General features: G+C 61.5%; 52 protein-coding genes and 1 riboswitch (1 of these 53 only partly in view). Of the genes, 25 read left to right on the top strand and 27 right to left on the bottom strand.

The genetic code is table 11. The features are described from left to right. The 3 genes in view from AB5Z05_RS20775 to AB5Z05_RS20765 are tightly spaced (at most 43 nt apart) and all read left to right on the top strand, a layout consistent with a single transcriptional unit that may run on beyond the window. A protein-coding gene (locus tag AB5Z05_RS20775; RefSeq protein WP_005340343.1) for a YggT family protein crosses the window boundary here: on the top strand, positions 1-70 show its 3' portion. It extends 482 nt beyond the left edge of the window; 70 of the gene's 552 nt are visible here — the last part of the coding sequence; its start codon lies beyond the left edge, outside the window; it ends in the stop codon at positions 68-70. Further along, complete coding sequence (gene yggU, locus AB5Z05_RS20770; RefSeq protein WP_005340341.1) at positions 70-372, top strand: DUF167 family protein YggU; 303 nt, start codon at positions 70-72, stop codon at positions 370-372. Before AB5Z05_RS20775 ends, yggU begins: the two co-directional genes overlap by 1 nt. A 43-nt stretch (positions 373-415) precedes the next feature. Next, entirely contained in the window at positions 416-835 is a 420-nt protein-coding gene (locus AB5Z05_RS20765; RefSeq protein ID WP_005340339.1) for a DUF4426 domain-containing protein, read from the top strand. A gap of 101 nt (positions 836-936) precedes the next feature. Here AB5Z05_RS20765 and AB5Z05_RS20760 read toward each other — a convergent pair whose 3' ends face one another. The 7 genes from AB5Z05_RS20760 to AB5Z05_RS20730 all read right to left on the bottom strand — a co-directional run bounded on the left by AB5Z05_RS20760 (position 937) and on the right by AB5Z05_RS20730 (position 8364). Then, positions 937-2133, bottom strand: coding sequence for a NupC/NupG family nucleoside CNT transporter (locus AB5Z05_RS20760; RefSeq protein WP_005348874.1), 1197 nt, complete (start codon positions 2131-2133; stop codon positions 937-939). 182 nt (positions 2134-2315) lie between these two features. Beyond that, positions 2316-3251: a LysR family transcriptional regulator gene (locus AB5Z05_RS20755; protein ID WP_005340335.1), complete on the bottom strand. Its 936-nt coding sequence runs from the start codon at positions 3249-3251 to the stop codon at positions 2316-2318. Positions 3252-3333: 82 nt separating this feature from the next. Next, on the bottom strand, positions 3334-3870 hold the full coding sequence (locus tag AB5Z05_RS20750; protein ID WP_005348870.1) for a glutathione peroxidase: 537 nt from the start codon (positions 3868-3870) through the stop codon (positions 3334-3336). A gap of 58 nt (positions 3871-3928) precedes the next feature. Beyond that, complete coding sequence (locus AB5Z05_RS20745) at positions 3929-4492, bottom strand: NnrU family protein (protein WP_042053314.1); 564 nt, start codon at positions 4490-4492, stop codon at positions 3929-3931. Between the two features lie 232 nt (positions 4493-4724). Next, on the bottom strand, positions 4725-5858 hold the full coding sequence (locus tag AB5Z05_RS20740; RefSeq protein WP_368152914.1) for a glycerate kinase: 1134 nt from the start codon (positions 5856-5858) through the stop codon (positions 4725-4727). Between the two features lie 9 nt (positions 5859-5867). Beyond that, on the bottom strand, positions 5868-7130 hold the full coding sequence (locus AB5Z05_RS20735; RefSeq protein ID WP_005340326.1) for a GntP family permease: 1263 nt from the start codon (positions 7128-7130) through the stop codon (positions 5868-5870). A gap of 118 nt (positions 7131-7248) precedes the next feature. Next, entirely contained in the window at positions 7249-8364 is a 1116-nt protein-coding gene (locus tag AB5Z05_RS20730; protein ID WP_005340325.1) for a sugar diacid recognition domain-containing protein, read from the bottom strand. Between the two features lie 209 nt (positions 8365-8573). Here AB5Z05_RS20730 and AB5Z05_RS20725 point away from each other — a divergent pair, with 209 nt between their 5' ends. Continuing rightward, on the top strand, positions 8574-8948 hold the full coding sequence (locus tag AB5Z05_RS20725) for a YacL family protein (protein ID WP_026034971.1): 375 nt from the start codon (positions 8574-8576) through the stop codon (positions 8946-8948). Between the two features lie 53 nt (positions 8949-9001). Beyond that, positions 9002-9298 carry a hypothetical protein gene (locus AB5Z05_RS20720; RefSeq protein WP_005348860.1) on the top strand — a complete coding sequence of 99 codons (297 nt, stop codon included), beginning with the start codon at positions 9002-9004 and terminating at the stop codon, positions 9296-9298. 67 nt (positions 9299-9365) lie between these two features. Here the strand turns inward: AB5Z05_RS20720 and AB5Z05_RS20715 are convergent, their stop codons facing one another. Continuing rightward, positions 9366-10103 carry a substrate-binding periplasmic protein gene (locus AB5Z05_RS20715; protein WP_368152913.1) on the bottom strand — a complete coding sequence of 246 codons (738 nt, stop codon included), beginning with the start codon at positions 10101-10103 and terminating at the stop codon, positions 9366-9368. A gap of 120 nt (positions 10104-10223) precedes the next feature. Between AB5Z05_RS20715 and AB5Z05_RS20710 the strand changes: the two genes are divergently transcribed. The 3 genes from AB5Z05_RS20710 (at position 10224) to AB5Z05_RS20700 (ending at position 13351) form a co-directional block, all read left to right on the top strand. Further along, complete coding sequence (locus AB5Z05_RS20710; protein WP_368152912.1) at positions 10224-11054, top strand: lysostaphin resistance A-like protein; 831 nt, start codon at positions 10224-10226, stop codon at positions 11052-11054. Positions 11055-11252: 198 nt separating this feature from the next. After that, complete coding sequence (locus tag AB5Z05_RS20705; RefSeq protein ID WP_181269251.1) at positions 11253-12569, top strand: sphingomyelin phosphodiesterase; 1317 nt, start codon at positions 11253-11255, stop codon at positions 12567-12569. Next, entirely contained in the window at positions 12566-13351 is a 786-nt protein-coding gene (locus AB5Z05_RS20700; RefSeq protein ID WP_368152911.1) for a hypothetical protein, read from the top strand. The genes AB5Z05_RS20705 and AB5Z05_RS20700 overlap by 4 nt, the downstream gene beginning before the upstream one ends. Positions 13352-13353: 2 nt before the next feature. Here the strand turns inward: AB5Z05_RS20700 and AB5Z05_RS20695 are convergent, their stop codons facing one another. After that, positions 13354-14574, bottom strand: coding sequence for a DEAD/DEAH box helicase (locus tag AB5Z05_RS20695; RefSeq protein WP_368152910.1), 1221 nt, complete (start codon positions 14572-14574; stop codon positions 13354-13356). A gap of 144 nt (positions 14575-14718) precedes the next feature. On the opposite strand from AB5Z05_RS20695, the gene AB5Z05_RS20690 reads away from it, so the two are divergent. Further along, positions 14719-15546, top strand: a complete 828-nt coding sequence (locus AB5Z05_RS20690; RefSeq protein WP_368152909.1) for a transporter substrate-binding domain-containing protein — start codon at positions 14719-14721, stop codon at positions 15544-15546. Between the two features lie 58 nt (positions 15547-15604). On the opposite strand, the gene tpx is transcribed toward AB5Z05_RS20690, so the two are convergent. Next, positions 15605-16105 carry a thiol peroxidase gene (gene tpx, locus AB5Z05_RS20685; RefSeq protein WP_368152908.1) on the bottom strand — a complete coding sequence of 167 codons (501 nt, stop codon included), beginning with the start codon at positions 16103-16105 and terminating at the stop codon, positions 15605-15607. A 184-nt stretch (positions 16106-16289) separates the two neighbouring features. Between tpx and AB5Z05_RS20680 the strand changes: the two genes are divergently transcribed. Continuing rightward, the gene (locus AB5Z05_RS20680; protein WP_368152907.1) at positions 16290-18737 is read left to right on the top strand and encodes a zinc/cadmium/mercury/lead-transporting ATPase; all 2448 of its coding nucleotides are present in this window, start codon (positions 16290-16292) and stop codon (positions 18735-18737) included. A gap of 201 nt (positions 18738-18938) precedes the next feature. On the opposite strand, the gene pulA is transcribed toward AB5Z05_RS20680, so the two are convergent. Beyond that, a complete protein-coding gene (pulA, locus tag AB5Z05_RS20675; RefSeq protein ID WP_368152906.1) occupies positions 18939-23003 on the bottom strand; it encodes a pullulanase-type alpha-1,6-glucosidase in 4065 nt (1354 codons plus the stop codon). Between the two features lie 262 nt (positions 23004-23265). Between pulA and AB5Z05_RS20670 the strand changes: the two genes are divergently transcribed. Next, positions 23266-23679 (top strand): hypothetical protein, encoded by a 414-nt coding sequence (locus AB5Z05_RS20670; RefSeq protein ID WP_139436672.1) that lies wholly within the window; start codon positions 23266-23268, stop codon positions 23677-23679. A gap of 47 nt (positions 23680-23726) precedes the next feature. Here the strand turns inward: AB5Z05_RS20670 and dmeF are convergent, their stop codons facing one another. Continuing rightward, on the bottom strand, positions 23727-24692 hold the full coding sequence (gene dmeF / locus AB5Z05_RS20665) for a CDF family Co(II)/Ni(II) efflux transporter DmeF (RefSeq protein ID WP_005348833.1): 966 nt from the start codon (positions 24690-24692) through the stop codon (positions 23727-23729). 71 nt (positions 24693-24763) lie between these two features. Between dmeF and AB5Z05_RS20660 the strand changes: the two genes are divergently transcribed. From AB5Z05_RS20660 to AB5Z05_RS20650, 3 genes are all read left to right on the top strand, one after another. Continuing rightward, positions 24764-25039, top strand: a complete 276-nt coding sequence (locus AB5Z05_RS20660; protein ID WP_005340299.1) for a metal/formaldehyde-sensitive transcriptional repressor — start codon at positions 24764-24766, stop codon at positions 25037-25039. 127 nt (positions 25040-25166) lie between these two features. Continuing rightward, positions 25167-26363: an aromatic amino acid transaminase gene (locus AB5Z05_RS20655; protein ID WP_368152905.1), complete on the top strand. Its 1197-nt coding sequence runs from the start codon at positions 25167-25169 to the stop codon at positions 26361-26363. A 162-nt stretch (positions 26364-26525) separates the two neighbouring features. Further along, the gene (locus AB5Z05_RS20650) at positions 26526-27458 is read left to right on the top strand and encodes a LysR family transcriptional regulator (protein WP_100646832.1); all 933 of its coding nucleotides are present in this window, start codon (positions 26526-26528) and stop codon (positions 27456-27458) included. Positions 27459-27521: 63 nt separating this feature from the next. Here the strand turns inward: AB5Z05_RS20650 and AB5Z05_RS20645 are convergent, their stop codons facing one another. The 6 genes from AB5Z05_RS20645 to AB5Z05_RS20620 form a co-directional block, all read right to left on the bottom strand. After that, entirely contained in the window at positions 27522-27845 is a 324-nt protein-coding gene (locus AB5Z05_RS20645; protein WP_005340296.1) for a DUF1820 family protein, read from the bottom strand. Positions 27846-27983: 138 nt separating this feature from the next. Further along, positions 27984-28871, bottom strand: coding sequence for a YjjW family glycine radical enzyme activase (locus AB5Z05_RS20640; RefSeq protein ID WP_270819838.1), 888 nt, complete (start codon positions 28869-28871; stop codon positions 27984-27986). A 10-nt stretch (positions 28872-28881) separates the two neighbouring features. Next, positions 28882-30408 carry a YjjI family glycine radical enzyme gene (locus AB5Z05_RS20635; protein WP_368152904.1) on the bottom strand — a complete coding sequence of 509 codons (1527 nt, stop codon included), beginning with the start codon at positions 30406-30408 and terminating at the stop codon, positions 28882-28884. Positions 30409-30530: 122 nt separating this feature from the next. After that, a complete protein-coding gene (locus tag AB5Z05_RS20630; RefSeq protein ID WP_005340292.1) occupies positions 30531-30866 on the bottom strand; it encodes an AzlD domain-containing protein in 336 nt (111 codons plus the stop codon). Position 30867: 1 nt separating this feature from the next. Continuing rightward, entirely contained in the window at positions 30868-31575 is a 708-nt protein-coding gene (locus AB5Z05_RS20625) for an AzlC family ABC transporter permease (protein WP_005348822.1), read from the bottom strand. 120 nt (positions 31576-31695) lie between these two features. Next, positions 31696-32175 (bottom strand): murein L,D-transpeptidase family protein, encoded by a 480-nt coding sequence (locus AB5Z05_RS20620; RefSeq protein WP_042084254.1) that lies wholly within the window; start codon positions 32173-32175, stop codon positions 31696-31698. Between the two features lie 279 nt (positions 32176-32454). Between AB5Z05_RS20620 and AB5Z05_RS20615 the strand changes: the two genes are divergently transcribed. Then, entirely contained in the window at positions 32455-35622 is a 3168-nt protein-coding gene (locus AB5Z05_RS20615; protein ID WP_368152903.1) for a S41 family peptidase, read from the top strand. A 15-nt stretch (positions 35623-35637) separates the two neighbouring features. Here the strand turns inward: AB5Z05_RS20615 and AB5Z05_RS20610 are convergent, their stop codons facing one another. Further along, positions 35638-36930: a ferric reductase-like transmembrane domain-containing protein gene (locus AB5Z05_RS20610; RefSeq protein WP_368152902.1), complete on the bottom strand. Its 1293-nt coding sequence runs from the start codon at positions 36928-36930 to the stop codon at positions 35638-35640. A gap of 309 nt (positions 36931-37239) precedes the next feature. On the opposite strand from AB5Z05_RS20610, the gene AB5Z05_RS20605 reads away from it, so the two are divergent. After that, entirely contained in the window at positions 37240-37476 is a 237-nt protein-coding gene (locus AB5Z05_RS20605; RefSeq protein ID WP_368152901.1) for a hypothetical protein, read from the top strand. A gap of 80 nt (positions 37477-37556) precedes the next feature. On the opposite strand, the gene AB5Z05_RS20600 is transcribed toward AB5Z05_RS20605, so the two are convergent. Continuing rightward, the gene (locus tag AB5Z05_RS20600; RefSeq protein WP_368152900.1) at positions 37557-39422 is read right to left on the bottom strand and encodes a M3 family metallopeptidase; all 1866 of its coding nucleotides are present in this window, start codon (positions 39420-39422) and stop codon (positions 37557-37559) included. 276 nt (positions 39423-39698) lie between these two features. On the opposite strand from AB5Z05_RS20600, the gene AB5Z05_RS20595 reads away from it, so the two are divergent. Both AB5Z05_RS20595 and gbpA read left to right on the top strand, forming a co-directional pair. Further along, positions 39699-41381 carry a methyl-accepting chemotaxis protein gene (locus AB5Z05_RS20595; protein ID WP_368152899.1) on the top strand — a complete coding sequence of 561 codons (1683 nt, stop codon included), beginning with the start codon at positions 39699-39701 and terminating at the stop codon, positions 41379-41381. Between the two features lie 265 nt (positions 41382-41646). Further along, a riboswitch (cyclic di-GMP riboswitch) is annotated at positions 41647-41732 on the top strand. Positions 41733-41797: 65 nt separating this feature from the next. Further along, positions 41798-43219: an N-acetylglucosamine-binding protein GbpA gene (gbpA, locus tag AB5Z05_RS20590; RefSeq protein ID WP_368152898.1), complete on the top strand. Its 1422-nt coding sequence runs from the start codon at positions 41798-41800 to the stop codon at positions 43217-43219. A 59-nt stretch (positions 43220-43278) separates the two neighbouring features. Here gbpA and cbl read toward each other — a convergent pair whose 3' ends face one another. From cbl to AB5Z05_RS20560, 6 genes are all read right to left on the bottom strand, one after another. Beyond that, entirely contained in the window at positions 43279-44226 is a 948-nt protein-coding gene (gene cbl, locus AB5Z05_RS20585) for an HTH-type transcriptional regulator Cbl (RefSeq protein ID WP_042030338.1), read from the bottom strand. 122 nt (positions 44227-44348) lie between these two features. Beyond that, the gene (locus AB5Z05_RS20580) at positions 44349-45416 is read right to left on the bottom strand and encodes a sulfate ABC transporter ATP-binding protein (RefSeq protein WP_346214886.1); all 1068 of its coding nucleotides are present in this window, start codon (positions 45414-45416) and stop codon (positions 44349-44351) included. A gap of 23 nt (positions 45417-45439) precedes the next feature. After that, positions 45440-46330, bottom strand: a complete 891-nt coding sequence (gene cysW, locus AB5Z05_RS20575; protein WP_368152897.1) for a sulfate ABC transporter permease subunit CysW — start codon at positions 46328-46330, stop codon at positions 45440-45442. After that, positions 46327-47166: a sulfate ABC transporter permease subunit CysT gene (gene cysT, locus AB5Z05_RS20570; protein WP_368152896.1), complete on the bottom strand. Its 840-nt coding sequence runs from the start codon at positions 47164-47166 to the stop codon at positions 46327-46329. Before cysT ends, cysW begins: the two co-directional genes overlap by 4 nt. Positions 47167-47437: 271 nt before the next feature. Beyond that, the gene (locus tag AB5Z05_RS20565) at positions 47438-48013 is read right to left on the bottom strand and encodes an RBBP9/YdeN family alpha/beta hydrolase (protein WP_368152895.1); all 576 of its coding nucleotides are present in this window, start codon (positions 48011-48013) and stop codon (positions 47438-47440) included. 62 nt (positions 48014-48075) lie between these two features. Next, entirely contained in the window at positions 48076-49077 is a 1002-nt protein-coding gene (locus AB5Z05_RS20560) for a sulfate ABC transporter substrate-binding protein (RefSeq protein ID WP_368152894.1), read from the bottom strand. Between the two features lie 217 nt (positions 49078-49294). Between AB5Z05_RS20560 and AB5Z05_RS20555 the strand changes: the two genes are divergently transcribed. The 4 genes from AB5Z05_RS20555 (at position 49295) to AB5Z05_RS20540 (ending at position 51896) form a co-directional block, all read left to right on the top strand. After that, a complete protein-coding gene (locus AB5Z05_RS20555) occupies positions 49295-50557 on the top strand; it encodes an MgtC/SapB family protein (protein WP_368152893.1) in 1263 nt (420 codons plus the stop codon). Positions 50558-50643: 86 nt separating this feature from the next. Next, positions 50644-51234 carry a sugar O-acetyltransferase gene (locus AB5Z05_RS20550; protein ID WP_368152892.1) on the top strand — a complete coding sequence of 197 codons (591 nt, stop codon included), beginning with the start codon at positions 50644-50646 and terminating at the stop codon, positions 51232-51234. Further along, complete coding sequence (locus AB5Z05_RS20545) at positions 51231-51569, top strand: DUF1294 domain-containing protein (RefSeq protein WP_201946980.1); 339 nt, start codon at positions 51231-51233, stop codon at positions 51567-51569. Before AB5Z05_RS20550 ends, AB5Z05_RS20545 begins: the two co-directional genes overlap by 4 nt. 114 nt (positions 51570-51683) lie before the next feature. Next, positions 51684-51896, top strand: coding sequence for a hypothetical protein (locus AB5Z05_RS20540; protein ID WP_042084223.1), 213 nt, complete (start codon positions 51684-51686; stop codon positions 51894-51896). An 85-nt stretch (positions 51897-51981) separates the two neighbouring features. On the opposite strand, the gene yrfG is transcribed toward AB5Z05_RS20540, so the two are convergent. Beyond that, positions 51982-52662, bottom strand: a complete 681-nt coding sequence (gene yrfG, locus AB5Z05_RS20535) for a GMP/IMP nucleotidase (RefSeq protein WP_368152891.1) — start codon at positions 52660-52662, stop codon at positions 51982-51984. Between the two features lie 144 nt (positions 52663-52806). On the opposite strand from yrfG, the gene nudE reads away from it, so the two are divergent. From nudE to AB5Z05_RS20520, 3 genes are all read left to right on the top strand, one after another. Beyond that, positions 52807-53415 (top strand): ADP compounds hydrolase NudE, encoded by a 609-nt coding sequence (nudE, locus tag AB5Z05_RS20530; RefSeq protein ID WP_179214485.1) that lies wholly within the window; start codon positions 52807-52809, stop codon positions 53413-53415. 37 nt (positions 53416-53452) lie between these two features. Further along, complete coding sequence (gene cysQ, locus AB5Z05_RS20525; protein WP_005357849.1) at positions 53453-54265, top strand: 3'(2'),5'-bisphosphate nucleotidase CysQ; 813 nt, start codon at positions 53453-53455, stop codon at positions 54263-54265. A 437-nt stretch (positions 54266-54702) separates the two neighbouring features. After that, entirely contained in the window at positions 54703-55974 is a 1272-nt protein-coding gene (locus AB5Z05_RS20520; protein ID WP_368152890.1) for an aromatic amino acid transport family protein, read from the top strand. The last annotated feature ends 36 nt before the right edge of the window (positions 55975-56010 follow it).

Genomic DNA, 56010 nt, shown 5'->3' with positions numbered 1-56010 from the left:
CTTTATCGGCCTGCAAGCCATCAACTACCTGCTGGGTGACCTGTTTGGCCAGCTGTGGTGGATGATTTGATGCCAGCCGTCCTGCAACAAGGGGATGAACTGGTACTGCATCTGGTGATCCAGCCCAAGGCGAGTCGGGATCAGATCATCGGATTGCATGGCGAAGAGCTGAAAGTGGCCATCACGGCGCCGCCGGTTGATGGCCAGGCCAACAGCCATCTGATCAAGTTTCTGGCCAAGCAGTTCAAGGTGGCCAAGGGACAGATCACCATAGTGCGGGGCGAGCTGGGGCGACACAAAACCGTCGCCATCGACAGCCCCAAACAGTTGCCGCAAGAAGTGAGTGCTCTGCTGAATGACACGCAAGGCTGAATGAATCGGCCTGCGCCAACCGTAGATATGAGAGGGATGACAGATGAAAACAGCCTGGATGAGTGGCCTGCTGGCACTGCTGATGACCCTGCCGCTCAAGGCAGAACAGATGAAGGAGCTGGGGCCCTGGCTGGTGCACTACAACGCCTTCAACTCCAGCTTCCTCACACCGGAGGTCGCCAAGGCGTATGGACTGGAGCGCAGCCGCTACAACGCCATCATCAATATCGCGGTACAGGACAAGCAGAAAGTGGCGCAAGCCGTGGGGATCACCGGCGAGGCCAAGAACCTGACCGGTACCATCCGCACCCTGAACTTTCAGGAGGTAAAAGAGGGCGATGCCATCTACTATCTGGCGACCCTCCCCTACCGCAACGAAGATACCTATCAGTTCACCCTGAAGATCATGGGCGGTGGGCAGCAACAGAACCTCAGCTTCCAGCAGACCTTCTACGTAGACTGAGCAGCAACAAGAAGCCCCGACCAAGGCCGGGGCTTCATTTTATCCATATGACAAGGGCGCCATCAGGGCGCCCTCGTTGCATCTATCCCGTACCGCGACTGTTACAGGGCGAGGAACAGACCGGCCAGACAGGCGCTCATCAGGTTCGCCAGCACGCCGGAGAGAATGGCGCGCATGCCGTAACGGGCGATGAAGGATTTGCGCTCCGGCACCATGGAGCCCAGACCGCCGATCAGGATCGCCATGGAGGAGATGTTGGCAAAGCCACACAGGGCGAAAGTCACGATGGCCTTGCTCGACTCGCTCAGGGTCTGATCCTGCACCAGACCGATGAAGGCGACGAACTCGTTGACCACGATCTTGGTACCGATCAGGGCGCCAGCGGCTTGCGCCTGATCCCAGGGCACACCGATCAGCCAGGAGACGGGGGCAAACAGCCAGCCCAGAATGATTTGGAAGCTCAGATCCAGCCCTACCAGACCGCCAGCCCAGCCGAGCAGGCCATTGAGCATGGCGATCACGCCAACGAAGGCCAGCAGGGTGGCACCGACCGCCACCGCGATATTGAGGCCAGACATGGCGCCATCGGCCGCCGCTTCGATCACGTTGGTGGCGCGGGGGATCTCCACATCCTGATGGTGATCGACCTCTTCAGCTCCCGGCGGCACCAGGATTTTGGCCATCGCCAGACCGGCAGGGGCAGACATGAAGGCAGCAGCGATCAGGTATTTCAGCTCAACCCCGAGGCTGGCATAGCCCACCAGGGTGCCACCGGCGACGGAGGCGAGACCGCAGCTCATCACTGCGAAGAATTGGGAGTCGGACATCTTGGAGAGGTAGGGTTTGACCACCAGCGGCGCTTCCACCATGCCAACGAAGATGTTGGCGGTGGCGGAGAGGCTCTCGGCACGGCCGGTGCCCAGCAATTTCTGCAAGCCACCACCCAGCAGGGCGATCACCCGCGGCATGATGCCGATGTGGTAGAGGATGGCGATCACCGCGGAGAAGAAGATGATGACCGGCAACACGTTGAAGGCAAAGATGAAGCCCAGCTTGAACTTGGCCAGATCGCCGAACAGGAAGGCGATCCCCTCCTGACCATAACCGATCACGCTGCTTACGCTCTCGCTGACCCCGTTCAGCACGTGCTGACCGGCAGGCAGCCAGAGCACCAGACCGGCAAACATGATTTGCAGGCAGAGGGCAAGGCCAACTGTTCGCAACGGGATACGACGACGATTATCAGAGCAGATGACGGCAAGCGCCAGGATACTCAGGATGCCGAGCAGGGCAATCATAGGGACTCCATCAGGTGGGGCAAAAGATGGGCGCGGATTCTGCGCCTCTCACCCCGTCACTGCAAGTCCGCTTGGTTACAACCCTGTTAGAAAAAACGTTTGCACGATATCGGTTGCGCCAACTGGCTGATTTGGTTCGATTTTAGTATCATGAGAAATCGAGAGTTCTTAAATGGAAACAATCATTCCTCACCACCGGACAATTTCCCCCCAAGCCAAGGGGCCAGTCGCTGCTCCCAATAGGGTTCGGGGCCAAAGCGGGCCTTGAGGAAATCGATGAAGAGGCGGATCTTGGGATCCAGATGTTCGCGCCGGGCGTAAACGGCGTGTACCGCCATCTGCTGGTTTGGTCGCCACCCTGGCAACACAGGGATCAGCTTGCCGCTTTGTAACTCCTTGTCCAGCAAGTAGTTGGCAATATAGGCGATACCGAGCCCGGCCAGTGCCGCATCCCGCACCGCCTCCGCCATATCCACCCGATAGTTGCCCGCCACCTGCACCGTCTGGCGCTCCTTGCCCTGGCGAAACGACCACTGGTGATAGCGCCGCTCCCGACTCTGGTAAGTGATGCAGTTGTGCTGGGCCAGATCCTTGGGATGAAGCGGCGTGCCGTGGCTCAGCAGGTAATCCGGCGACGCCGCCACCACGAAGCCGATGTCGGCCAGCCGTTGTCCCACCAGCCCTTCCGGCTTGTCCTCATAGGTGGTGAGCCAGAGATCCAGCCCCTCATCCACCAGATTGGTTCTGTGGTCGAACAGCGAGACCTCCAGCTCCAGCTCGGGATAGCGATCCTGAAACGCCTTGAGATGGGGAATGACGTGCAAGCGGCCAAAAGATTGGCCCACCCCGAGATGGAGCACACCGCTCACCTTGCCACGCCGCTCGGCGATCATGGAGTCCGCCTCCTGCGCCACCGCCACCAGCGCATGGCAGTGACGGGCATACTCCTGACCCAGCTCGGTCAGGACGAAGCGGCGGGTGGTGCGCTGTACCAGCTGGGCGCCAAGGGTGGTCTCCAGCAGCGCCAGCTGCTTGCTGATATGGGATTTGGAGACCCCGAGACGACGGGCGGCGGCAGAGATCCCCTGCTCGCGCACCAGCGCATCGAAGATCACCATTTGAGGAAGACGTTGCAGCACAAGATAACCGGATTGAGTGGCGGGAGCCCATTATTCCAGAGCCGCCCGCCAAGGGGTAGGGTCAGAGCCCCAGCGCCCGGGTGATCTGCAGTTTGAGGGGGTCGTCAGCCGGATTCTGGTTGGCGCCGTAGCTGGCGATCAGCTTGCCATCCCGCCCTACCAGATATTTGTGGAAGTTCCAGTTCGGCTCATCCCCGTCAGCGGCCGCCGCCAGCCCCTTGAACAGTGGCACTGCATCGGAGCCCCGCACCGCTACCCGATTGAACATGGGGAAGGTGACGCCATAGTCGCGGCGGCATACCTCGGCGGTCTTGGTCTCGTTGCCCGCCTCCTGCCAGAAGTCGTTGGAGGGGAAACCGAGAATAATCAATCCCTTATCCTTGTAGCTCTGGTAGAGCTTCTCCAGATCGCGGAACTGGCCGCTGTAGCCGCAGTAGGAGGCGGTATTGACCACCAGTACCACCTTGCCCTCGGTCAGCTGACAGAGGTTGTGGCGCTGGGCATTGTTGAGCTCCCGCATCTCCACATTGAAATAATCGGGGCACGCCGCAGAGGCCGCGCTGGCCCCCAATAACAGCAACAGAGTGAACCATTTCATCGCCAAGACTCCTTTTGTTTTGTCCATCATACGCGGTTACCAGAGCCGCAGTTCACTCTCAATGCAGGGGAATGCCGGTCAGCCAGCCGTGGCCCCAGAACACCAGCAGCGCGGTGGCAGCCAGGCCCGCCCCTACGCTGATGCCAGTGCCCGTCCAGTTAGCCGCCGGGCGGGGATATCGCTGCCAGTCCCGCACCGAAATCCAGACCATGCTCACCAGCGCCCAGAGCCCGATGCCGCCAAACAGCACCAGAGATCGCGCCTCGCTGTTGACCAGCAGATGGGCCACCGCCCAGAGCAGGGTACCGAGCAGTTGGGGATGCACCAGCCAACGGCGCAGATGGTTGGGCCCCTGGCCGGAGAAGAAGAGGATCAGCGCAAAGGGCATCATCACCGTCATGGTCATCGGCCCCCAATCCGGCAGGAAGTAGAGCGGCAGCGAGCTGGCCGAGCGCCAACCGGCGATGATGCAGGCGATGGCGACAAACACCAGCAGGGAGAAGAGCCCCTTGTAGCGATTCTCACCCAGCCGCTCGCGCAGCCGCGCCCGATGGGCCACCGCAAAACAGGGGTAGAGATGGATCAGGGTAAACAGCGCAACCCCCAGGGTCAGCAGGAACATGAGTCTCTCCTTGTACTTGGTACGACCACTATGCCGTAAAGGGAGATGTGCGCCTATCAAAACCGCGCTGACCCATGGAGTCAAAAGTGTGGCAAGACAAAGGAACAGAAAGAAAAGAGCCGATCACGATGGATCGGCAAATAAGTGCCAGGGCAGTCAGACATCTCGCGGGATGGGAGATGCCCCAAACGGGGATATTGAGTGGCCGATGGGGCGCATCGGCCGAACCGGATCAGCCCTTGAGCTGATAGAGCGCCGCTACGTTGCGCGCAGTGAGTTGAATGTTGGTGCTGGCGCTCTCCAGCGCCTCCGGCAGAGACATGGCGCGGTTGACCACGGCGAATACCGCGTCCAGCCCGTGATCATGTACCACACCGCAATCGTCGGTCAGGCAACCGGAGATACCGATCACCGGCTTGCCGAACTGCTTGGCGCAACGTGCGACACCGATTGGCGTCTTGCCATGGATGGTCTGGCTGTCGATGCGCCCTTCGCCGGTGATAACCAGATCCGCATCGGCCACTTCCTCGGCCAGCTTCAGGGCTTCAATCACGATCTTAATGCCAGGCTTGAGTTCGGCACCAAGAAGACCGACCAGCGCGGCCCCCATGCCACCGGCAGCGCCCGCCCCCGGAATATCCTTCACCTGCTTGCCAAGGGCCTGCTCAATGCAGTCGGCATAACGGGAGAGGTTGGCATCGAGTTGCGCCACCATCTCTGGAGTCGCCCCCTTCTGCGGGCCAAACACCGCAGAGGCGCCTTTCGGGCCGCAGAGCGGGTTGTTCACATCGCACGCCACCTCGATAACCAGCTCGCTCAGACGCGGATCCAGACCGCTCAGATCGATGGTCGCGAGTTCGGCAAGACCTGCGCCACCCAGCTCGATGGCAGAGCCATCCGCTTTGAGCAGCTTGCCGCCGAGCGCCTGGATCATGCCGGCACCGCCGTCATTGGTGGCGCTGCCGCCGATACCAAGGATAAGGTGCTTCACCCCCATCTCCAGCGCGGCCAGGATCAGCTCGCCGGTGCCGAAGCTGGAGGTGAGCAGCGGATTGCGCTGCTCGGGAGCGACCAGATGGATGCCGGAAGCGGCGGCCATCTCGATGACGGCGCGCTCGCCATCACCCAGCAGGCCGACGAAGCCCTGCACCTTGTTGCCAAGAGGCGCGGTCACTTCGACCGGCAGGATGCGGCCACCGGTGGCATCAACCAGCGATTGCACCGTACCTTCACCGCCATCGGCCATCGGCAATTTGACGTAGGTAGCGTTTGGCAACACCTGTTTGAAACCAGCCTCGATGGCATCAGCCACCGCCATGGCGCTCAGACTCTCCTTGAATGAATCGGGGGCAATAACAATTTTCATATCAATTCCTTAGGCGAGGCCAAACACGCCAAACATCAGGGTGGAGACAGTGGCAATGGTCAGACCGACTGCAGTTTCGTAAGGGATAAGTTTCAGGCGCTCACCTACCCCCATGTGGACGCTGCCACCGGTGGCATGGAAAAAAGAGCCGTGGGGCATGTGGTCAAACACGGTGGCACCGGCATGGATCATCGCCGCCCCGGCCAGACTGCTGATCCCCAGTTCAATCAGGGTGGAGCTGAATACGTTGGAGGCCACCACGGTACCGGCGGTGGTCGAGGCGGTTGCCAGCGACATCAGAGCACCGGAGATGGGCGCCAGCAGGTAGGAGGGCAGACCGGAGGCGGTCAGGCCGCTGATCAGCACATCTTTCAGGCCGGAGTTGGCGATGATGCCTGCCAGGGTACCGGTACCCAGCAGCATGATGGCGACCGGCGCCATGCGGGCGAGGCCGGAGACCGCAAACTGGTTCACCTTGCTGAATTTACCCATCATCAGGGCACCGACCAGACCACCGAGGGGCAGTGCAATCAGCGGATCCACCACAATACCGGCGACCGGCCGCAGAGCCAGCAGCAGGATGGCGACCAGCGGCGCGCTGATGGCGGCGGCAAAGCCCGGCAACTTGGCACCGGCAAAGCTCACAACTTCATCAGCAGCAACCTTGCTGCCCTTGTTGTTCAGCCGCTTGGCGAGCCAGTAGGCCATCACCAGACCGAACAGACCCGGAATGATGCCCGCCGCCATCACAGAGGTGAGGGGCAGATGGAAGGCATCAGCCGCGGCAATGGCGTTAGGGTTGGGGGACATGACGTTACCCGCCTTGCCGCCACCGATCATCGCCAGCAGGATGGCCGCCTTGGAGAGGTCGGCACGGCGGGCGATGGCCAGCGCAATGGGCGCCACCGTGATGACGGCCACATCCACGAATACGCCGACCGCAGTCAGGATCAGGGTTGCCAGTGCCAGCGCCAGCAGGGCGCGGGTTTCACCGAGTTTCTTGACGATGGTCTCGGCGATAGTGGTAGCCGCGCCCGATTCGATCAGTACGCCCGCCAGCACACCGGCCGCCAGGATCCGCATCACCGCTGTGGTGATCCCCTGGGCACCGCCGATCATCAGGGCGACGGTCTGGGTCAGATCGGCACCGCCAATCAGGCCACCGGCCAGGGCACCCACGATCATGCCGTAAGCGGGCGGCACCTTCTTCAAAATGAGGATGATGGCGATGGAGAGCGCCGCGATGGCGCCAAGGGCAGTAACCGGGATCATGACGGACACCTTCAATGGGAGTGAATGGCCGCCATTATGGAGATCTGCAATCAGAATGCTTTGGCTTACAAACCAAAAATTGCGTCATGTAAAAGTGGTTTTTTGTCCAACTTTACAATCACAAGTCGAGATTAAGGCCGAGATAGAGCAAAAATTTGTCGTCTAACTTATTGAAATTCAACCCGGTTATCTGCTCTATTCGCCCCAGCCGATAGCGCAGGGTATTGGGGTGAATGAACAGGGCTTCGGCACAGCGATGCAGATCACAATCCTGCAAGAAATAGTGGCGCAGGGTCTTCTGCAGCGCCCCCTTGCCATCTTCCCGGGCCAGTTTCTGTAGCGGTGTGCGCAGCTGATCCGCCTGCCAGGAGTCCGCCAGACTGCCCAGCAGCACTGGCAAACGGTAGTCCTCAAAGAAGTAGACCTGTTTGCGCGGCGCCTGCCGCATGCCACGGCGCAGGGTATCTCGCGCCGTCTGGTAAGAGCGCGCCAGCCCGTCGATCCCGGCGAAGTAATCGCCCACCGCGATATGCACCTTGAAGTGGGGAATGCGGGCCAGCAACTGCTTGATCCGGCTGCGCTCCTGCGCCGATTGCCAGACGCCATCACTCAATTGCGCCGGTTTGAGCACCACTATCTCGTCGAGCCCGTTGATGGCGACCAGATTGTCCCGCTCCGGATTCTCCAGCTGATGAACCAGTTCCCGCAGACGCGCCGGGTCGGCCTCCTCCAGCGCAAGCACGGCCACCACCCGAGGCTGGGCCAACTCTAGCCCGAGAAAACGGGCCGCCTGCTGCAATTGATCGACTCGCCCCTCGCCCCGAATGAGCTGCAACACCAGCTCCTCCTTGTGGCGCTTGTCCCACTGCAGCTGTTCGGTGAGCGCTGCCTGCTCCAGGATCAGTTCGGCGGTCATTCGCACCAGCTCGGCGTAAGCGCGAACTTCCTCCGGATCGCCGGAGATGCCGATCACCCCGATCAGCTCCCCCTGATAGGAGATGGGTAAATTGATGCCGGGTCGCACCCCTTTGAGCTGCAAGGCTGTCGCTTCGCTGATCTCCACCACCCGGTTTTCGGTCAGCGCCAGCACGGCCCCTTCGTGGCGCTGATGGATCCGCTCCGGATTGCCGGACGCAATGATGAGGCCATGTTCGTCCATCACGTTGACCGAGAACGACAGGATTTTCATCGCCCGTGCGACGATCTGACGGGCAAGGTTATCGTTTAGCTGCATAACATCTCCGGACAAGGGGCTGATCTGGCTACGTCACCACGAGGCGATTCAGGGCACATGGGCGCAAAGATGCCACATCATCAAGACAAGCGAGAGGGGGATCGCTAGAATAGGCCACTTTACCCGATGTGTGCCCCGCCATGGAGCAGGACTTGCGTGCTTGCACCCGCCTGCCCGTGATGGCCCATCCCTCCGATCTGGACTGTGCTATGGATTATGAATTTCGCCGCGACCCGTTTGGTGGCTATCGCGCCCGGTTCTCCATGGGCCATGAAGCCATCGGTCAGTGGCTGATCGACGAGGTTGGCAAGGATGAGGAGAAGCTCGACGAGCTCTTCTCCATCATTGATCAGCTCTCCAACCGCACCCGAGTCGAATACCGGCTCAACGGCGGTGACTACTCCCTGCTGCTGACCCATGAAGAGGCGGAGGTGAAAGCCAACGCCCTCAATATCGAGCTGGGTGAGGATCTTGACGATCTCGCCTACTACGATGATGAACAGCTGGCCATGTGCGGGCTGGAAGATTTTGCCCAGGTGCTCACCTCTTGGCGCGCCTTTATCCGTAACGAGGATATGGGCTGATTGACCCAATGTCGGGCAAATGTGCCCTTTTGCCTAACTCAACAGGATTGACTATGTCTATTTACGATTTTGATGACGAACTGCCGGAAGACGAAGAACAGGAATCCACCAAGAAAGCGGCTGCACCTGCCAAGAAGAAAGGCAAGCAGGTGATGAACACTCAGGTCAACCTGAGCCCGCGCGATGCCAGCCGTCTGAACGGCATGCACGTTGAAGCGATCGCCACGCTGGACGACGTCAGCTTGCCGAAGAACGTCATCTTCAAGGCTGGCCTGATCGCCCTGGGCGAACTGGAAGCCGGCAAGCGCGCCGATATCATCGCCCGCGTGATCGCAGAATCAGGCCGCTAAGCGTCCCTGAAGGCATAAAGAAAGCCGGAGCCACTGCTCCGGCTTTTTGTTTTCCGCCTAGGCACTCTCAACGGCAATCGATCCCCTTTCCGGCTCGGGAGATCAGTTGGTCATAGCGGCCATCGGCACGGGCGGCAGCCAGGGCATGATTGAAGCGCTCAAGCAGGCTGGCGGCCTCCGGGTACTGCCGTGAAATGATCAGATAAAAAGTGTCGCTCTGGCGAAAGTGGGGCAATGCCTGCAGATGGCAGGGGTCGCCAAACAGTTGGCGGCTGGCATCCAGGGTCACCGTCTCGTTCATCGGCAGCAGATCGATCCGTTTGCGATCCAGCAGTTGCAGACACTGTGCCAGGGTCTTGGGGCGCTGCAGATCCAGCCCGAAACGCTTGATCACCCCGTCGGCATGGCTGGTGCTCCACCCCAGCGGAATACAGACACGCAACCCTTGCCAGCGGCCAGCCTGAATGGCCTCGCTCCCCCGATAGGTGAACCAGGAGAGGCGATCTATATGAATGGGAGCGCTGTAGTGGAAGAGCTTGGCCCGCTCGGCAGTCCAGGCGTAGGGGAAGGTGGCCGCAACCAACCCATTGCGGGTCAACTGATAGCCGCGGGGCCAGGGCAGGTAGTCGACCTGGATCTCCCGATAACCTGCCTCTTGCAGCAGGGTCGTCACCAGCCGGGTGCTCTCGCCGCCTTCAGGCAGTGCCTTGCCGGTATACGGGGTGAACTCACCAGTCACCAGCAGCAAGGGTGCCGCCTGCAGCCAGACACACCAACAACACAACAACCACAGACAGTGCTTCATCAGCTGCTCTCCCTTTACCCTGTTGATGAGTATAGAGAAGGGATCCGACCACCTCCTGCGCGGTTGTCCTGCTGACGCCCACTTGTTAAGGTTGCCGCCTGCCTCGATCAAGGAGATCCAATGTTACCCCTTCCAGACTCATTTATCTGGGGCGCGCTGGCGCTGGCCGTGCTGCTTGCCCTCTTCCGCCAGCGTCTGCCCGCCTTGGCCCTGCTGGGACTCTCCCTGCTGCTGGCACTGTGGCTTGACCGAATGACGCTACCCGCCCTGCTGGTCTCGGTTGCAGGATTACTGCTTGCGTGGCGTACGCCAACCCTCCCCGCCCGCCGGGCGATGGTGGCCAGAGTGGTGCTGATCCTCTGGGCGATTGCACTGACCCTGCACCTGCTCCCCGGCTTCAACAATCTCAAGGTGCTGGATCAGGCGCTGGCAGGCCCCGCCAGCGTGCCGTTCAACATGTATCTGAACCTCGACAAGCCGCTGCTGCTCTTTGGCTTGCTGCTGGCCTGCCCGATGCTGCTGGGCAAGGGGGGCGCCATCCGCTGGCGCCCTTTGGCCCTGTTGCTGCTGCCGCTGGGTGCCCTGCTGGTCATCGCCTGGCTGTTGGGGGCACTGAAACCGGAAGTGGGTCTGCCCCACTGGTGGTGGCTGTTTGCACTCAACAACCTGCTATTCACCTGCGTGGCGGAAGAGGCGCTGTTTCGCGGCGCGATCCAGCAGGGGCTGACCGAGCGTTACCGCTCCTGGATTGGCATCGTCGTGGCTGCGCTACTGTTCGGAGCTATTCACCTGCCCGGTGGCCCACTGCTGGCGCTGTTTGCGACCCTGGCAGGCTGCTGCTACGGCCTGGCATTCCAGCTCAGCGGGCGACTCTCCGTGGCCATCCTGATCCACTTCGCCTTCAACTTCGCCCATCTGGCGCTCTTCACCTACCCGCTGGCCCAGCACTAGCTCCTGAAGGCGCCTGACACGGGCGCCTTCCCTCGCTCTTCCCTCTCTCTTTAAGCGTGCTGCCTCAATCGCTTTACACCTCCAAAAAGATCCAAACAAAACCAATTCATTTACTTGTAACCAAAATGTAAACAAACTGACCTCTGCATTCGCCATAACAGTCACTTTCCATTGCCCTGCAACCAAAAGGATCCTGTGATGCAGAAAACCCTCAGTTATGCCGCCCTGCTGCTGGTCAGCCAGTTCCCGCAACTGGCACTGGCCGATACCGATGTCTATCTCACCAACAACAGTCCTGAACCGCTTCAGATCGACATCCGCCAAAGCGGCAGCGGCCAGCTGCAACCCGGCAGTCAGTGGCTGCAGCACCGCACCGAGCTGGGCCCATGGGAGAGCGCCATGGTACTCAGCTTCAATCGCTATGAGGGGATCAAGGCGGGCAAGAGCTATCTGTTCGAAACCCGTGTGACCACAGCGGGTGGCGACGTCTATCGGCTCAACCAGCTGATGGAGGGAACCTGGTGGAACACCACCTTGCAGCACGGTGGCGAAACGCCAACCGGCGCATCTGGCTGGCAAAACGATCGGGCGATCCACCGTGTTACGGGGCCACAAGAGCTAGCCTTTGCCGCCAAGTTCACCGGCCGCTACGACGATCTGCACTATATGATCACGCCCCCCCAAAAACGGGAGCAACCGGAACCGGCAGAAAACAGGCTCAAGGTGGCCAGCTACAACGTCTGGGCACTGCCGGTGATCGCCTCCAGCATCGGCGATCGGTTGACCTTGCTGCCTGATTATCTCAAGGGCTATGACGCCCTGCTGCTGCAAGAAGTGTTCGATGGCCGCCGCGAAGGCTTTTTGCAGGCGCTGGCGAAAGAGTACCCCTATCAGACCAAGGTTCTCGACAAGCCCGGGGTCAACATTCATGACGGCGGCGTGGTGATCGTCAGCCGCTATCCCATAGTGCGAGAGGCCCAGCTGGTCTATCCCCAATGCACCGGCACCGACTGCTTCGCCGACAAGGGAGTGATGTACGCCGAGGTGATCAAGGGGGGCAAGGCGTGGCACCTGTTCGCCACCCACACCGCCAGCTTTGACACCGACGAGGCCCGCAAGCTGCGGCAGATCCAGTTCGGTCAGATCCGCTCTCTGGCTGCCAGCCTCAAGATCCCCGCCAGCGACACCGTCATCTACGGCGGTGACTTCAACGTCAACAAACGCAAGTTTGCCGATGACTACGCCAACATGCTGGCCAATCTGAACGCCCATGAACCCGCCTATGGCGGCTATACCGAAGCCACCTTCGATCCCAGGATCAACCCCTATGCCGGTGGCCCGCTCTCCGGTGGCGCCAACGTCGAGTATCTGGACTATCTGGTAGTGAGTCGGGAGTACGGCAGCGCCAGCCACAACCTCAACACGGTCTGGATCCCGCGCAGCAGCGATGGCAGCCTCTGGCCCGCCAGCAACCTCTCAGACCACTTCCCGGTCAAGGGAGAGATCAGCCGATGACTCGCCGTTACGGGATACTGGCGCTGGCTATCCTGACCCTTTTGCTGGTGAATCTGGGCTGGCAGGAAGAGCAGTCCCCGATATCGCCAGGACGGTCGGCGACGCCCTCTCTGGCCAATCCACAGTTGCCAGCAGAACCGGGGAGCCCGCCTCCCCGCATGCCAAACGCTGAGGGGATGGATGGCAAAAGCAAAGAAGTGCCCAGCAGCTGGCAGGCGATGCCGGATGAACTGATCAACCAGCTTGCCAGCGAGATCAGCGACAGCGAGTTGCCGCTGGTGCAGCGTGTGAGCAATCTGGAGGCAGCAGAGGCCGGGTGGCTGAGCGAGGGGGAGAGCCTGATCCGGCTACAGGGGCGCTATGCCCTGGCGCTGGATCAGTTGGCGCAAGAGAGCGAGCAGTTACCGCTGGCCGAGCGGCTGGACGCCCTCAGCCGCTTGCAGGACAGGTGGGCGGCGGATCATCCGGATCTGGCAGGCGAGCTGTTCAACCCGGATGCCCGCCTGCAGCAAGCCCGTCAGCTGTGGGGAGATGAGGAGCTGGCCACCCTGGCCCATCACTTCCTGCCCGCAGAGAAAGTCGAAGCCACGCTGGCGTTTGCCGAGGCGCGCCAGCAGCAGCTCGATCAACGCAGCCGCTACCAGCGAGAGCTGGCCGAGCTCGAGCAGCAACTGGCGGCCAGCCAACAACAGATGGATCCTGCGCTGTGGCAACAACACAAGGAGGAGGTGTTGAGCCAGTGGCGTCGTGACTTCTTCGCGCGGGAGCAAGGCAAACCCTGAGGTCAGCGCTTGCCCTTGAACTGCTTGACGCTGCGTTTGGCCTGAGTACGGCGATTGGCCTGCTTGTCACGAGGGGGGCGCTTGCCCTCCCCGCTGGCAGGCTGGTCGGTAACCGGGAATCCAGCCAGATCGCCCAACGGCAGCTCGCGGCCGGTCAGGGTGCGGATAGCTTGCAGCATGTCACTCTCGCCATGACAAACCAGCGAGATGGCCAGCCCCTCGCGGCCAGCCCGGGCGGTACGACCGATGCGGTGTACATAGACGGGGGCGCTGGCGGGCAAGTCCAGATTGATCACCACCGGCAGCGCCTCCACATGGATGCCACGCGCCATCAGGTCGGTGGCCACCAGCACCCGAATTTTGCCCTCTTTGAAATCGCCGAGCGCCTGCTCGCGCACCGCCTGCTCCTTCTCGCCATGGAGGGCGGCCACCGCAATGCCCGCCTTGGCCAGCTTTCTGGCCACCCCGTCGGCATCATCCCGCGCACTGATAAAGACCAGCACCTGCGGCCACGCCTGCTCCTTGAGCAAGCTGATGAGCGCCGGGACCTTGCTGCTCTTGTTGACCAGATAGAGCCGCTCTTCGATCTCGTTCACCACGCTGTTGAGGGGGTTGGCCTCGATACGGGTTGGCTCGCGCAGCAAGCCGTTGGCCAGCGTCTCCAGCTCGGCAGGCAAGGTGGCGGAGAAGAGCAGGGTCTGGCGATCCGCCGGAATAAAGCCGAGCAGCGCCTTGATGTCGGGAGCAAAGCCCATCTCCAGCAAGCGATCCGCTTCATCCAGCACCAGCAGTTGCAAACCATCCAGCCCCAACAGTTGCTGGGTCAGCAGATCCCGCAACCGCCCCGGCGTGGCGACCAGCAGCTGTGGCCCCTGCGCCAGTTCGGCCTGTTGCCGCTCCTGCGCAACGCCCCCACACAACGTCACGATGCGCAGCCCCAGCGCCTCGGCACCCTCTTTAAGCGCAACAGTGACCTGAATCGCCAGCTCGCGGGTCGGCACTAGCACCAGACCCTGCACCTGACTGGAGGCGGGATCCAGCCGTTGCAGCAGCGGCAAGCCAAACGCCAGGGTCTTGCCGCTGCCGGTCTGGGCCAGCGCCAGCAGATCCTGCCCCGCCAGCGCCGCCGGAATGGCCAGCTGCTGGATGCGGGTCGGCGTCTGCAAGGTGGCGGGCAAAGAGGCAAGCAAGTCGGGATGAAGGGCAAGTTCGCTAAAGGTCATGGCGCTACGTCAACAAAGAAGTGGGAGGCGAAGTCTAGTGAGCGGGGGCCGAGAAGTAAAACCCTATCCATGATGGTTTGGCCAAGGGGCGCTGACAACGGGCTGACTACACTTTAGCTGACCCATCACCAAGAGAGACTCGCCATGACCAGACACATCCCCCTTCTGCTGCTCGTGGTCACCCTGCTCGGCAGCGCGACTCTCGGCCTGTCGCAGACTCCGGAGAACGACGCCGCCCCCGAGCCGTCTAAGCCTGTGCGCATCCTCAATGCCCACCTTGGCGAGCTGCCGGGGCTGATCAATGCCGACAAGACAGGCCCCTTTGTCGACCTGGTGCACGCCATCGATGATCTCTACCCCGATGTAACCATCAAGATCACCATCTACCCCATCGCCCGTGCCATGGCTGGGGTGATCTCCGGCAAGGCTGATCTGGGGCTGCCCGCCATCCGCAACCTCAAGGATATCGATATGCTGGCTTATCGCTTCAGCACCCGCAGTTTTGGCAAGGTTGCCCATGTGATTTACAGCAATACCAGTTATCCAGTCACCACGGATATGGCCTACGGCATAGTGCCCACCAAACGGGATCTGCTGATCGAGGCGGTTCCCGACTATATGCCCTTCCCGGTGCAGCGCTCGATGAGTATCGAGCAGTCACTGCGCAAGCTCTCACGTGGCCGTATCGACGCCTTTGTCTGGGCGCAAGAGGAGGCCGACCTGATGCTCAAGCAGCTGGGGCTGACCAATATCAGGCGAGAATTTTTCGGGGATTTCGAGGATGTCTTCATCATCCAGAAAGGGGCAGCAGGTGATGAGATGGACGAATTTCTCCGCCAGGCCATTGATCAGCTGGCTGCCACCGGCAAACTGGCCGAAATTTACGAGAAGATCCACCGCCCCTATGTGGAGTGGCAACCCTCCCCAACCGCCAAGGCTGAACCGGCGACCACCCCGCCAGCTACTCCCTGAACGAACAATTCCCGCATAAAAAATCCCGCCGAAGCGGGATTTTTTATGGCTTGCAGCCTTACAGCACGGCCAGCGCCGCAGCGTAGTTCGGCTCGTCGGCCACTTCGGCGACCAGCTCGCTGTGCAGCACCTTGTTGTCACCATCCAGCACCACGATGGCGCGAGCGGTCAGACCGACCAGCGGACCGGAAGAGAAGGCAACGCCGTAATCTTCCATAAAGGCCGCACCGCGCAGGGTGGAGAGGGTCACTACCTTGTCCAGACCTTCGGCGCCGCAGAAGCGGGACTGGGCGAACGGCAGATCGGCGGAGATGCACAGCACAACTGTGTTCTCCAGCGCGCTGGCCTGCTCGTTGAACTTGCGCACAGAGGTCGCGCAGGTCGGGGTATCGACGCTCGGGAAGATGTTCAGGATTTTGCGCTGACCGGCAAAGCTTGCCAGGGGCACGTCGGAGAGATCCTTGGCCACCAGGGAGAAGGGCTTGGCTTGCTCACCGGCGACCGGGAAGTGACCAGCGACGGAGACCGGGTTGCCTTGCAGAGTGACTGAGTTGCTCATGTGTTATGTCCTTTATTGGTGTAGTAAAAATCCGGGTGATCAGTATAGGGGCGGCGGGACCAGACAAACACCCGCGAAGACAAGGGATATAAAGGGGTTGACCTTGGACTTAACACCAAGGTTTAGACTCCTTCTCGGTAATCAGGGATCTCGCAGGGGCGGGATCCATCAAGAGGGACTCATCATGAGCAAATCCTGCTGCAATCATCAGCACGCTGCCCCCATCAAGGCCGTCAGCAAGGCGGCCTCCGGCCAGAGTGAGCATCACCACGATAGCCACTGCTGCGACAACACCACGCCCGTCAGTTGCTGTTCAACCCAGACACCTCATGAGCACGCATCCCGTGACGGCAATGAATCCCCCGGGGATGAAGAGCCTCCCCGAGGGGGCTGTCACGATAAAGCGTGCTGCAGCGTCCCCTTATCGCCAGCTCACGATCATAAACATGAGCATGAGCATGAGCATGAGCACGATATGCCCCCTGCCGACCCGCTAGTTGCACCAGTACAAGGCAACAGCCGCCACAGCTGGCAGGTATTGGGGATGGATTGCCCCAGCTGCGCCCGCAAGATCGAGACCGCCGTCAGCCGGGTGAGCGGCGTGCAACAGGCGCGCGTGCTGTTTGCCACCGAGAAGCTGGTAGTGGATCTGGCCCCAGGCCTCTCCCCCGATCCCGTCACCGCCGCCGTGCTGGCCGCCGGTTTCCAGCTCAAGGGTGCTCAGGCCAATACAGCCCACACAATCACAAAGGAAGCAACACGCCAAAGCCCGCTGCTGACCACCCTGGGCAAATATTGGCAGCCCCTGTCACTGGCCAGTCTGATGCTGGTCGCCGCCCTGCTGCCGAAAGAGTTCGGTCAGCCGCTCTTTACCCTGGCGACCCTCTGGGGGCTGTGGCCCATCTCTCGCAAGGCGTGGGCGCTGACCAAAAGCGGCTCCCCCTTCGCCATCGAGACCCTGATGACGGTGGCCGCCCTAGGCGCCCTGTTCCTCGGCGAAACCGCCGAAGCGGCCATGGTGCTGCTGCTCTTTATGCTGGGTGAGCATCTCGAGGCCTACGCCGCCGGACGCGCCCGGGCCGGAGTGACCGCCCTGATGGCGCTGGTGCCTGACAAGGCGCTGCGCATCCGTACCACTGCCGAGGGCGAGGTGCGGGAAGAGGTCGCCGCCGATCAGCTGCGTCCCGGCGATATTATCGAAATCGCCCCGGGTGCCCGCTTGGCAGCCGATGCCCGTCTGCTCGATGAGCTCGGTGCGTTTGACGAGAGCGCCCTGACCGGTGAGTCTATTCCGGTAGAGCGCCGCCATGGTGACAAGGTGCCGGCCGGCAGTCTGGCTGCCGATCGAGTGCTGCGCCTTGAAGTCGTCTCCGAGCCAGGCAACAACGCCATCGACCGCATTCTGCACCTCATCGAGGAGGCCGAGGGCCAGCGCGCCCCCATCGAGCGCTTTATCGACCGCTTCAGCCGCTGGTACACCCCGGCCATGATGCTGATTGCTATGCTGGTCGTCATTATTCCACCGCTCGCCTTCGGCCAGAGCTGGGACGAGTGGATCTATCGCGGACTGGCGCTGCTGCTGATCGGCTGCCCCTGCGCGCTGGTCATCTCCACCCCGGCAGCGGTTACCTCGGCACTGGCCGCGGCCACCCGTCAGGGGGCCCTGATCAAGGGTGGTGCCGCACTGGAGCGACTGGCCCATATCGATACCGTCGCCTTTGACAAGACCGGCACCCTGACCCTGGGCAAGCCGCAACTGACCGAGCTGGTGAGCCTCAATGGCCAACCGGAGACCGAGTTGCTGGCACTGGCGGCTGCCATCGAGCAGGGCTCCCACCACCCGCTGGCCCGCGCCGTGGTCGCCAACGCGACTGAACAGGGGCTGACGCTGGCGGAGGCCCGCGACCTGCGCGCCCTGCCGGGCATGGGGGTTGAGGGACGCATCAACGGTGAACTGTGGCAACTGCTGGCACCGAGCCGAATAGCTACGCTGAGCAAAGATCAACAGGCCCAGATTGCCATGCTGGAGAAGCAGGGCAAGACGGTGGTCGTGCTCTGCCAGAGCAGCGGCGACCAAGCGCTGCCGGTCGCCCTGCTGGCGCTGCGGGATCAGATCCGGCCGGAGGCGGCAGCCGCGCTGCAAGAGCTCAACCGACTCGGGCTCAACAGCATCATGTTAACCGGGGATAACCCCCGTGCCGCCGAGGCGATCGCCACCGAGCTGGGCATGGGCTGGCGCGCCGGTCTGCTGCCGGAGGGCAAGGTCAATGAAATTGCCAAGCTCGCCAGCTCGCAGAAAGTCGCGATGATCGGCGATGGCATCAACGATGCCCCCGCCATGAAGCGGGCCAGTATCGGCATCGCCATGGGGGGCGGCACCGATGTGGCGCTGGAGACCGCCGATGCGGCGCTGACTCACAACCAGCTCGGCGGCATAGCTGCGATGATCCGGTTGTCGCGGGCGGCACTGGCCAATATTCACCAGAATATTGCGCTGGCGCTGGGGCTGAAGGCCATCTTTCTGGTCACTAGCCTGCTCGGCATCACCGGCCTGTGGATTGCGGTGCTGGCCGATACCGGCGCCACCGCGCTGGTGACCGCCAACGCCCTGCGACTGCTGCGCAAGCGTTAAGCCAGCCAATGGCATCCCATCCAAAAGCCGTCCCCCAACCGGGACGGCTTTTCTTTTTCCTCTCACTGCACCCCGTAAAAGAAAAAGCGCGCCTGCCGGTCGGCAGTCGCGCTTTGCTTACTCTCTCGGAGTTATCCCACCCTTGGCAAGGTGGAATTCAACCCGGGGGCGCCGAGCCATCCCCCGGACTCAATGGCTTGCTTACTTGACGCTGCACTCCTGAATGACGGCAGTACCCGCCTTGACGCCAGCCGGGTCAACCTTCACCAGCACACTCCACAGCCCCTGCGGCAGGGTGATGCTGTTATTGGCACTGCCACCCTTGGAGAAGGCGAACGAATAGCCGGTTTCAGCGTTCACCGCGCCACCACCGTTGAGCAGGTACTCCTTGCTCCAGTCCTCGTTGGCCACCTTGAACTCGGTGCTGCCGGCGTAGTTGAACGCCGCCTGATAGATGGCGAGATCGCCGTCCATCCCCTTGTAGCTCAGCTGGTACTGAGGTTGGGCTCCCCAGCCGGAGAGCTCACCCTTGACGAACAGGTTGTAGCCGAGCGGATTGCCCGCCACCGTATCCAGCACCTTGCAGCTCTGCACCGGCTCGGTGAAGCTGACGCTCAGGGTCGGTTTGTCCTTGTTCATGGCGGTAAAGACAAACTTGTAGCTGCCTGCCTTGGCCAGATCGACACCGATATTGCCGGTTTCTCCCCCCTTGCAAAGGGTCAGCGGAGTGCCGACCACCAGCTTGTCACCGGCGTTGCAGCTGCCGTAGTTGACCGGCCCCCAGCTGGCGTCAGCGATCTTGACGTTGGTGGTACCCAGCTTGTCGGTGCTCACCTCGGTAGTGAACTCGTACATAAAGTTGCCGCTGAAGGTCATCTGGTTGGTGTTGCCCCACTCATCGAGGAACCCCTTCAGATAAACATCGGTGTTGCCAAACGGTGGCAGGATGCTCAGGTCGGTCTTCTTGCTGACCGGCAGGCCCGCGCCCTGTGCACCAGACTGCGGCTTGACGAACACGGCGGCAGACCAGGCCCCCAGCGTCAGCTGGCCATTATCATAGGCGGCGCCGCTGGCGATGCTGTCGACTGCGCGATGCTTGCTGCCAAGCACCATACCGCTCAGATCGATAGGCTGATCGTTGCCATCACGGAAGTCGCCGATGCTCTGGCTCTGGTTGCTGGCGTTGATCATCACCACCAGACCGTCGATGGCCGGATCCAGATCCGCCCCGGCACTGACGCCATCATCCACCGTCATGACGATAAGGCCGGGCACCTGATCCGGGCCGGTATTGCGGAAGTCGACCCGCTTGATCACCTCGGCGCCGCTGCCCAGACGCAGCAGACGGGAAGAGTTGCGCAGCTCCGCCAGCTCCTGATAGAAGCTCACCATCTGCGCCATCTCGGCCGAGCCAGGCTTGGCATGCTTGCCGAGCACCTGCTCAATCAGCGGATAGTTGTCGCCATCCTTGTCCTTGCGCGGCAACCCCTTGTCGAAGTTGTTGTCACCCAGGGTGTAGTCGACCTTGTTGTACCAGTCGCCCGAGTCATAGCTGTCCCGTTCCATGGATTTGGAACGCAGCAGCTCGACACCGGCGTGGGTGAAGGGAATGCCCTGACCCAGCATGGCAGTCGCCAGCGAGACCCCCTGCATCCGCACCAGATCGGCTCCGGCAGGCGCCTTGTAGATCAGGTTGTCGAACAGGGTCTGGTTGTCGTGCTTGTCGACATAGTTCTGCACTTCCACCGGATCCAGGGCATAACCGGCAGGCTGACCGTTGTAGTCGATCTCGGCGCCTTTCTTCGGCATGCCATCCTTGTCGGTCAGCACGAACTCCTTGAGGTTGCCCGCCATGCCGAGCCGCACCAGATCGGACTGGTGCAAGGCCGTAGCCAGATCCACCTTGCTCATTTCGTTAGGATCGACGAAAGCACCGTTGCCAAAGCCCTGGGTCTTGCGAATGGTATCGCCACCGTCGAACGGACTGCCGCCGCGCACCGCATCGCGCAAGCGGTCCGAGAAAGAGCCGATACCGGTACCGCCCAGATGCTTCTGGGTAGCCTGCACGAAGCGCTTGTCATCCTGCACTTCGCCGAAGTTCCACCCCTCGCCGTAGAAGTACATCTCGGAATTGACCTTCTTCACCGCGGCCAGCGCCTGCACCATCTGATCTTTCGGATGGTGGCCCATCAGGTCGAAGCGGAAGGCGTCGATCTTGTAGTCGCGCGCCCAGGTGACCAAGGAGTCATCCATCAGCTTGGCGAACATGGCGTGTTCCGGCGCCGTGTTGGAGCAGCAGGTGGAGTTCTCCACCGAGCCGGTCTCCGGATTGAGGCGCTGATAGTACCAAGGCACTATCTTGTCGAGCACCGATTTGGGGCCGAGCCCGGATTCGTTGGTGTGGTTGTAGACCACGTCCATCACCACATTCATACCGATGTTCTGCTTGATGGCCTTGACCATCTCGCGGAACTCCAGAATACGTTTGGTGCCCTCGGCGTTGGTGGCATAGGAGCCTTCCGGCGTGGTGTAGTGGTAGGGGTCATAACCCCAGTTGAAGGAGTCGACGCCGCGCAGGTAACCGGAGAGCTCCTGCACCTGCGGATTATCCTTGCTGTCGCCCCCTTGCAGATCGGCCAGCACATCTCCCACGGTCTGACCGCCACCACAGTAGCCGCCAAATTTGGATGTTTTCACATCCGGATTGACCTGACAGAGCTTGCTGAAGTCATCGCCGAGATTGGCCACCTTGGCCGGATCCTCGTTGACGGTGGCAATATCGAACACCGGCAGCAGGTGCAGGTGGCTGACACCGCTCTTGGCCAGCGCTTTCAGATGGTTGACCGGTACAGAGTCAGGCTGGGTCAGGCCGACAAACTTGCCGCGCTTCTCTTCATCGGTGGAGGCATCGTTGCCGGTCAGGTCACGAATATGGGCCTCATAGATGGTGATGTCGGCGGGGTTCTGCTGGCTGTGGGGCGCCTTGAGGCTGTCCCATCCTTCCGGTTTCAGGGCCGGATCGTCGAGATCCACTACCTGACTGAACTCGGAGTTCATCGCGAGGCTCAAGGAGTAGGGATCGGTCACCTCATAGCGCTCAACCTTGCGGCTCAGCGGGTGGTAGACCTCCATGTCGTAGCGGTAGAACTGGCCGATCAGCTCGCTGCCCCCCTCGTAACTCCAGCTGCCGCTGGCGCTGTCGAAGGTCATCGCCACTTCACCACTCTTCTGGTGGCTGGCGTTGTAGAGGGCCAACTTGACCGACTTGGCGGTCGGCGCCCAGAGGCGGAAGGTCACCCGGTTGCCCTCCACCACGGCGCCATAGCTGAGCTTGGTCGCCTCGGGAGCATAGAGCGCATCGAGGGCGCCGGCGCTCTGCACCAGGGTCGCCCCCTGCAGGATACCATCGGCATCGGTGCCGATAGCCACCAGTTCCCCCTTGAGCAGGGGCTTGAGATCTTTCCCGGCAGGCAGGGTAAAGGCGGCGGCATCCTTGAGATGCGGATATTTGGCCTGCTGCTCGGCAGTCAGGCCGGTCGCGGTCAAGCTGATATAGGGGAAATCGAACACCCCATCGGCATTGGCCTTGATGGTGCCCGAGTCGCTGTAATAGAGGCGAACGTGGGGCTTGTCCTTGCCCCCTTGCCAGATCAGGGTATTGCCATCGATAAGATGGGCGCTGGCCCCCGCTACGCCAAAGGCGGCGGTAAAGGCTTCGGCACGGCTGCCAAACAGCTCTTTTTTGCCAGCCACGATAGCCACGGTGCGATCCGGGTGCTCACTGAAGCTCACCTTCATATCGCTGCCGGTCAGGTTGGCCAGATCGCCATTGCGAGCGATAAAGTTGATGCACCCTTCCACATTTTTGAGCGGAACGACCCAGGCCGGACCAAAGCTGTCGGCAGTGGCAGGTGTCTTGCTCTTGTCATCCCACCCGCTGTTCAGGCCACTATCAGCCGTTGCCAGGCAGGCGTCCTTGTTCCACAGATGCAGGCTGTAGCTGTCAAACGGTGCCTTGGCTCCCTTGGCTGCCGACTGGGTATCCACCAGCGCAATGACCACCTGATTTTCGCCGGCAACCAGCAACTCTTTCGGGGGATCCATCTTGGGCAGACGAGCGACAGGCCCATCGGTGACTTCAGGTGTAGGCGGTGTAGGGGGGACGGGGTTCACACCGGAGGCATCAGAGCTGTTGTCATTACAGCCAGACAAAAGCGCGAGCAGTGAGGCTGTTACCAGCGCCACTTTGGTCTTTTTCATATCCATATTTTTATAATTCCCGCTGTAGTTAGTCTCGATAGTCGAGCACCCGGTCATTGCCAGGCGGTGCCATATTAATCAGCGGCAATCGATTCAAATGTGAGCAGAAGGGCAAAAAAACCATCCAGTTTCAACAAGATAACGTTTTCAGGCTGAAACTTCGATCCGGCTCACAGACCTCGCGGCCATTTGGCCTCATATCTGGAAAACGGCAGTCACGGGGTCAGAAAAGCAATGTCTGATCAAGTGGATAGACAAGGAGTAAACAATGAAACGGATTGAAGAGCAGGCAAGACGACTCGATCAGGAGTATCAGGCGATCGGGCAGCTGTTCGACCAATTCTGCCAGCAGGCTGGCGCCCTGGCCGAACAGTATCACTTCTTCAACTGGCCCGATTATGAAGACTCGCCCCCGCTGAGCCGCGCCTTCACCCTGCTGGGGGAACCCCGCGAGCTGCGGCTGCGCTGTCAGCCCGGCGAGCGCTCCGCCCTCCATGGCCTGATCCAGGTGGTCTCTGAGGATGGCACCATAGATGCCAGCCTCGGGTTTCGCGCAGATGGTCAGTTGCTGCTGGAGTCCGGCAAGCTGCTGGACAACCCGCCCGGGCTACTGCTCAAGCTGCTGCTCGGCGCTGTGTGGCAACACAAGCCCCAGGATGAGATCACCGGGCAGCCGCACTGACATCAGGGAACCAACGGCACTGAAACCAAGGGGGCCAACGGCCCCCGTTATTTATCCTGTTCGCTGGCGATCTCGATGGTCACATGCACCAGCTCTTCATGGATCGCCAGCCGCTCGCGGATCTGCTGCGCCGGTAGCGGATTGACCATCAGCAAAGAGAGCACGCAGGCATACTGCTGCTGCCCTACCCGCCAGACGTGAAGATCGCGGATATCAGTGCCCGGCAGCTCGGCGATGACCTCGCGGATCTCCGCCACCAGCGGGGTATCCATCTCGGCATCCAGCAGCACCCGACCGGAGTCGCGCAACAGGCCCCAAGCCCATACAGCAACCAGCCCTGCACCCACTATGCCCATCAGCGGATCCAGCCAGTCGGCCCCCCACAACATACCCCCAGTCAGCGCCAGAATCGCCAGCACGGAAGTGGCCGCATCCGCCAGCACGTGGATATAGGCGGCGCGCAGGTTGAGATCCTGATGGCCGTGGTGATCGTCATGGTCATGATGATGGTCGTGGCCGTGATGCTCATGATGGTGGTCATGCCCATGGTGATGGTGGCCGTGATCATCCTTGAGCAGCCAGGCACAGGCGAGATTCACCAGCAGCCCCACCAGCGCGATGGCGATCGCCTGTTGATAGTGGATCGGGCTGGGATCGAGCAGCCGGAACACCGACTCGAACAGCATCAACCCGGCCACTCCTACCAGCAACAGGGCGCTGGTGAAGCCACCCAGCACCTCGATCTTCCAGGTGCCGAAGCTGAATCTGTGGTCGCTGGCGAAATGGCGGGCGGCGCGGTAGGCCAGCACAGAGAGACCGAGCGCCAGTGCGTGGGAGCTCATGTGCCAGCCATCCGCCAACAGCGCCATGGAGTTGTAGAACCAGCCGCCGCCAATCTCCGCCATCATCATGATGACGGTCAACAATACGGCCCAGCGGGTCTTCTGTTCGGCCAGCGGATTGCCCTCGTGGATGACGGGTTGATGGCAGTGTGATTGAGCGAGGGATGACATGGATTTCTCCTGAGAGCGATGATGCAATATACTATACCCCAGTATAGTTTTATTGATCGAGAGGATCCGTCATGTCCCACACCATTCACGACAAAAAAAAGCTGCTGGCACGGGTGCGCCGCATCAAGGGACAGGCCGGTGCGCTGGAGAGCGCGCTGGAGCAGGAGAGCGACTGCACCGCCATTTTGCAGCAGATCGCCGCCATCCGCGGCGCCGTCAACGGCTTGATGCTGGAGGTACTGGAGGGACACATGCGCGAGCATCTCGGTGCCCCCGATGCCACCCCGGCCGAGCGGCTGGAGGATCTGGATCAGGTGGTCAGCGTCCTGCGATCCTATTTGAAGTAAGCAGGATGGCGGCGCCATCCCTTCAGGCTCGACCAGCGTCAGGCTTGAGCCACCGCCAGCTTTGCGCCATGATGTCCAGCCCGGCTGACCGCCGGTTTTACTGGACAGTCAATTTCAAGGATCCCCCATGTTTGAACACGTCGATGCCTATGCTGGCGACCCCATCCTGACGCTAGTCGAAACCTTCCACAAAGACACCCGCGAGCAGAAGGTGAACCTGGGGATCGGTCTCTATTACGACGAGCAGGGGCGTATTCCGCTGCTGCCGTCGGTGCAGCAAGCCGAAGCCCAGCGCGCCGCCGCCCCGGCCCCGCGCCCCTACCAGCCGATGGAAGGCGCCGCCAACTACCGCACCGCAGTGCAACACCTGCTGTTTGGTGCCGACCATGAAGCGGTCAAGGCGGGACGTATCGCCACCATCCAGACCATCGGCGGCTCCGGCGCGCTGAAGATCGGCGCCGATCTGCTCAAGCGCTACTTCCCGACCTCCGAGGTGTGGGTCAGCAATCCGACCTGGGATAACCACAAGGCGATGTTCGAGGGAGCCGGCATCAAGGTGCACGACTACCCCTACTACGATGCGGCCACTGGCGGCGTGCAGTTCGATGCGATGATCGACTGCCTGAGCACCCTGCCGGCCAAGAGCATCGTGCTGCTGCACCCCTGCTGCCACAACCCGACCGGGGTGGATCTCTCCCGCGCCCAGTGGGACCGGGTGATCACGCTGGTGGTCGAGAAGAACCTGATCCCCTTTATGGACATTGCCTATCAGGGCTTCGGTGACGGACTGGAAGAGGATGCCTACGCCATCCGCGCCATGGTGGCCGCCGGCGTCAGCTTCTTCGTCAGCAACTCGTTTTCCAAGAACCTCTCCTTCTACGGCGAGCGCTGCGGCGGCCTGTCGGTGATCTGCAAGGATGCCGAAGAGGCGAGCCGGGTACTGGGCCAGATGAAGGCCACCGTGCGTCGCAACTACTCAAGCCCTCCCACCCACGGCGGCCAGATCACCGCGGCTGTGATGAGCCAGCCCGAACTGCACGCCATGTGGGTCGATGAAGTGACCGAGATGCGCACCCGCATCAAGGCGATGCGCCAGAAGCTCTACGAGGTGTTGAGCGCCAAGGTGCCGGGCCGCGATTTCAGCTACTTCATCAACCAGCGCGGCATGTTCAGCTACACCGGCTTCACCCCGGAGCAGGTAGATCGCCTGCGCGAAGAGTTCGCCGTCTATCTGGTGCGCTCTGGCCGCATGTGCGTGGCGGGCCTCAACAGCCGCAACGTCGACTATGTGGCTGACGCCATGGCGGCGGTGCTCAAGGGCTAATCCGCATCAGCCCCGCTTTGGCGGGGCTTTTTGTCTGTTGCGTTCGCGGTCACCTCTTGATGGGTCTGCTCACCCTCCCCCTGCTGTGAGAGAATGCCAGCAGGTCACGTTGAATCTTTCTGATTCCAAGCCTGTTTATCTTCATCAATTTCAGGAGCCACTATGGATCTGATCGCTCTCTCTCGGCTGGGAGGTCGCCATCTGGTCACCCTGCACCTGCTGCTCGACAACCAGAGCGTCACCCGCACCGCCGAGCGGCTCTGCACCACCCCCTCCACCGTCAGCAAAACCCTCAACCAACTGCGGGATCTGCTGGGGGATCAACTGCTCTACCGTCAGGGAAACCAGCTGTTGCTCACCCCCATGGCCGAGCGACTGGCTCCCACCCTGCATCGACTACTGGGGGAGCTGAACGGCCTCACTCGCCAGAACGCCTTCAACCCGCAGCAGTGGCAGGGCACATTGCGGCTGGGATTGCGCGAGAGCGTGATGACCTGGCCGGTGGGCCCCATTCTGGGTCAGCTGATGAAAGAGGTGCCGGGCATGGTGCCGGAGATCTGGAACAAGGATGAACAGGGGCTGGAGGCACTGGCAGCGGGCAAACTCGACTTCGTGATCCTGCCCCATGACCAGAGCCAGCCGTTGCCGCGCCAGCCCGGGCTGGTGTGGGAGACCCTGCGGGAAGAAAAACTGGTCTGCCTGCTGCGCAAAGACCACCCCGCGCTGGCCAAACCCTGGGATCTCGATGCCTACCTGAGCTGGCGCCATATCGCCATCCGGGATCAGGAGCTGGCCAACCCCTTCTTCGAACAGAGCCTGGCCCAGCAGCAGGTGCGTCGCCAGATTGGCGCTACCCTGCCCGATTTTGCCAGCGCGGCGGCCCTGCTGCCCCAGACCGATCTGATCCTCACCGCCATCGGTGGCTGGGCGGCCTGCATGGCCAGTCAGCCGGATCTGGTGATGCGTCCGGCACCGTTCGATTACGGCAAGGTGAGTCACAGTCTGGTCTGGTATGGACCGGCCGGTGATGGCTCGGCCCGTCACTGGTTCCGCCAGCGGATCCTGCAACTGGGTCGCGAATTGATTGAGCCCTGAGCCGGATGACAGCGAGAAGAAATTGATGTTTCACCGCGGCGAAACATCAACGGCAAGTAGGGACTAGGGACGTTTGGTATAGATGGGGCTGGGGAAGGAGGCGACGTTGCTGCCCAGATCCGTGATGCGGGCAGCCCCCTGCTTTTTCACCTGATCGATGCGCAGCACCTGATGCATGGGGATAAGGGTCTGGCGCACATCGGCAAATTCGCTCTTGAGCTTCTCGTGACTGGGATCGACGATAAGCGCCGTGTGGTTATCCCAGACAAAATCGGCGATCTCGATAAAACCAAACAGTTGGCCCTGATTGACTTCGCGCACATAGACTTCGTAGCGCTCGCTGTGGCAAATAAACTGAACCCGATATAACGCCTTGCTTTCACTCATGATTATCTGTCATTGAGGGGTAAGAAGATGGCCATTATTCTAGCCGCCGTTCTCGCCCCCTCCAATAGACAGAAATCACAGTTGCGGCCTTTCCATGCCGCACCTCACGCCATGACGGTCACCGGATGACGCAGCCACTCAGCCCATCAAGGCAGGCAGTGAGACCGGCCCCAATCCCGCTGCACGCAAACGGCTGGCCAGCTGTTTCAGCTCGGTTTGGTGAGCCTCTGGCCATTGCGCCGCCTCCCCCCGCACCCCGTGGTGGCGAAAGCCGTTGAGGCGAATGGGCACAGGCCCCAGCCGCTGCAAGAAGGCGGCGAGATCCGCGTCAAGCTCACCATTCATATCAAGAAAATCGCTCTTGCCCGGCACATGGAGCAGCCGCAGTTCGGTCAGCTTGCCGTGGCGTGCCAGCAGTTGCAGCGATCCCAGCACCCGCTCGCGACCATAGCCGGTCAGGGTGTGATGCACCGAGTCACGCCACCCCTTGAGATCGAGCAGGGCGCCGTCGAGCACCGGCAGCAGCCGCTGCCAGCCGGTTTCGGCCAGAGAACCGTTGCTGTCGAGCAGGCAAGTGAGATGGGTCAGATCCGGCGCGGCCTTGATGGCGGCAAACAGCGCAACCACGAAGGGGAGCTGGGTGGTCGCCTCACCACCGGAGACGGTAATTCCGCTCAGCAGTGGGCCGTAGCGGCGCAACAGGGCCAGCACGTCGTCCACCGTCATGGTTGTGGTCTTGGGATTGGCACTGCGCGGACAGACATCCAGACAGGCATCGCAATCGGTACAGAGCGCCTCCTGCCAATGAACCTTGCCCTCGCTCATGGTGAGGGCGCCGCTCGGGCAGACCGCAAGGCAGTCACCGCAATCGTCGCACAGCCCTATGGTGTGCGGGTTGTGGCAGCCGGGGCAGCGAAAGTTGCAACCCTGCAGAAACAGCACCAGCCGGTTGCCCGGCCCGTCGACACAGGAAAACGGCAGCACCCTGCTCACCAGAGCGCTGCGTGTTGGCAAGACATCAGCCATCGGTGCGAACTCAATACTCGCCGATGGTCGATTCGTGGGCGACCACTCGCGGTGCCCGCTGACGAATGGCGGTCACTTCACTCGCCTCGGCACCGAGACAGGTGGTCTGCAAGCGTGACCCCTCCTCTGCGAAGCCGGCCACGTCGCTCTTGCGGATCATGTAGCCGGTCACCCGCACCAGATCGCTGTCGGCCACGTTGGCGGTGAACTCGCGCATGCCGATGGCGAGCGCCCCCTTGCAAAGCTGCAGCAGCGCCTGCGGGTTCTGGCGGATGGTGGGATCCAGCGTGAGGATCTCGCTGATCCCCGAATGGTAATAAGTGTGGTGCGGTGCCAGCGCCAGCACATGGCTGGCGGGATCCGGCTCCTGCCCGTAGGGAATGCGCACCCCGGGGGTAACAGCCACATCGATGCTGAGGCCACCTTGCGAATGCAACAAAGCGCGGCCACCCCAGGCATGGGTCTGCGGGGTCGTGGTCACATAGGCGGAGAGCTGGGCCGAGATGCGATAGCCAAGCTGGTTCGCCTCCTCGCCGTGACCATAACGATCCGGCAGATTCTCTTTATCCATCAGGATATTGACCGCTTCCGCCATGCCGTAGATGCCGAACATGGGGACAAAGCGATCCTCATCCAGCAGCCCCTCTTTCACTAGGAAGCTGTCGAAGAAACCGGACTCCTCGTGCAGGAAAGCGGCCCGAGCTTCGATCAGCTGGGAGGCCAAGCGGCAGTAGTGGGGCAGCAGGCAGCCGAGGAAGTCATCGATCCCCTGACACTGCTCGGCGACCCGCTTGAGGGAGATGCGCACCAGGGTGTTGGCACCACCCGCCTGCGGCAGGGCGTTGTAGCAGCTGACGATACCAAAACCACGAGTGTCGAAGGTGTCGCGGTGGATCGGGTAGTTGGCGATGTGCGGCTTGCTGCACTCGGCGATGTTCTTCACCGCCTGCAGCAGCAGGCTGTCCGGGGTCTGCTCCGGATCGTGGAAGAAGGTGAGGTTCGGCGCCACCTGCTTGAGCTCGTTGTCGATGCGCAGGATCAGGCTGCAGATCCGGTTGTCATCCGGCCCGATGTTGACGTGCATGAAGGCGTCCGGCAGCACCCTGTCCAGATAGACCCAGAACCCCTTCAGCTTGCGATAGAGGGTCTCGTCATCCAGTTCGCCGACAAACGGCAACAGCAGATGGTCGAGCCGCCCCAGCCAGACCGGCATGCCGGTGACGGAGGGGACATGGTGATAGAGGATGCGCAGGGCGTTGAGCGCCTCGTCGAAATCCTGCGGCGCCGCCAGCTCCAGCCAGGCAGAGCCCTGACTCAGAAATTTTTCATAGTCCGGCAGCACATAACGCGGCTTGTAGGGGGCGTGCCCTTCGAACATGTCGCAGATAAATCCCTGCGCCATCGCCTCGGCGACTGCGGCAGGCAGGTCGGGGTAGGGCAACGCATTCTCGGCGGCCAGCGCCAGCGCGTGGCTCTTCTGGGCGGCGGAGAGATGGGGATCGCGCACGATGCGCTGACAGGTTTCGATCAAAGACATGGGACACTCCTTCACGGACAGAGCCCATATCCTCACCATTTGCAGGCTTTTTTTGAAGTGACATTCATGACATGACGGATGTCGAATAATGACATCCATTACACAAGATCACGGCTCGCGCTTCACCAAGGTAAGAGCTCGGCTATGCCTCCCAGCCAGCGCAGCAGAAAGAAGCCCCCCATTCCACCCACCACAACAACCAGAGTCGGTAGCCGCAACAGGGTCAAGAGCATCACCCACAGGGTGGCAGTCAGGTAGTCAGGATCCCAGTCAAGACCTATCCCCGGCTCGTAGCTAAAGACGATGGGCAACCAGATTGCAGTCAGCACCGACTGGGCCGAGAAGCCGAGAAACGCCCCCATCTCGGCACCCGGCTGATATCGGGTCAACCGAGAAAAGAAGGCGAAGCGGTTGAAAAAGGTGATCAGGGCCAGCAGGCCAATCATCAGCCAGCTCACGCTACCTCCTCATCCGGTGCAGCACATAGCCCACCACCATGCCAGCCAGAGCCGAGACGATGATGTGGATCTCCGCCAGCAGCGGCTTGGTAAGCAACGCTGTGCCGCCGCTCACCAGAGTGGCCGCCACCATGGGCAAGTTTTTCATGGCGGGAATGGTCATGGCGATGAAGGTGGCCGCGATGGCAAAATCCAGCCCCATGCTGTCCAGTCCATCGATGTACTGACCGGCCGCGATGCCGAGCAGGGTCGCCAGATTCCAGAACAGATAGAAGACGAATCCCGCGATGAGCGCGTAGGCCGGATCAAAGTGGCCGCTGCGCTCCCGGTCTTTCAGCGCCACAGCGAACATCTCATCAGTCAGGAAAAAAGCAAGGCTGGCCCGCCAGCGCAGGGAGAGCGGCAATACGTCACGGCGGAAGGTGAAGCCGTATAGCAGATGCTGGGAAGTGATCACCATGGTGGAGCCCATGATGGGCAGCAGGGGTGTGCCCGCCCCGAACAGGGTCGTGGCCGAGAGCTGGGCGGCTCCGGCGTAGACCAGCAACGACATCAGCTGAGCCTGAAGCGGACTCAGCCCTGCCTGCAACGCCAAAGCGCCACACAGGATCCCCCAGGGGATCACCGAAATGGAGAGCGGGAGCATATCCAGTGTGGCACGCCACCAGAGCATCCCCGTTCGCTCGGGCACGCTCGTTACTGACATCATGTGATCTTCCTTGTCACAGCCGAAGCGAGCCGAAAAAACTAGCACGGGACAGCAAGCGCTGTCACGTCATCACTGGCGGGAAATAAAACGTCCGCGGAGTCGCGGGCGTGCACAAGGGGATCAGGGCTCGATGACGATGGGCGTACCCGGGTCAATAGCGTCCCACACCTCATCCAGCTCGTGATTGAGCATGGCGATGCAGCCATTGGTCCAGTTGGAAGGCTGAACCCTGCGGTTGCCAATGCTGTTGCGCTGGCCGTGGATCATGATCATGCCACCCGGACGAACACCCAGCTCATTGGCGCGCTTGATGTCATCCAGGTTCGGATAGTTGATATGGATGGCTTTGTAGTAGCCGGAATTGGTCTTCTTGTAGTCGAGGGTGTAGCGCCCTTCCGGCGTACGCTGATCCCCTTCCTGCTGCTTGTGCCCCTTGGGCGCCGGGCCCAGAGCAATCCAGTAGCGCTTCAGTTCTTTGCCATCCTTCATCAGGGTCAGGCTATAGGTCGACTTCTTGACCACCACCAAATCGGCTTTTTCGGTAAAGGCAAAACTCAATGCGGGCCAAAGCCCCAACAAACACAGTAATACGGCTCTCATTCCATCCCTCGACAAGCCTCTGGTGCGGGCTTTTCTTGTTACCAGATCATCTGAACGATGCCCGCCGAGCGGCGAGCGAGCGCCATGATATTGGATCGCCATCAATACTCAATATGCCCGGCAAAACATATCTTGCCCCAGCCAGGCCATCTTCCTTGAACGCTGTCATTTTCCATTGGCAATTAACAGTTAAAACAACAAGATACAAAAAATTATCGCGCTGGCACCCGGGGCAATGATCGGCGAAGATAACACTCCACTCCCCGACAGGATCATGCCATGCGCTCTTCGTGCCGCCTCGCCACCCTGCTGTTCTCGCCACTCCTGCTCTGGCTGCCCGCCAGTGTCGCCGCCGATGCACTCTGGCTGCGCGAGCCCGCCCTCTCCCCCGATGGCAAGCAGCTTGCCTTCACCTGGCAGGGGCGCATTTTTGTCGCCAGTGCCGAGGGTGGCCCCGCCACGGCACTCACCGGCAGCGACTACCTGAGCCAGCGGCCAATCTGGTCACCGGATGGCAAACAGCTCGCCTTTGCCGCCAATCTCTACGGCAACGAAGATGTGTTCGTGGTACCCGCCAGCGGCGGCGAGATGGTGCGCCTCACCCGCGATTCGCGCACCGATCTGCCGCAAGCCTTCAGCGCCGATGGCAAACGACTGCTGCTGAGCAGCCAGCGCCTGGGGGCGCCCGATGCCGACCATTATGTCGCGGAAGGCTACCAATGGGGCGAGCTCTACTGGACCCCGATCAGCGGCGGCACCTTGCAGGCAGATCTGCCGCTGCCTGCGACCCTCGCCCGTCCCCACGGGGAGCGGATCGCCTATCAGATGCCCGCGGCGGATCAACCCTTTCGCAAGCATCAGCACTCGTTCGCGGTGCCCCGTCTCTGGTTGTTTGATGGCAAGCAGCACAAGCAGCTGACCGAAGATCGGGTGGCGGCTGCCGATCCGGTCTGGAGCGACAAGGGAGATACCCTCTTTTACCTGAGCGAGCGCAGCGGTGATTTCAACGTCTGGCGCCGGGATCTCGCCAGCGGCAAGGAGCAACAGCTGACCCACTATCAGGGCCATCCGGTGCGGGGGCTCAGCGCCTCTCGCAATGGTGATCTGGTCTGGTCATGGCTGGGTGAACTCTATCGCCTAGATGCCGGTAGCAGCGAGCCACGCAAGCTGACCCTCACCCCGCAAGTGGCGAGCGCGCCGGATGAGGCGAGCGAGGCCCTGACCCTGGCAGACGAAGCGCTGGTCAGCGAAGAGGCGGACGAGCTGATCCTGGTGAGCGAGGGCAACCTGTTTGCCGTCGACCCCGAGCGGGAGCGGGTGCGCCAGCTGACCCGCGATCCGAGCGAGCAGTCCAGCCCCCTCTTCGCCGAGCAGGGCCGCGCCCTCATCTATCTGTCGGAGCAGCAGGGGCACGCCGCCCTCTATCGCCTGCGCAAGGGTGATCCGGATCTGCTGTTCAGCGATCCCGGCACTCTGACCGAGAGTCTGCTGCTGGCGATTCCCGACAAGGGGATCAGCCGTCCGGTGCTCTCCCCCGATGGCAAGCAACTCGCCTTCGTGGTGGATGGTCAGGCCATCCACCTGCTCGATCTGGCGAGCAACAAACAGCGGGAGCTGGTGCCTGCCAGCTTCAACCCGTCGCGCCACGAGGTGCATCTCGCCTTTGCCCCCGACTCCCGCCATCTAGCGCTCACCTTCCGCCCCGATGCGGCGGAACAGGAGATCGCGGTGATCGACACGGCCAATCCCAAGGCCAAACCGGTCAATGTCAGCCTCAACGGCTATCAGGATGGGCAACCTGGCTGGAGTCAGGATGGCGCCATCCTCTACTGGCAATCGACCCGATTTGGCGCACTGGGGCCCGATGGCGAGCCCCTCGTCACCAACCTGCTCGGCATTTACAGCAGCCGCGCCGCCAGAGCCGATGCCATTGCCGAGCTGGAACCGCCGAAAGGGGGATACGGCTTTGAGAGCGATCGTCTCAACCATAGAGAAGCGCTGCTGCTGCAACCCACCGGCACCCTGCTCGCCAGCCGCATCATCGGCGACCAGCTGATCTATCTGGTGGAGGAGATGGGGGTCAACAGCGAGAGCGAGATCAAGGGCTACAGCCAGGATCTGCGCAAAGGCAAAACCAGCGAACTGTTTGGCGAGCAGCCCGGCCCTGCGCTGGCAAGCCTCAACCAGCAGGGCACCCTGGCTACCCTGGTGCGGGATGGGGAGATCACCCGGATCCACCTCGACTCCGGCGAGGCCACCAGCGCCCCCTTCGCCTTGCAGCCCACCAGCCGCTGGCAGGAACGCATGACCGCAGCCTTCGATCAGATCGCCCAGCTCACCCGGGATGAGTTCTATCTGGACGATATGAACGGGGTGAACTGGGAGAGTTATGTCGCCGCTTACCGCCGCCTGCTGCCGGGCATCGGCAACCCGCGGGACTTTGGCAACCTGCTGGCGGAGCTGGCTGGCGAGCTCAATGTCTCCCACACCTGGGGCAGCGGCCCCGCCCCCTTCCCGCGCATGGCGGACGAGACCGCCAGCCTTGGCGGCTACTGGCAGGATGGCGAGCAAGGGGTGATGCTCACCGCCCTGCTCTCTGGCGGCCCGCTGGATCAGGAGAGTGATATCGCCCCGGGCGCACGCCTGCTCGCCATCAACGGTGTCCCGATTGCCAATCTGACCGAGCTGGATCGGGCCCTCAACCATCAGGCTGGCGCCCGGCTTGCCCTAACCTTCCAGCAGGAGGGCAACAAGCAAACTGACGAGGTGGTGCTCACCGCCATCGACAAACAGCAGGAGTACCAGCTGCAACAGGATCGCTGGATTGAGAAACGGCGGGAGCTGGTGGCCAGCCTGAGCGGAGGACGGGTCGGCTACGTCTATCTGCCGGCAATGAATAGCGAGGTCTACGATGCGGTGGTGGCGGATGCCCTCGGCAGACAGCGCAATCGCGATGCGCTGATCGTCGATGTCCGCTTCAACAGCGGTGGCTATCTCGCCAATACCCTGGTGGAGTTTCTGACCGGCAGCGGCAGCGCCAAGGGGATGGCCAGCAGCTGGCCCCGTCAGGGCAAGGGGGAAACCGATGCCGCCACTCGCCAGTGGACAAAGCCTTCGGTGGTGCTGGTGAACGCCGCCAGCTACTCGGAAGGCTCCGCCTTCCCCGAGTACTACCGCACCCTCAAGGTCGGCCCCATCGTCGGCGATCCGGTGCCCGGCACCGGCACCATGGTCTACAGCCACGACTCTAGGCTGATCCCCGGCCTCTCCTACGGCATTCCGACCCTGGGGCTGCGCAAACCGGACGGCACCTTCTACGAGAATCAGGAGCTGATCCCGGATCTGCAGGTGCCCCTCACCCCCGCCGACATGGTGGCCGGACGCGACCCGCAACTGGAGGCGGCGGTACAAGCCGCCCTCAAGCAGTTGCCAGCCAGCGCCAAATAACGGCGCCCATCGAGCTCAACGAAAGCGAAACAGCTCGCGATGCAGATGCCCGTCCGGCAACAGCCGGGTCAGGGCATCTGCCATCCCCTCCGGCCCGCAAAACCACACCTGCTCGGGCGCATCCTGCGCGATGCGGGCCAGATCCAGCCGCCCGGCTGTCTTGTCCAGATGCAGCTGATAGCGCACGCCGGTGCGATGACAGAGCTCGGCCAACCGTCGGTGGTAGACAGCTCCCGCCAGATCCGGCGCGCACTGGACCAGGGTGATCCCCTCGCCCCGCTCCCCACGGGCAGCCAGCCCCTCCAGCCAGGCGACAAAGGGGGTGATACCGATCCCGGCCCCCAGCCAGAGGGCTCGGCCTCCCCTCTGCGGGGCGACAAAGGCGCCATAGGGGCCGGTCACCACCACCCCATCCCCGACGCGAGCCTTTGCTACCAGCTGACGGGTATGATCCCCGAGCGCCCGCACCGCGATCACCAGCTGGCGCCGATCCGCCGACACCCGCACCAGAGTAAAGGGGTGCGGCCCCTCCTTGGCATCAAATTCGAAGAAGGCAAACTGGCCCGGGCGGTAATGGGCGAGCGGCTGCTCCAGCTGCATGGTCAGCTCGCAGGTCTGATCCGCCAGCCCCCGCACCGCAATGACCCGGCCCGGATGGCGATCCCGCGCCCCCACTTGCCCCAGCAGGGAGTAGAGAGCCCCGATAGCACCGATCCCGCCGATCAACCAGATCGCTACCCCCACCGGGGTCATGGCCCCAATCTGAGGCAGCAGGCAGAGCCCGTGGCCCCAACCCGCCAGATAGATGATTGGCGCCAGCCGGTGGATCAGCCGAAAACGGCCATAACTCACCAGCGCCAGCAAGCTCACTACCACCAGCGCGATCAGCAGATAGAAACTCCACTCACCCAGGGTATTGCCAAGGGCATGGAGCGAGATGCCATTACCTGCACCAGCGCCAGCTGTACTGCCCCCACGCCGCGCAGGACGACTCAGCCAACCCGCCGAGACCGCCCATTTGGGCGCCTCCACCACCAGCCAATGCGCAGTGAGCGCCAATGCGCCGCCAATGGCCGTCTGACGGTGCAATCGCAACATCCGGTCCAGACCGCCACACCATACTTCCAACTGCGGCAAGCGCAACGCCAGCAACAGCGAAATGGCCATATAGGCCATCCCCAGCAGGCCCGTCAGCAGCAACATCTCATGGCGCCAGGGCCACACCCCGTTGGCGTCCCCCGCATAACCGAGCCACCAGACTCCGACCGCCAGCAGCGGCAATAGCCACCACACCCGTTTACTCGTCATAACATGCTCCCAGGTTCCATCGCGGCAGGGCCTCATCTCCCTGCTGATGGCACCATTACACACCCGTCCGGTCACAAGACTTTGCCAGAGGGGGAAGCTTGTGTGGCAATGTGTGACAAACGGAAACATAAAGAGGGGCCGAATGGCCCCTCGTGATCACCCTTGTTGGCTCGCCCCTTTTCACAGGAGATGGCGCACAATTCGCCTCCGCTGTGATTGACGACCTGCCAGAAAAAGGAATCAAATGGGGACGTTATATATCTGCGGCGGAAAACCTGCTGCCCACTCTTCCGGACAAGGAGCTCCCCCTTGCTTTCATCCACCGAACAACGCTACTGCCCGAGTTGTCAGCGCGAGACCAACCATGTCGTGGTGCTGGTCGACAAATCCTATGGAAAAGAGGTGAAACCAGAGCAAAAGCGCACTGCATTTATCAAAGACTTCATTACCGGCTGGGCCGCCGGCCCCTTTCTGGACAACATGGATCGCTTTGAACGCCACACCATCTGTGAAAATTGCGGAAATAAAGTCATTGATGAATCGTGAATAATGAAAAAAAGAATGGCAGGAAGGTCGCCCCTCCTGCCAATTGCCTATTCATATCAAGCCGGCCTTCATCACATCACTTACTGCACGCAGCTCAACTCCTCTCTGACATCTCCAGCAAAGTAGCGCCGGGTAATCCACGCTTCGAAATCGGCCAGCATGCGGGTTTCCGACTCGCTATTGTCGGCGATAAGCTCGGCGCCGTGTACCACCCGGATATGGGCATCGAGCGGGCTTCCCTCGCCAGCCGCGGGGCGCTGCTGGGCGGCAGCCATGCAGACCTGAGCCTGTTGCCACGCCTCGGCGGCGCTCAGGTTGCATGCTTCGGCCAGCGGCACCGCGCTGAATCCCTCGCCGGTCAGGCTGCGCAGGGTCTCATCGTGACTCATGCCGTTGCCCGGCCCCCAGTAGTGGGCGGCCAGATCCGGCCCGATGCTCGGGTTGTCGGTGAGGTAGCCATCACGTTTCAGGAAAAAGGCGCGGGTCTGCTCCACCGCCATCAGCGCCAGCAGGTAGCCGTGATAGGCGCAGGCCGACTCCTGATTAAGGAGGTGCGGAATGGCCAGCAGCGGGCGCGGACTCTCCACTCCGACAATCTTGCGCTCCCACTGGCGGGCCAGCGCCAGCACTGCCGCGGGAGTGCGTTCCGCCTCATCCATGGCGTAGAGATCCCGTTCGAAGTAGGCCACCAGCGCGATCTGGCGTTCGTTAAAAGCGCGAAACGGCTGACGCGCTTCGATCATCTCCTTGATAAGCGCATCGGGGATCGGCTCTCCCGCCGCATTTCTGGCATAGCGTTTGAGCCAGTCAGCATCGTCCAGCAGGCTGTCGCAGAACATTGACTGGGTCTCGGCATAAGCCATGGAGGTGGGCGGGAACTCCTGTGAGAAGCAGGGCGCGTTGCCGGTGACATTGGCAAAGTGCGCGGCGTGGCCCCCCTCGTGGAACAGGGTGTTGAGGCCACTCCAGCCGCTGCCCACCTGCGCCGGATCGGCCAGGCTGGTGAAATTGACCACAGCTGGCACCCACTCCCCCTGTTGAAAGAAGCTCGGTACCGGGCCGTGGCAGAAGCCGTTCTCGTATTTCCCCTCCCTGGTCAGCAAATCCAGCGTCAGGGTCGCACCACGATACTGGATGCCGAGCCGGCGGAAACTCTCGACCCAATCCCGCAGCGCCCGCGAGAAGGGCACGTAAGGATCGAGCTGGCGGGTCACATCGCCACTCACGCTGTAGCGCAGGTTGTGGGGCTGCATGGCCGCCTCCCCCTTGGCAATCTTCAGCTCTTCCAGACTCTGCTGCAGCCTGGCGTCGGTGCGAGCAATAAAGTCGTCGAGGATGGCGAACAGCTGCTCCGGGCTCATCTGCTCGTTCTTGCGCACCTTGTAGTCGAAGTAGTCGCGATAGCCCATGGCGCGGGCAAAGCGGTTGCGGATTGCCACCACCTCGAGAAAACCGTTGCCGACCACCCACTGCTCCAGGGTGTGGAACATGGCGAGCGCGCTCTGGCGCACCGCCTCGTTCGGGCTGGCGGCGAGCGAGGTACTGGCGGCAGGCAGGCTGCCTGCGACCTGCTGGCCCTGCTCATCCAGCAGGGTCAGTTTCAGCCCCTTGCGGCGGGCGAACAGCGCCGCCTCGGCAGCCACCAGCTCATCCATCAGGGCGGCCGCGGCGGGATCTTCAATCACATTGCACTCGAAGAAGGCGATCCAGCCTTGCAGACCGCGCTTGAGATCATCCTCGTCGGCCTGCACCAACATCTCCCGCAATTCGGGCAGACGGGCCGGATTGGCACAAAAGGCCTTGTAGGCCTGCTCGGCCGCGGTGAAACCGGCCTGATCATCGCTGGTGCCCATATAGGTGGACCAGAAGAGATCCTCCTTGCGCCTGTGCACCTGCAGGTAGTCGGCGTTGAGCTGGTTGAAGTAATTCCTGGCAATGGAACTCATAAATTCCCTCTTGTTATGGGGTCACCCGCAGCGGGGCCCACTCCTTTTTTTGAAGAAATGCCAAACCATTCACACTCTTTGGCAAAAATTGCGCAGGGATGCGCATCAACACGCTACCAAAAAGTGGGGGTTGCTGTCTGCTGACTATACTGATGTTAAAACGCTCATTTGAGAAAGCTCGGCAAGAGACTGAAAGTAAATGAGTTGTTAACTTTTACGAACTGGCTGCCGCAGTACAGAGCCACATAAAATCAACAGGGAAATGAGGGTTTAGTCATGTTCAAGCTCGGTGATATCACCGTGAGCCGCAAATTGATCTTGCTGCTCGCACTGGCGTTTGTCGGTTTTGTCTCGCTGCTGCTTATCTCGGCCAACGCGCTCCAGCGCAATCTGATGAGCGAGCGAGAGGCGCGGCTCAATGCGGTACTGGAGCAGGCCATGAGCCAGATCCAGTTTCTGGCCAGCACCCTGCCAGCAGAGCAGGCTCAGCAGGAGGCGCGCAAGCTGCTGACCAACACCCGCTTTGATGGCAACAACTACCTGTTCGTCATCGACGAGAACCGCACCATGGTGGTTCACCCCATCCGTCCCGAACTGGTCGGCCAGAAGATGGGTGAAGGAGGTGCCGCCACCGCCGGGCAGTTCTGGTATCAGATGGTGGATATCGCCAAAGGGGGCAAACAGGGCACTCTGCAATATGTGTGGGTCGGCCCGTCGGGTGAAACCGCCGACAAGCTCTCCATGGTATCCGGCTATCAGCCCTGGGGCTGGATCCTCGGTTCCGGCATGCTGCTGCAGGATATTCAGCAGACCATCTGGGCCCAGTACATGAAGATGGGGACCGCCACCGCCATCGTGATCCTGCTGATGGGGCTGCTGGGCTGGCGCATCACCCACTCCATCGTCTCCCCCCTCAGCCAGATCAACAACGCCATGCAACGGGTCGCCAAGGGGGATCTGGTGGTGAGCATCCCGGTACAGGGCAAGGATGAGCTGGGAGTGGTCGCCCGCTGCACCAACCAGAGTCTCGATGCCATCCGTCACGCCCTGCTAGAGGCCAGCCAGGGGGCCCGCAACGTGGCGGATGCCGCCCTGCGCATCGCCGCCTCTGCCGAGCAGACCAATCAGGCGGTCACCAGCCAGCGGGATCAGCTGGCCCAGCTCGCTACCGCCATGAACGAGATGAGCGCCACCATCTCCGATGTGGCCGGGCACGCCGAAAATACCGCGCGGGATACCCAGGACGCGACCGGTGAAGCTGGCCTCGGCAACCGCGACGTTCACGCCAGCGTGCACGGCATCAAGGCGCTGGCCACCGAGGTGGAGCAGGCCACCCAGCAGGTCAACCAGCTTAAAGAGGGAGTGATGCAGATCAGCGAAGTGACCGCCGTCATCAGCGCCATTTCGGAGCAGACCAACCTGCTGGCCCTCAACGCCGCCATCGAAGCAGCCCGTGCCGGTGAGCAGGGCCGCGGTTTTGCCGTAGTGGCCGACGAGGTGCGCCAGCTGGCCAGCCGCACTCGCCAATCCACCGAAGAGATCCAGAGCACCATTGCCCAGCTGCAGCAACGGGCCGTCACCGCCGCCAACGCCATGGATACCAGCCGCAAACTGGCAGAGAGCAGCGTCAACCAGTCCCAGCAGGCGGGGCAGGATCTCACCCTGATCGTCAACCACATCCAGCATGTAAGCGACATGGCCACCCAGATCGCTACCGCCGCCGAGCAGCAGAGCATGGTGGCCGAGGATATGAACCGCAACGTCAGCGGCATCAACGACTCGGCGCTGGAGATGTCCCAGTCCGCCTCGCAACTGGCGCAGGAGAGCGAGCTGCTGGCCGGTCTCTCCCGCAGCCTGGATGAGCGGCTTGCGGTGTTCAAACTGGGCAAAGAGTCCTCCACTGCACCAATGATGGCTCCCGTGTCTCCCCCCTCCGGAGAGCAGCGCGCCCGTCATTGATGGCGTCAATCCGTGTCGCCTTGTCACCCGACCTGCCAGCCAAGCTGGCAGGTTTTTTTTACGCCAACAACACGCAGTCAGCATGCATCTTATCGGCATATTCAACGTTAATCGGCGCCATTCACAGATAAGAGAGCAATTTAAAAACAGTCAGTTAGAATGATTTGCGCGCCATGGGATGATGCATTTAAACATTTAACTTCAAATAATTAATCAATGCAGTGCACAATGCTGATGGCCGAACATTTGGCCCATAACTAACCATCTAGTCATTTGGCAAACTGACCGAAAGGTCGGGACGCAAAGCCTCCGGTCTACAGACGTTTTGTCCAGGATAGCGGGGTTGCCACACGCAAGTGTGCATCAGGGAACTCCCCGGCCAACTGACTGCCCACATCTATCGAAAAGAGGAATGTATGGCAGCAAAAATCCAACTCAATCACATCGCGGCGATGCTGGCCCTGCTGGCCAGCGGCAGCGCCCTGGCGCATGGTTACATCAGCCAGCCAGAGAGTCGCAACTACCTGTGCAAAACCGGTGGCAACAGCCAGTGTGGCGGCGTGCAGTGGGAGCCACAGAGCGTGGAGGGGCCATCAGGCTTCCCGCAGAGCGGCCCACAGGATGGTCAAATCGCCTCGGCGGGTAGCCCGCGCTGGAGCGAGCTGAACATCCAGACCAGCGACCGCTGGACCAAGCGTGAAGTACAGCCCGGCCCCTTCGCCATCAGCTGGATCTTCACTGCCAACCACGTCACCCGCAACTGGCGCTACTACCTCACCAAGCAGGACTGGAATCCCAACCAGCCGCTCACCCGCGCCTCGTTCGACCTGATCCCCTTCTGCGTCATCGACGGCAACATGGTGCAGCCGCCCAAGCAGGTGACCCACAACTGTGTCTTGCCGGATCGCACCGGTTATCAAGTGATCCTCGGCGTGTGGGAAGTGGGCGACACCAGCAACAGCTTCTACAACATCATCGATGCCAAGTTCAAAGATGGTAGCCAGCCGCCGCTGGAGTGGAGCCAGGCAGGCACCATCTACCCCTCCATCGACCTCGCAGTGGGTGACAAGGCGATGACCCGGGTATTCGATGCCAACGGCGAGCGCCCCGATCTGCAGACCGTGCTGACCATCACCACCGCCGAGCAGGGCCAGAAGAACAGCTGGGCTCATGCCCTCGCCAGCAAGATCAACGCCGAACAGAGCCTGATCCGCACCGGTCAGCAAGGAGCCGATGGCCAGTTCAATCCGGTCTACGGTATGAACCCCGTCTATCTGAAGCGAAACAGCGAGCTGAAGCGGGTCGAGATTGACCTGCAACAGCGGCAACCGCCGGTGGTGGACAGCATCAGCGTCAGCGGTCTGGCCAGCGACTATGTGCTGGACAACGGCAAGGCAACCCTCGATTTCACCGTCACCGCACAGGGCGATCTGGCCGTCACCAACACCCTCTATGACCACGGCGGCGTGGCCAAGGGTGAAAGCAGTGCCGACATCAAGGACAGCAGCCACACCTTCACCATGGCGCTGGAAGCTCTCAAGGCTGGTCACCACCAGCTGGTGATCAAGGCCACTCCGAAAGCGGGCGGCGAGACCATCCAGCAGACCATGGATCTGATGTTCAAGGAGCAGAGCAGCGGCGAATACGACTTCGTCTTCCCGAACTCGCTCAAATCCTATGCCGCCGGCACCAAGGTGCAGCAACCGGAAAATGGCAAGGTCTATCAGTGCAAGCCCTTCCCCTACAGCGGCTACTGCCAGCAGTGGACCACCACCGCCACCCAGTACGAGCCGGGCATCGGCTCCCACTGGCAGATGGCGTGGGATGAAGTGAAGTAACTCGCCACCGGATAGCAAAAGGGGAGCCATTGGCTCCCCTTTTGCTCTTCTCTTCCGATTCAAATCTGGAAGTCGATGGCAGGCTCGCTGCCCATGGCGCGGGCCTGAATATCCGCCAGCGCCAGCTCGGGGTTGCAGAGCTGGATAAACTGCCAGGCAAAGTTGTGCTGGAACTGCCCCTGCTTGAGGCCAATCCAGGCGGTGTGGGGGGCAAACAGATGGCTGCCGTCGAGCTGTACCAGCCCCTGATCACGCTGGGCGTCGAACGCCATATCAGCCAGTATGCCGACCCCCATCTCCAGCTCGACATAGGTCTTGATGACATCGGAGTCCTGCGCCGTCAGCAGGATCTGCGGTTCAATGCCAGCCGCAGCAAAGGCTTCATCCACCCGCACCCGCCCGGTCAACCCGGCTTGATAGGTGACGATGGGCCAGTTGGCCAGCGCCGCCAGCGTCAGATCCCGCTCACCAGCCAGCGGATGTTGCTCGGGCACCACGATATTGTGGTGCCAGCGGTAGTAGGGGAATGCCACCACCCCTTCGCTCTTGTCGAGCTGCTCGCTGCTGATGCCGATATCCACCTCGCCGGTCTGCACCAGCCGCACTATCTCCTCCGGGCTGCCCTGACGCAGCTCCAGCTGTACCAGCGGGAACTGCTCGCGAAACGCCTTCACCACTCGCGGCAGGGCATAGCGCGCCTGGGTATGGGTGGTCGCCACCAGCAAGCGGCCCGAGTCTCGATTGGCAAAGGTGCTGGCCAGTTTGCGGATGTTGTTGGCGTCATTGAGAATGCGCTCGGCAATCACCAGCAGCTCCTTGCCCGGCTCGGTCATACCGAGCAGCCGCTTGCCGTAGCGGATAAAGAGCTCGATACCGAGCTCCTCTTCCAGCTCGCGGATATGGCGACTCACCCCGGATTGCGATGTAAAAAGGGCGTTGGCCACCTCGGTCAGGTTGTAATCCCGCCGCGCTGCCTCCCGGATAATGCGTAACTGCTGAAAATTCACCTTGTCGCCTCCTGCGAAGAGTGGGTGACACAAGCTGGTCACCCCCTCATTATTGTTATTTGGCCGGATCATGCCCCGGCAGCGCGCCTGCCCCGGGTAGCCATGCCACCCGCAACACAACATCAAATCTGGTAATCGGGATAGAACTGCGCCTGTCTGGCCACCAGCCGTACCCCCTGTCCCGGAGCAAACTGCTTGGCCGCCTCCTTGCTCAGCTCCGCCTCATAGTGAGCCCCTTTGGTCTCACCGTCACCACGCAGCTCCACCCGAATGCGCGGCCCCATGGGCAGCAGACGGGTGATGGTGGCGCGGATCCCGCCCGACGCATCGGCTGGCAAGATCTCCAGTTCATGGGGGCGGACATAGGCGATGGCGGCACTGCCGTGGGCCAGATGAGAAGCCGACGGCCCGCCGAGCAGCTGCTCACCGACACCGAATCCCTGCTCCGCCACCCGACCGCGGAACTGATTCACGCTGCCAAGGAAGCTGTGGACGAAGGAGCTGGCAGGCTGGTCATAGACCTCGGCCGGGGTGCCGATCTGCTCGACCCGTCCGGCGTTCATCAGTACCACCCGATCCGCTACCTCCAGCGCCTCCTCCTGATCGTGGGTGACGAAAAGACTGGTGACGTGCAGCTCGTCGTGCAGCTCGCGCAGCCAGCGGCGCAGCTCCTTGCGCACCTGAGCATCGAGGGCGCCGAAGGGCTCGTCCAAGAGCAGTACCTTGGGCTGTACCGCCAGCGCGCGGGCCAGTGCGACCCGCTGACGCTGACCGCCGGAGAGCTGGGGCGGGTAGCGCTCGGCCACGTGGCTGAGTTGCACCAGATCCAGCAGCTCCTTGACCCGGGCACGAATGGCCGCCTCGGCCGGGCGCTCGCTGCGCGGTTTAACCCGCAGGCCAAACGCCACGTTCTCGAACACCGTCATGTGGCGAAACAGGGCATAGTGCTGGAACACGAAGCCGACGTTGCGCTCGCGCACATGGAGATCCGAGGCGTCCTCACCGCGGATGATGACGCTGCCACTGTCGGCCTGCTCCAGCCCGGCGATGATCCGCAGCAGGGTGGTCTTGCCACAGCCGGAGGGGCCGAGCAGCGCCACCAGCTCACCGTCGTGAAAGTCGAGGTTGATGTCTGCCAGCGCCGCGTACTGATTGAAATGCTTGTTGAGTTGTTGAACCTGAATGCTCATGGCTGCCTCTTTAAAACGGTGATTCAGTGAGATTTGGTGGGCTGGGCACGCAGCCGGGCCAACAGGGTTTCACCCAGCAGGGTGAAGATCCCGAACAGAGCCAAAAGGCTTGCCACTGCAAAGGCGGCGCCGGTCTGGTACTCGTTGTAGAGGATCTCGATATGCAGTGGCAGGGTATTGGTCTGGCCGCGAATATGACCGGAAACCACCGACACCGCGCCAAACTCCCCAACCGCGCGGGCGGTACAGAGCAGCAGGCCGTACATCAGGCTCCAGCGAATGCCGGGCAGGGTGACGCGCCAGAACATCTGCAGACCGCTCGCCCCCAGCATGATGGCCGCCTCCTCCTCTTCCGGGCCGCGCGCCTCCATCTGGGGCAGCAGCTCGCGCACCACGAAGGGCACGGTAATGAAGGTGGTGGCCAGGATGATCCCCGGGGTGGCGAAGATGATCTTGATGTCGTGTTCACTCAGCCAGTCACCGAACCAGCCGCGGCTGCCGAACATCAACACCAGCATCAGACCGGCGATCACCGGCGACACCGAGAAGGGCAGATCGATGATGGTGATGAGCAGCTGCCGACCGGGGAAGCGGAAACGGGCGATGGCCCAGGCCGCCGCGATCCCGAACAGCAGATTGAGGGGAACTGCGCAGAGGGTCACCAGTGCGGTCAGACCGAGGGCGCTCAGGGCATCCGGCTCGCTGATGGCGTGCCAGAAGAAGACCAGCCCAGGGCTCAGCGCCTGAATAAAGACGGTGGCCAACGGCAGCAGCAACAGGGCGGCAAACCAGCCCAAACCGACCGTGATAAGCAGCCACTTGACCCACTGGGGTTCACGGATCACGACCGGTGCCTTGCGAGCGGGGGCCATCTCCACAGGGGCCACCTCAATGGCGATAGCAGATGAACTCATATCCGGCTTCCTCCGATGCGAGACCAGCTCCAGGCCTGCAACTTGTTGATTAGCAGTAACAAAATGAACGAAATCAGCAGCATCACCACTGCGATGGCGGAGGCACCGGCGTAGTCATACTCCTCCAGGTGGCTCATGATCATCAGCGGCGCGATTTCGGAGACCATCGGCAGGTTGCCGGCGATAAAGATGACCGAACCGTACTCCCCTACCCCACGGGCAAACGCCAGCGCAAAGCCGGTGAGCAGGGCCGGGATCAGGGTCGGCCAGAGCACCCAGATAAAGGTCTGCCAGCGATCGGCGCCGAGGCTGGCAGCGGCCTCCTCCTGTTCGGTTTCAGCCTCCCGCAACACCGGCTGCAGGGTCCGCACCACAAACGGCAATCCGATAAAGGTGAGTGCGATAACGACGCCGATGGGGTTGTAGGCGAGCTGGATGCCGAGCGGCGCCAGCAACTGGCCGATCCAGCCGTTGGGGGCGAAGATGGCGCACAGGGCGATGCCGGATACAGCGGTCGGCATGGCAAATGGCAGGTCGATCAGCGCATCCACCAGACGACGACCGGGGAAGGTGTAGCGCACCAGGATCCAGGCCAGGATCAGGCCAAACAGGCTGTTGAGCAGCGCCGCGACAAAGGCCGCACCGAAGCTCAGGCGAAAGGAGGCGAGCACCCGGGGTGAACCAATCACCTGCCAGAACTCGGCGGCGGTCAGGTTGTTGATCGCAAACAGTACCAGGGCCGAGAGCGGCAACAGCACCAGCAGGCCCAGATAGAGCAGGCTGAACCCCAGGGTGGGGCCAAAACCGGGCAGGACAGAATAAGAACCAAATCGCATAACACATCCATCTGTTATGAAGAATTTTCGATATGGTGATTCTGCGCACTCCCCTCATCGGCAACAAACATCAATTGCGACTTTGCTAATCACTTTTTTGTCTAACCGCAGAGTCACAAGGCTCTTGGCGCACTCCAAATAAAAAAAGGTCTTTTATATAAATAAAAGACCTAAGAAATGGAGCAATACGGAGCGGAGCATTCAAAGAACGGGGGCATGGAGTAGCCAGCGAACAGCGCGCTCGCCAACCCTCCAACCACTTCACAGATACCTAGCGAAAGCTCAGTACGACCGGCCGGGGCGATGCGGTCTTGACCGGTGCCACTACCAGCTCACCACGGCGGTAGAGTGCCCCCAGCAAATGCAGCCCCTGATGCCAGTCCCCATGACCTGACTGGGCATTGATATGGCCCGCCTCACCGGCATCGAACAGCGGCACCTGCCACTGACGGCTCCAGTATTCGGCCCGTTCAAAGCTCATCCAGGGATCATTGCGGCTGGCCACCAGCTGGGCCGACACCTGCAGCGGCCCGGCCAAGGCCTCATCCGCAATGCCAAAACGGGCGGGATCGGCGGGCGCCACCAGAAAGATCGAGGCCACCTTCTCCGGCTGCAAGCGGGCCGCCGCAATGGCAGTCAGCGCGCCAAAAGAGTGAGCCACCAGATGGACCCGGCTGCGGCGACGTTTCAGCTTGCTCGCCAGCTTGGCACTCCAGACCCTGAGGTCCGGCTTGTCCCACGGTAGCCCGGTCATCCGCTGCCATTGGGGAAAATGATCGTGCCAGCGGCTCTGCCAGTGATCCGGCCCACTGTTGTGCAGACCGGGAACCAGGAGGATCTTGTTCATCTTGGTGCTCCTATCGGCTGGCACAGGGGCCAGTTCAAAGGGGTTATACGGAGTTACCTGCCTCAGCCACCGGGTTGGTAGATCTGGTCAAACAGACCGCCCTGGGCGAAGTGTTTCTTCTGGGCTTTCTCCCAATCCCCTTCCAGATCCTTGACGGTAAAGAAGGCAAGCTGCGGGAACTGGGCTGCCGTCTCCTTCAGGATCGCCGGGTTGCTGGGGCGATAGTGATGTTTGGTGACGATATGCTGCCCCTCGTCAGAGTAGAGATAGTCGAGATAGGCCTTGGCCACCGCTTCGGTACCGTGCTTCTTGGCCACCTTGTCCACCACCGCGACCGGCGGCTCTGCCAGAATGGAAACCGAAGGCACCACCAGCTCGAACTTGTCGCTGGCCCCCGCCTGACCAAGCACCAGCAGGGCTTCGTTCTCCCACGCCAGCAGCACGTCACCGAGACCACGCTCGGTAAAGCTGGTGGTGGCACCGCGGGCGCCTGAGTCCAGCACCTTCACGTTCTTGAAGAGATCGCCAACAAACTGCTTGGCCCCCTCTTCACTGCCGCTCTTCTTCAGGGCATAGCCCCAGGCGGCCAGATAGTTCCAGCGTGCCCCGCCGGAGGTCTTGGGGTTGGGAGTCACGATGGCAACATCCTTGCGCACCAGATCATCCCAATCCTTGATCTGCTTGGGATTGCCCTTGCGCACCAGGAAGACAATGGTGGAGGTATAGGGCGAGGCGTTGTTGCCGAGGCGACTCTGCCAGTTGGCAGCGGTCAGCCCCGCCTTGGCGATGGCGTTGACATCGTAGGCCAGCGCCAGCGATACCACGTCGGCCTCCAGCCCATCCACCACAGCACGGGCCTGCTTGCCGGAGCCACCGTGAGACTGGCTCACCACCACGTCGTCGCCGGTTTTGGCCTTCCACTCCTTTGCAAAGGCGGCGTTGTACTCCTGAAACAGCTCGCGGGTCGGATCGTAAGAGACGTTGAGCAGGCGGATCTCGGCGGCATTGGCCTGGCCAAATGCCAGCAGAGAGAGCAGGGTCAGGGCGGTCATTCGCAGTTTCATGGTGATACTCCATATCTTGTTGGGTTGAGAACAGCATGCCGTGGAGTTGTTATGCCCAGAAGAAAGAAATAACTCTTTGCTTATCTCTTTTGCTCATATCAGCTCAGCTACCCGCACCGGGAGCCAGACGCAGACTCTGTGAGCCATGCCCCTCTGTGACCTCAAGCGCTGTGCCATCATGGGAACAAGGCAGGCAGATGACGAAAAGGAAGTCGTTATGTGGATCAATGCAGAACCGGTCAACGGAGCCCTGGTCTCGCTGGCCATCGGCCTTATCATCGGGCTGGAGCGGGGCTGGCAGGTGCGCCAGCTGGGGGATAACCAGCGCATCGCCGGGATGCGGACCTACGGCCTCATCGGCCTGCTCGGCGGGGTATGCGGTTTGCTGCTGCCGACCCTGGGCCCCTGGCTGCCGCTGCTCGGCCTGCTGGCGGTGGTGATCGGCTGCGGCCTCTCGGTCTGGCTGGCCCAACGCTGGCAGGGGGAGTTCGGCCTCACCAGCTCGGTGGCTATGCTGCTCACCTATCTGCTGGGGCTGATGTCGGTACTGCTGAGCCCGAGCGAGGCGGTCGCCTGCGCTGTGTTGGCGGCCCTGCTGATGGGGCTCAAGGGCAAGATCCAGCAGGGGATGCTGTTTCTCAGCGAAACCGAATTTCACGCCACCCTGCGCTTTTTGCTCATCTCGCTGGTGCTGCTGCCGGTACTGCCCAACGAAGAGATGGGGCCACTCGACGCCTTCAACCCCTTCAAGATCTGGCTGATGGTGGTGGTTATCGCCGGCATCTCGTTTTGTGGCCACTTCGCGGTGCGGCTGCTCGGCACTCGCGCCGGGCTGGTGCTCACCAGCATACTGGCGGGATTGGCCTCCTCCACCGCCCTCACCCTGCAGTTCGCCCGTCTCAACAAGGAGCAGGGCGGGCTGGAGCGACTGCTGGCCACCGGCATCCTGCTGGCAGGGGCCACCATGTGGCTGCGGCTGCTGGTACTGGTACTGCTCATTCACAGCGAGCTGGCGATACGCCTCGTCGCCCCCCTGCTGCTGCTGGCCACCACAGTCTACGGCTTTGCCTTCTGGTTCTGGCGTCAGCGCGAGGAGCTGACTGACGGCCCGGTGCAGCCGGAAACCAGCAACCCGCTCGATCTGGCCACCGCCATCAAGTTCGGCCTGCTGCTGGCACTGATCGGCTTTATGGCCACCCTGTTGCAGAGCAAGGTGGGCAACTCCGGGGTCTACCTGCTGGCGCTGGTGTCGGGGATCACCGACGTGGACGCCATCACGCTGTCGCTCTCCCAGCTCTCCCACAAGGAGCTGGCGCTGGAGGTGGCCGCTCGCGGCATCCTGCTCGCCGGTTTGATCAACTCGCTGGTGAAGGGGTTGCTGGCCCTCGGCATCGGCGGTCGCAGTCTGGGGCTGCGGGTGTTGCTCCCCTACTTCGTCTCGGCCCTGCTGATCCTGCCCCTCGTCTGGCCCGCAGGTTGACGAGGATCACCTGCAACAAGTGACAGACTGACGGCGCCCCTGACAGTCACGTATACTGCCTGCTCTTGCAGCATGAGGAGGTAGCAATGGCGAGCGACTGGGACAAGGTACTGGCAGGCGGGGCACTGGATAGCCAGAGCGAGGAGATAGCCAACGACCGGATCCGTGGTCAGGCGCTGCTGGCCCGGCTCAATGGTTCATCGGCGGGCGATGCCTCTTTGCGCCAGCAGATCTGCCGCGAGCTCTTTGGCCACTGCCCCGACTCCTGCTGGATCAGCACGCCGTTCACCTGCGAGTTTGGCCGCAACATCCATATCGGCGAGAAGACCTTCTTCAACTTCAACGTCACCATTCTCGACGTGGGCGAAGTGCATATCGGCAGCCATGTGCTACTGGCCCCCAACGTGCAGATCTACACCGCCACCCACACCATGAACTATCTGGAGCGACGCAACTGGACTGCCTACAACAAGCCGGTGCGGATCGGCGATGATTGCTGGATCGGCGGCGGCGCCATCATCTGCCCCGGCGTCACCATAGGGCCGCGCTCCATCATTGGCGCCGGCGCCGTGGTGACCCGCGACATCCCGGCCGACTCGGTGGCAGTGGGCAATCCGGCCAAGGTGATCCGCAAACTCAAGCAGGATGAGGAGCGCTGCTGGGAGCTGGCCCAGTGATGGCGCTGGCGCTGCTGCCGCTGGGCTGGACCCTCTGGCTCGGCCTCGGCGAGCAGCAGTGGTGGCCGCTGGCCGTGTTGCTCACCATGAGCCTGCTCACGGTGGCCGCCTACGCCTGGGACAAGCGGCAGGCGGTACGGGGTGAATGGCGCATTCCCGAATCCCGCCTTCACCTGCTGGAGCTGTGCGGTGGCTGGCCGGGCGCTCTGGTGGCCCGCCAGTGGCTGCGCCACAAGACCCAGAAGCGCAGCTACCGGCTGGTCTTCTGGTTTATCGTGCTGCTGCACCTCACCCTGTGGGCGCTCTGGGTCGGTCGGCCACTCTGGCAGCAATAGCCAACTGCATCACAAAGGCGAAACGGGCCCCATTGCGGCCAATTGGCGGCTATGAGAAAACAGAACAGATCCCATCAGCGTTATCGCCGTTTATAGACGACAAGGAGTCGTGACATGACCATGTGGACAGGCATAGTCCTGATCGTATTTATCAGCGTATTGTTCGGATATCTCGGCAAACGGGCTCGCTACCAGATGGGGGATGCCCGCATCACCGATCGCCTCGGCAAGCAGGATATGATCATAAGAGAGCTACAGGAGCGGGTCGCCAATCTGGAGGCGATCGTCATCGAAGAGGAGAAACGGCGCCCGTTTCGGGAGCTGTGATTTTTCGCCATCAGGCGTCAGATAACCAAAATTCAAATCAAAGAAAGAGGGCTGCATGATGCAGCCCTCTCTCGTGTCAGCAGATTCAGATTGCCAGCGGCAGCAACTCGGCATAGTCGCGGATCGCCGGAAAAGCGGTGATGCTCTGCTCCGGCTTGCAGCTGTCCGGATTCTGGATCGCCAGCTGGTAGCCGATGCCATAGTCGGCGGCGGCCCGCAGGATCCGCTCGCTGTCATCCACAAACAGGGTGCGGGCCGGATCGAACGCCAGCCGCTGTGCCAGTGCCTGCCAGCAGTGTTGGCTCTCCTTCGACCAGCCCAGCTCGTGGGTACTCACCATCAGATCCAGATGGTCGCTCAGCCCCAGCTGCGCATCCTTCACCGACAGACTGGCGGGGTGGGCATTGGTGAAAAGCACCAGCTGCTTGCCCGCGGCGCGCAGCGCGGCCAGAAAGTAGATGGCGTGGGGACGCCACTGGATCTTCGCCAGCAGCTCCTGCTTGAGGGCGCGAATATCGAGTCCCAGGGTCTCGCTCCAGTAATCCACGCAGTACCAGTTGAGGGTGCCGTTGACGGCGTGATAGTGGACATCGATCTGCGCTTTGGCTTCATCCAGCGGCAGACCGAGCCGCTCGGCGTAACGCTCCGGCACCAGCTGCTGCCAGAGGTGATTGTCAAAATGCAGATCGATCAGGGTGCCATCCATATCGAGCAAGACGGTATCAATCTGGTGCCAGGGCAAGGTGGTGGAGCGGGAGTGTGGCATCGGGCCTCTTGATCGCGGATCTCGGAAAACGGGGCGGCAGTATAACGGATTTTTCCTCCCCCTTTGTCATCCCTGGCCCGTGGTGTTCGGTGTGAGAGTCGTTTACTCTTGAAGCACGATTTTTTAACGAGCAGCCAGCGTCCGATGAGCGACCCCCACAAGAGCAAACCCGAGCACATCTCAGCCGACCAACTGGATCACCCCAAGAGCAAGCCGGAGATCCTCAAGGCCGATATCGTAGCCGAGAGCCGACTGTTCAAGGTGGAATCGCTACACCTAAAATTCTCCAACGGCGAAGAGCGAGTCTACGAGCGGATGCGCGGCGGCAACCGGGGCGCCGTCATGGTGGTACCGCTGTTCGATGCCCACACCCTGCTGCTGGTGCGCGAATATGCCGCGGGCACCCACTCCTACGAGCTGGGCTTTCCCAAGGGGCTGATCGACCCCGGTGAAGATGCCTTCGAGGCGGGCAACCGGGAGCTGATGGAGGAGGCGGGCTTTGGCGCCAGCAGCCTAACCCTGCTCAAACAGGTGTCGCTGGCGCCGGGTTACTTCTCCAGCCGGATGGACATTTTACTGGCACGGGATCTCTTCCCCGAGCAGCGGATCGGCGACGAGCCTGAACCCCTCGAGGTGATCCCCTGGCCCCTCAACCGGATCGACGAATTGCTGGCGCGACCCGACTTCACCGAGTCGCGCAGCATCAGTGCCCTGCTCTTGGCCCAGAAGTGGCTGGCGGAGCAGGCAGAGTAGCCCGCAGACGGGCAGTTAACAGACAGAGGATAACGAGATGCAGGAGTTGTTGGCCTGGGTGCCGGGGGTCAAGGAGATTGCCCGCGAAGCCGGAAGGATCCTTCACGACATCTATCACGGCGGTCAGTTCGAGCGTCAGCTGAAGGAGGATGCGACCCCGGTCACCAGTGCCGATCTTGCTGCCGATGCCTACCTCAAACAGGCGCTCTCGGCGCTCACCCCCCATGTGCCGGTGCTGACCGAAGAGGCGGCCGACATCCCCTTCAGCCAACGATCCAACTGGCGGCAGTACTGGCTGGTGGATCCCCTCGACGGCACTGGCGAATTTATTGCGGGCAGCGGCGATTTCGCCACCCTGATCGCCCTGGTGCGGGACAATGTGCCGGTGCTCGGGGTCATCTACGCCCCCGAGTCCAACGTGCTCTACTGGGCGGTGCGCGGCTACGGCGCCTTCAAGGAGGTGAATGGCGAGGTACTGCCCATCAGCGCCATGCACCACGAGCATGACCAGCCTGACTCGCTGGTGGTGGCCATCAGCCGTCGCCAGAAGCTGGAGAACCTCACCCGCCGCCTCAACCCGGCCATCAACTACGAGCTGATCCCGCTTGGTTCCAGCTCCCTCAAATCCTGCCTGGTGGCGGAAGGGGCAGCCGATTGCTACGTAAGGCTCGGCCCCACCGGCGAGTGGGACACCGCCGCCGCCCAGTGCATCGTCGAGGCAGCCGGTGGCCGCATCCTCAGCCTGGCGTTGCAGCCACTCAGCTACAACGAAACCGAGTCGCTGGAGAACCCTGACTTTATCGTGATGGGGGATCCGGATCTCGCCTGGGGCAACATTCTTGCCCACTAGACGAGTAGCGATATCATCACTCCAGACATGCAGGCGGCCCGATGGCCGCCTGCTTTTTCAGGGAAGTTGCCCCGGGTGATGGCCGGTGTGATCCGCTGGTCAAGGCGCTCTTGAACAGCGTGATACGCTGGCAAAGCGGCAAAATGATAGTGAAACATCACAATCGGTCGGCGAGAAATGGTGCGATTTTTCACGTAATTCTGAAAACACCTGGTTAGCCAAAATAAAAAAATGATAGTAGATCAAATTTTGGTTTTATATTTCACAAAAATCACCAATATCAGTTTTGTTTCATTCTGCGATCCAGATTCCATTCCCAATCTCGCTGGCTAAACCCCGCAATGGCAGTGATATGTTTCAGTCTCGCTTTTTGAGAATTAAATCCCGATAAACCACAATGAACTCAGATTAAAACACTAACAAAAAGTGAATTAGTAATGAGTTTATCTGTAGAGGCTACCAAGGAGCTATCCGGTTCCTGCTCCACCACTGCCAGCATCACCCGCTGGCGCCGTCACGACACCCACTGGGTTATCAGCCTGTTTGGCACCGCCGTTGGCGCCGGCATCCTGTTCCTGCCCATCAATCTGGGTCTGGGCGGCATCTGGCCTCTCGTCATCGTCGCGGTACTGGCAGGCCCCATGACCTTCCTCGCCCACCGCGGGCTGGCGCGCTTCGTGCTCTCCTCGTCACGCCCCCACGCCGACTTCACCGAAGTGGCGGAGGAGCACTTCGGCAAGATGGCCGGTCGCCTTATCTCGGCGCTCTACTTCCTCTCCATCTTCCCGATCCTGCTCATCTACGGGGTCGGGCTGACCAACACGGTGGAGAGCTTTATGGTCAACCAGCTCGGCATGGCAACCCCGGATCGGGTGATGCTCTCAGGTGTGATGGTGTTTGCCATGATCGCCGTGATGCTGGCGGGTGAGAAGGCGATGCTGCGCGCCTTCGCCTTTATGGTCTATCCGCTGGCGGCCATTCTGGCGGCGCTCTCCTGCTACCTGATCCCTCAGTGGCAATGGCCGGAAGTGACCGCGTTTGAAGGGGTCAGCTTCCTCAACACCGTCTGGCTGGCGCTGCCGGTCACCGTGTTCGCCTTCAGCCACGCCGCAGCCATCTCCGGCTTTGCCAACGTGCAGCGTCGTGAATATGGCGAGCAGGCGGAAGCCAAGAGCGGCCTGATCCTGCGCAACACCACAGTAATGCTGGTGGGCTTCGTGCTGTTCTTCGTCTTCTCCTGCGTGCTGAGCCTCTCGCCAGCCCAGCTGGCCGAAGCCAAAGCCCAGAACGTCTCTGTGCTCTCCTATCTCGCCAACATCACCGACAACCCGGTGATCGTGACTCTGGGGCCGCTCATTGCCTTTATCGCCATCAGCTCCTCCTTCCTCGGCCACTTCCTCGGTGCCCGCGAAAGCCTGAAAAGCCTGATCGCCAAGCCCACCGGCCTGCCGCTGGCCAAGGCGGACAAAGTCGGTATCGCCCTGATGTTCTTCTCTATCTGGGGTGCCGCCGTCATCAACCCGGGCATTCTGGGGCTGATGGAGACCCTCTCCGGCCCGGTCATCGCCATGATCCTGTTTATCATGCCGGTGATTGCAATCTACAAGGTGGAGGCGCTGGCCCGCTTCCGTCACGGCTGGACCAACGGCTTTATCCTGCTAACCGGTTCGCTGGCGGTATCGGCGCTGATCTTCAGCCTGTTGAAGTAACGACTCGCAGCAGATAACAAAAAGAGAGGCGACCCC

The organism is Aeromonas sp. R2-4 (assembly GCF_040908365.1).
Taxonomy (GTDB): domain Bacteria; phylum Pseudomonadota; class Gammaproteobacteria; order Enterobacterales; family Aeromonadaceae; genus Aeromonas; species Aeromonas veronii.
This window is presented reverse-complemented; position numbering and strand designations above follow the sequence as displayed.

What these genes read in the sequence shown, in the direction of transcription:
- yggU (WP_005340341.1), top strand. Translation starts at nt 70, where the DNA reads ATGCCAGCCGTCCTGCAACAAGGGGATGAACTGGTACTGCATCTGGTG.
- AB5Z05_RS20765 (WP_005340339.1), top strand. Translation starts at nt 416, where the DNA reads ATGAAAACAGCCTGGATGAGTGGCCTGCTGGCACTGCTGATGACCCTG.
- AB5Z05_RS20760 (WP_005348874.1), bottom strand. Translation starts at nt 2,133, where the DNA reads ATGATTGCCCTGCTCGGCATCCTGAGTATCCTGGCGCTTGCCGTCATC.
- AB5Z05_RS20755 (WP_005340335.1), bottom strand. Translation starts at nt 3,251, where the DNA reads ATGGTGATCTTCGATGCGCTGGTGCGCGAGCAGGGGATCTCTGCCGCC.
- AB5Z05_RS20750 (WP_005348870.1), bottom strand. Translation starts at nt 3,870, where the DNA reads ATGAAATGGTTCACTCTGTTGCTGTTATTGGGGGCCAGCGCGGCCTCT.
- AB5Z05_RS20745 (WP_042053314.1), bottom strand. Translation starts at nt 4,492, where the DNA reads ATGTTCCTGCTGACCCTGGGGGTTGCGCTGTTTACCCTGATCCATCTC.
- AB5Z05_RS20740 (WP_368152914.1), bottom strand. Translation starts at nt 5,858, where the DNA reads ATGAAAATTGTTATTGCCCCCGATTCATTCAAGGAGAGTCTGAGCGCC.
- AB5Z05_RS20735 (WP_005340326.1), bottom strand. Translation starts at nt 7,130, where the DNA reads ATGATCCCGGTTACTGCCCTTGGCGCCATCGCGGCGCTCTCCATCGCC.
- AB5Z05_RS20730 (WP_005340325.1), bottom strand. Translation starts at nt 8,364, where the DNA reads ATGCAGCTAAACGATAACCTTGCCCGTCAGATCGTCGCACGGGCGATG.
- AB5Z05_RS20725 (WP_026034971.1), top strand. Translation starts at nt 8,574, where the DNA reads ATGGATTATGAATTTCGCCGCGACCCGTTTGGTGGCTATCGCGCCCGG.
- AB5Z05_RS20720 (WP_005348860.1), top strand. Translation starts at nt 9,002, where the DNA reads ATGTCTATTTACGATTTTGATGACGAACTGCCGGAAGACGAAGAACAG.
- AB5Z05_RS20715 (WP_368152913.1), bottom strand. Translation starts at nt 10,103, where the DNA reads ATGAAGCACTGTCTGTGGTTGTTGTGTTGTTGGTGTGTCTGGCTGCAG.
- AB5Z05_RS20710 (WP_368152912.1), top strand. Translation starts at nt 10,224, where the DNA reads ATGTTACCCCTTCCAGACTCATTTATCTGGGGCGCGCTGGCGCTGGCC.
- AB5Z05_RS20705 (WP_181269251.1), top strand. Translation starts at nt 11,253, where the DNA reads ATGCAGAAAACCCTCAGTTATGCCGCCCTGCTGCTGGTCAGCCAGTTC.
- AB5Z05_RS20700 (WP_368152911.1), top strand. Translation starts at nt 12,566, where the DNA reads ATGACTCGCCGTTACGGGATACTGGCGCTGGCTATCCTGACCCTTTTG.
- AB5Z05_RS20695 (WP_368152910.1), bottom strand. Translation starts at nt 14,574, where the DNA reads ATGACCTTTAGCGAACTTGCCCTTCATCCCGACTTGCTTGCCTCTTTG.
- AB5Z05_RS20690 (WP_368152909.1), top strand. Translation starts at nt 14,719, where the DNA reads ATGACCAGACACATCCCCCTTCTGCTGCTCGTGGTCACCCTGCTCGGC.
- tpx (WP_368152908.1), bottom strand. Translation starts at nt 16,105, where the DNA reads ATGAGCAACTCAGTCACTCTGCAAGGCAACCCGGTCTCCGTCGCTGGT.
- AB5Z05_RS20680 (WP_368152907.1), top strand. Translation starts at nt 16,290, where the DNA reads ATGAGCAAATCCTGCTGCAATCATCAGCACGCTGCCCCCATCAAGGCC.
- pulA (WP_368152906.1), bottom strand. Translation starts at nt 23,003, where the DNA reads ATGGATATGAAAAAGACCAAAGTGGCGCTGGTAACAGCCTCACTGCTC.
- AB5Z05_RS20670 (WP_139436672.1), top strand. Translation starts at nt 23,266, where the DNA reads ATGAAACGGATTGAAGAGCAGGCAAGACGACTCGATCAGGAGTATCAG.
- dmeF (WP_005348833.1), bottom strand. Translation starts at nt 24,692, where the DNA reads ATGTCATCCCTCGCTCAATCACACTGCCATCAACCCGTCATCCACGAG.
- AB5Z05_RS20660 (WP_005340299.1), top strand. Translation starts at nt 24,764, where the DNA reads ATGTCCCACACCATTCACGACAAAAAAAAGCTGCTGGCACGGGTGCGC.
- AB5Z05_RS20655 (WP_368152905.1), top strand. Translation starts at nt 25,167, where the DNA reads ATGTTTGAACACGTCGATGCCTATGCTGGCGACCCCATCCTGACGCTA.
- AB5Z05_RS20650 (WP_100646832.1), top strand. Translation starts at nt 26,526, where the DNA reads ATGGATCTGATCGCTCTCTCTCGGCTGGGAGGTCGCCATCTGGTCACC.
- AB5Z05_RS20645 (WP_005340296.1), bottom strand. Translation starts at nt 27,845, where the DNA reads ATGAGTGAAAGCAAGGCGTTATATCGGGTTCAGTTTATTTGCCACAGC.
- AB5Z05_RS20640 (WP_270819838.1), bottom strand. Translation starts at nt 28,871, where the DNA reads ATGGCTGATGTCTTGCCAACACGCAGCGCTCTGGTGAGCAGGGTGCTG.
- AB5Z05_RS20635 (WP_368152904.1), bottom strand. Translation starts at nt 30,408, where the DNA reads ATGTCTTTGATCGAAACCTGTCAGCGCATCGTGCGCGATCCCCATCTC.
- AB5Z05_RS20625 (WP_005348822.1), bottom strand. Translation starts at nt 31,575, where the DNA reads ATGATGTCAGTAACGAGCGTGCCCGAGCGAACGGGGATGCTCTGGTGG.
- AB5Z05_RS20620 (WP_042084254.1), bottom strand. Translation starts at nt 32,175, where the DNA reads ATGAGAGCCGTATTACTGTGTTTGTTGGGGCTTTGGCCCGCATTGAGT.
- AB5Z05_RS20615 (WP_368152903.1), top strand. Translation starts at nt 32,455, where the DNA reads ATGCGCTCTTCGTGCCGCCTCGCCACCCTGCTGTTCTCGCCACTCCTG.
- AB5Z05_RS20610 (WP_368152902.1), bottom strand. Translation starts at nt 36,930, where the DNA reads ATGACGAGTAAACGGGTGTGGTGGCTATTGCCGCTGCTGGCGGTCGGA.
- AB5Z05_RS20600 (WP_368152900.1), bottom strand. Translation starts at nt 39,422, where the DNA reads ATGAGTTCCATTGCCAGGAATTACTTCAACCAGCTCAACGCCGACTAC.
- AB5Z05_RS20595 (WP_368152899.1), top strand. Translation starts at nt 39,699, where the DNA reads ATGTTCAAGCTCGGTGATATCACCGTGAGCCGCAAATTGATCTTGCTG.
- gbpA (WP_368152898.1), top strand. Translation starts at nt 41,798, where the DNA reads ATGGCAGCAAAAATCCAACTCAATCACATCGCGGCGATGCTGGCCCTG.
- AB5Z05_RS20580 (WP_346214886.1), bottom strand. Translation starts at nt 45,416, where the DNA reads ATGAGCATTCAGGTTCAACAACTCAACAAGCATTTCAATCAGTACGCG.
- cysW (WP_368152897.1), bottom strand. Translation starts at nt 46,330, where the DNA reads ATGAGTTCATCTGCTATCGCCATTGAGGTGGCCCCTGTGGAGATGGCC.
- cysT (WP_368152896.1), bottom strand. Translation starts at nt 47,166, where the DNA reads ATGCGATTTGGTTCTTATTCTGTCCTGCCCGGTTTTGGCCCCACCCTG.
- AB5Z05_RS20565 (WP_368152895.1), bottom strand. Translation starts at nt 48,013, where the DNA reads ATGAACAAGATCCTCCTGGTTCCCGGTCTGCACAACAGTGGGCCGGAT.
- AB5Z05_RS20560 (WP_368152894.1), bottom strand. Translation starts at nt 49,077, where the DNA reads ATGAAACTGCGAATGACCGCCCTGACCCTGCTCTCTCTGCTGGCATTT.
- AB5Z05_RS20555 (WP_368152893.1), top strand. Translation starts at nt 49,295, where the DNA reads ATGTGGATCAATGCAGAACCGGTCAACGGAGCCCTGGTCTCGCTGGCC.
- AB5Z05_RS20550 (WP_368152892.1), top strand. Translation starts at nt 50,644, where the DNA reads ATGGCGAGCGACTGGGACAAGGTACTGGCAGGCGGGGCACTGGATAGC.
- AB5Z05_RS20540 (WP_042084223.1), top strand. Translation starts at nt 51,684, where the DNA reads ATGACCATGTGGACAGGCATAGTCCTGATCGTATTTATCAGCGTATTG.
- yrfG (WP_368152891.1), bottom strand. Translation starts at nt 52,662, where the DNA reads ATGCCACACTCCCGCTCCACCACCTTGCCCTGGCACCAGATTGATACC.
- nudE (WP_179214485.1), top strand. Translation starts at nt 52,807, where the DNA reads ATGAGCGACCCCCACAAGAGCAAACCCGAGCACATCTCAGCCGACCAA.
- cysQ (WP_005357849.1), top strand. Translation starts at nt 53,453, where the DNA reads ATGCAGGAGTTGTTGGCCTGGGTGCCGGGGGTCAAGGAGATTGCCCGC.
- AB5Z05_RS20520 (WP_368152890.1), top strand. Translation starts at nt 54,703, where the DNA reads ATGAGTTTATCTGTAGAGGCTACCAAGGAGCTATCCGGTTCCTGCTCC.